This is a genomic window from Flammeovirga pacifica (genome assembly GCF_000807855.2).
Lineage (GTDB): Bacteria > Bacteroidota > Bacteroidia > Cytophagales > Flammeovirgaceae > Flammeovirga > Flammeovirga pacifica.
Window position 1 is genome coordinate 4120045 of record NZ_JRYR02000001.1, and the last position, 57671, is coordinate 4177715.

A 57671-nucleotide genomic window follows, 5' to 3' on the forward strand; every position below is an offset into this window, starting at 1 on the left:
TGTTTGTGCTTTAACTTTTTTGTTATGTTTTCCTGAGGATTCTGTATGGTAATTTCTTTTTCCTTCTATTTTGTAAGTAGAATTATTTGATGATTGAGGGGTTGCTTTTGCCTTTTTCTTTTCTTTGTCTATCCTGTTTGTGCTCCTTATTAACTTTTTTGTTATGTTTTCCTGAGGATTCTGTATGGTAATTTCTTTTTCCTTCTATTTTGTAAGTAGAATTATTTGATGATTGAGGGGTTGCTTTTGCCTTTTTCTTGTTACCTGAGCCTTTTTTATCTTGATGTATTACAGCTTCTCTTTGTTTTTTAGTGTTGCCTCTTTGTTGGTAGGAATTACTATTGCTTTTTTTTGTTCTATTTTTCTTTTTATTGCTTTTATAGCTTTTGACATCTTTATTATGCTCTTTAGGATGGTTGGTGTGATCCGTTCTTTTTTGGGCATATGTGTTCTGAATGCATAGAAGAAAGAAAAGTCCAATGCAAAGAAGCAATTTTTTTAGCGTTATGTCAGATATTCTATTAACCATGTGTGTATTCCAAACATTCTTATAATCGAAATCAATACCATAGATACAAGGAGCCATTTAATAAATTGATTGACCTTGTCTGACTTCGATGCTATTTTACCTGCAAACCATGTGCCTATCACTTGACCTAATGCTAATAATATAGCAGCAACCCATGCAACTTGCCCTTTAAAGATGAATACAAGAAAAACAGGTAGAGTGTAAGCAGCAATAATGAGCATTTTAATAGCGTTCGCTCTAATTAACGTCATTTTACCTAAATTAGAAACACCTACAAGAATCATAATGCCTATACCTGCTTGTATAAACCCACCATAAAAACCAATACAGAAAAAGATAATATTATCTCTCCAAAAAGTATATTGAGGTTTTTGCGATGCACTTATTTGAAAGTTTCCACTATTTTTATTTTCATTTAAAATAGGATATAACATTAAGAGCATTAAGCTGCCAATAATATACTGTAGTGTTTTTTCATCGATATCCGAAACAGTAAATGCACCTACTATTGCTCCAACTAATGAAGGAATGACATACTTCATAGAAGATGAGATGTCTAATAAGTTACTTTTCTTAAAAGTATATGCACCAGTGACATTTTGAAATAAAATGCCCAATCTATTCGTGCCATTGGCTAAGCCGACGGGCATTCCAATAAACATTAATAGAGATAGTGTAAAAAGTGAGCCTCCACCCGCTAAAGTGTTTACAATTCCGGCTATTATTCCAGTAGTAATGTAGGCAATGAGTAATAATGGGTCTAAAGAATGGTAATCCATGGATAGTTTTTAGGATAAATCTTTATTTAAGAAATATTTAGTGAGTAAGCCTACTAAAAGTTAACTATATTTGTGGCTGAAATTCAAATAAATTAGCCAAAAATGTTATTAGTTTCATATATATCAGAAAATAAACTAGAAGTAATCCAAGGATTACAGAAAAGATATATCGAAAATGCTGAAGAAATAGTAGAAGAGATTCTAACTATGGATGCCGAAAGACGTCAATCTCAAAAGGATAGAGATGATGCTTTGGCAGAAGCAAATAAATCTGCTAAAGAAATTGGTATGCTGATGAAATCAGGCCAAAAAGAAGAAGCAGAAAAAGCAAAAGCCTCTGCTTCAGAAAACAAGCAGAAAGCCAAGGAACTAAGTGCAAAGGTAACTGAAATCGAAGAAGAGCTACAAAATAAATTATATCACATCCCTAATATTCCACATCCATCAGTACCTATGGGTAAATCAGATGAGGAAAATGAAGTGATGTATGAGAAAGGTGAAAAGCCTCAACTGGCTGATGGTTCAAAACCACACTGGGACCTCATAGAACAATATGATATTATTGATTTTGAGTTAGGAAATAAAGTATCTGGGGCAGGTTTTCCATTCTATAAAGGTAAAGGAGCTCGTATGCAAAGAGCTCTGGTCAGCTTTTTCTTAGACGAAGCGGTTGCTGCAGGTTATTTAGAAATCCAACCTCCGATTGTTATCAATGAAGCTTCTGGTTATGGTACAGGACAATTGCCTGACAAAGAAGGTCAGATGTACTTCATGGAAGCAGATAAACTTTATATGATTCCAACGGCAGAAGTTCCGATTACGAATATGTATAGAGGTGATTTATTACAAGAAAATGAATTACCAAAGAAAATGGCAGGGCATACACCTTGTTTCCGTCGTGAAGCGGGGTCTTGGGGAGCTCATGTAAGAGGTTTAAATAGATTGCATCAATTTGATAAGGTGGAGATTGTAGAAATACAAAAGCCATCGGAATCTGCTAATGCTCATGAAAGAATGGTGAAGCATGTAGAGATGTTATTGGAAAAACTAGGTCTTCCTTACCGCAGATTACTTCTTTGTAGTGGTGATTTAAGTGTAAATGCTAACCTTTGTTTTGACTTAGAAGTATACTCTGGAGCGCAAGAAAGATGGTTAGAGGTTTCTTCAATTAGTAACTTTGGAAATTATCAAGCAAACCGTTTGAAATTAAGATACAGAGATAATCATAAGAAGACTCAACTATTGCATACTTTAAATGGTTCAGCACTAGCTTTACCAAGAGTTTTAGCTGCAATTCTTGAAAATAATCAGACAGAAAAAGGCATTTTAGTACCTAAAGTACTTCAAAAATACACTGGTTTCGATATAATTGACTGATAGATAGTAATATTTATCGTTGTTAACGTACCACACACTTGTATTTTAAATTTAAATATAATATTTTTGCATTCCGTTTGGGAGTGGTTTGTGAAAACACCTCTTAGACTTAATCTAGAATTTTAAATACAGATATATAATGGCAAATCATAAGTCAGCTAAAAAAAGAATTCGTTCGAATGAGGCGAAGCGCTTGAGAAATAGATATCAACTTAAGACTACTCGTACATTTGTAAAGCGTTTACGTGAAACTAAAGATCACGGTGAAGCGCTTGAGTTGTACAAGAAAGTTGCTTCTATGATTGACAAGTTAGCTAAGCGTAACATCATTCATAACAAGAACGCAGCTAATAAAAAATCTAAATTAGCTAAGCACGTAAACAAACTTGCTGCTTAATTTAGACTCACAACGATTTCGTTGAAAAACATTCAAGCCAAGATTATGAAATAATCTTGGCTTTTTTCATTTTTGTACTATCAATCTAATTCATCATCTTCATGTGTAAAGAGTTTTATACATGAAAACTCATTTTTTCATTATGTATTTCAAGCATTTTTTACTTTCGCTTAAACTGATCTTACTTTCATCAGTAATTTTTGGGCAAACTGTAGATTTTTTAAAAGCAGATACTACAGATACGAATAAGACTTACCCTAGACATATTTTTGGTCAGACCAAGTTTCATTTTGGTGGTCACTTTTCTACGGGTGTGGACGGACTCGAAGAAGTAGAAAACAACTATTTTAGTGCAATGGAACTAAGAGTTGGTTGGAAAGGCTATGGTAGAAAGAAATGGCAAAAATTGATGGGTTATCCTAGTTATGGTTTTGGACTTTATCAAGCTACATTTTTTCCTGAAGCTAATATTTTAGGTAGTCCATCTGCTGTTTATGGTTTCTTTAATGCTCCTTTTAAAAGGTATAATAAATGGAGTCTTAATTATGATTTAGGCGTTGGATTGGCTTATGATTTCTTTGGTTATGATCCTAACAAAAATCCTGAACAAACTGCTATTGGTAGTTACTTTAATGTTTACTTTACTGTTGCTATAGAAAGTGAATTTAAGTTATCTAGAAGATTAGATGCTACGGCAGGTTTTATGTTTACCCACTTTTCTAATGGTAGAACAAGAACGCCAAATAAAGGAGTTAATTTGTATGGTATAGATATGGGATTAAAGTATAATTTTAATTCTTATGTACCTAAAAAAGGAGGGCGACATCTGACAAAGGGTCAAGACCCAAGACCTAAATATATAGATCATACATTACCTGAGTTTAAGCCATTCTATGAGTACTATGTGTTTGCTGCCGGTGGTTGGAGTACTTCTCCATATGATATAGAAAATAGAGAATTGTATTATGGTGTTGCAACAATTGCTTTTGATGTTGCTAGACATTATTCTCATAAAGGTAAGTTTGGAGTTGGTGTAGATGTATTTAGAGACGGATCATTGGTAGAGGAGTATCAAAATAAACCAGAGTATAAAGATGGTGTACCTGAGAGTAGACTGTGGTACCCTGGTATACATGTATCACATGAATTATTGATTCATCGATTCACTTTAGTGACACAAGTAGGTGTACCTTTAATTAATGTAGAAGGCCGAGGAGGTTGGTATGCAAGAGTAGGTGGTCGTTATGATGTTACTCGTAAAGTCTTTGCTCATTTAGCTTTAAAGACGCCGGGAGGCTTTATAGCTGACTTTGTAGAGTGGGGAGTAGGTTTCAGGATGTTTGGAAAAGAAAGAGGTTAAAATAGAGATTTCCAAGTGCCTTTCCACCAATTATATTTTATAGTACTAGAAAGGGACTTCCAAAAATACTTATTAATATTTACGCTAAACGATGGCTGCATATAGCAGTTGATTGTACAAGCGTTACATTCAGGTAATCGTCCTTCTTTAGGAATGATTGCCTGAATTTTTTTTGAGGTATACAATGTATAAAGTTGATTATTTATCGGGAAATGGTCTTTACCTAGATGATAACAGGGTAATATCAATTCATTTTTTGGAGAGATTACAATACTGCTACTTGCTGCTTTACAAATAGGTTGATTGATGTTATTGCCTCCATCTAATCTAAGATCTATAAGTGCATCATTGAGAAAAATATATTTCTTTTTACCCCAAAGTTTGAGTTGCTCTAATTCTTTTTTTTGTAGATGATCACCAATATTATCGTATTCAAATATTGGATTTAACAGTAGTACTAAATTATTTGGCTTAGATATATTTTGATATACTTTTTCAATATCACTTAGATTATCTGGCATAACCGTAAAAAGTATATCAGGTCTCTCGCCTATTGATTTAGCGAGTTCGATAGATTCCATTACTTTATCGTAGCACTCGACACCTCTTCCTTTATCGTGAGTAGTTTTATCATAACTGTCTAAACTAAAATGAAGCATATCAATTAACCCTTTTAGTTGATGTGCTCTTTTGGGATATAATAGAGCATTTGTAGTGACAGTGGTAATGAATCCATAACTTTTAGCAAGAGATAAAAGCTGATGTAGTTGTTGATGAAGTAAGGGTTCTCCTCCTGTGAAATCAATAACCTTTACCCCTAGTTTTTTGAGGTCTTTAAAATTGGCTTCAGCATTTTCTAAAGAAACATAAGGTGATGGTTTCTCCCATATATCACAAAAATGACATTTAGCATTACACCTGTAGGTAACGTAGTAATTGCAAAGTACAGGGTGGGAAATGAGACGCATTGTTAATGAATAGGTTAAGTAATAGGTAATAGGGAGAGGGGTGCTCGTTATTTATCTAATTACTTAGTTGTTTGATGTATTATTAGTTTGGTAAAAACAGTAATTACTTTTTATAAAAAAGGTAGTAGGTATAAAAGTCTCTTGAAAAAAACGATTACCTACTACCTATTAGTTATTACTTATCTATATTTCTTTTGCTGGCATGCCAAATACAGTTGTATTAGGTTTTACTTCCATCATTACTAAAGAACCAGGACCAATTTGCGATCCTTCGCCTACAATAACATTAGGAGCAATAATAGCCCCTGACCCAATATGAGCTCCTCTGCCTATTTGTGCTCCCGCACCAATAATAGCACCAGAACCTACAGTAACCATTTCGTCCATTTGGACATCATGTTCTAAAACGGCGTTAGAGTGTACGATACAATGATCGGCCATTTTAACATCAGAGCCAATTCTTGCTCCAGCATTCAAAAAGTTACCGTAACCAATAAATGCAGATTCAGCGATACTTGAATCTTTATGAATAGCATTTATAGGCATCACTTTGCGGCGTTCTTTGACTACTTTAATCACACTTTGACGTGTATCTAACTCTTCAATAGCCACAAAAGCGTCGCATTTTTTACCAATATGTTTCAGGAAATCGTTGTTTGGAGCTCCCATCACAGTAACTTCGCTTATTTCAGCACCATGAAGTTCTTCATTGGCATCCAAGAAACAATAGACCATTATGCCTTGGCTTTTAAAGATGTCTAAAGCAGCTTTTCCTAAGCCACTAGCACCAATAATGATAACTGGATTTAATTCCATATTTTAATTTAAGGATAATCGCTTAAAGAATATATTGATTTCAATATACACTAAAACATGTTCTTATTTAAAATAAAAACCTGAGATTGAACTCAGGTTAATAAGAATGAGGCTGAATCACTTGTAGGAAACAGCCTCATTTATATCATTTATAAAACGAGAATTAATATGCTTTAGCAAAAAGCACACGTTGAGAAGAAGGGTTTCCTGTAAGGATACATTTACCATCTTCTTGTTCGTTATCTAAAGGAATACAACGAATTGTAGCTTTAGTTAATTCTTTAATTTTTTCTTCTGTTTCTGTTGTGCCATCCCAGTGAGCAGCAATGAATCCACCTTTGTTTTCTAAAAGGTCTTTAAACTCATCAAATGATTCTGCTTTTGTGATATGGCTTTCTCTGTAATCTAAAGCTTTATTGAAGATGTTCGCTTGAATATCTTCAAGTAATTGCTGAATAGTTTCAACAACACCGTCTAATTGGTAAGTATTCTTCTCTTTTGTATCACGGCGAGCAATTTCAACAGTACCATTCTCTAAATCTCTCTGTCCCATTGCAACACGAACAGGAACACCTTTCAATTCCCAGTCTGCAAATTTGAAACCTGGACGTAAAGAGTCTCTATCATCAAATTTAACAGAGATACCTAAGTTTTGGAGTGTTTTCTGAATTGGTTTTACTTTCTCAGTAATAGCATCTAATTGTTCTTGACCTTTATAAATAGGTACAATAACAACTTGAATAGGAGCTAATTTTGGAGGAAGTACTAAACCTTCGTCATCAGAGTGAGCCATAATTAAAGCACCCATTAAACGAGTTGAAACACCCCAAGATGTACCCCATACGTGCTCTAATTTATTGTCTTTATCTGAGAATTTTACATCAAATGCTTTGGCGAAGTTTTGACCTAAAAAGTGAGAAGTACCTGCTTGTAATGCCTTACCATCTTGCATCATAGCCTCAATACAAAAAGTATCAACAGCACCAGCAAAACGTTCGTTGGCAGTTTTTACACCTTTTACAACAGGAACACCCATGAAGTTTTCAGCAAAATCAGCATACACTTCTAACATTTGTTTTGTTTCAGCAACTGCTTCAGATTTTGTAGCGTGAGCAGTATGACCTTCTTGCCATAAGAACTCAGAAGTTCTCAAGAAAAGACGAGTACGCATTTCCCAACGCATTACGTTAGCCCATTGGTTTACTAATAATGGAAGGTCTCTGTAAGATTGAATCCAGTTTTTGTAAGTACTCCAAATCACAGTTTCAGATGTAGGACGAACAATTAGTTCTTCATCTAATTTAGCTTCAGGATCTACAACAACGCCAGAACCATCATCAGCATTTTTTAAACGGTAGTGAGTAACTACAGCACACTCTTTGGCAAAACCATCCACGTGATCAGCCTCTTTGCTAAGGTATGATTTAGGAATAAGTAAAGGGAAATAAGCATTAGAATGTCCAGTATCTTTGAACATTTTGTCCAATGTTTGTTGCATTTTTTCCCAGATTGCATAGCCGTAAGGTTTGATAACCATACAACCTCTAACAGCTGAATTTTCTGCTAAATCTGCTTTTTTTACTAACTCGTTGTACCACGCCGAGTAATCATCGCTTCTCTTCGGTAAGCCTTTTGCCATGATAAATTTATTATCTGTAAATTGTTATAACCTTTCTTAATCCTCTTGAAAGCATAAAGTTAGGGATTGTTAGCTTAAAATTGTTATATTTGTAATGAAGCTAAACGCAACCTAATGATGCTTCGAATAAGAGGTTTGCAAATATAATAATTTTTTGACCTCATTTAGATTAAAAACCGATGTAACTACGTTTATTATGAATAAATGGATTAGCACCGCTCTTAGTACTTTATTTATCATTACTTCAGCTCAAGCACAAGAATTCGATGATATGTATTTCACTAAAGCGGATAGAGAGGTATTAAGTGCAAAGCCAGCTGCCATTCCGGTAGATATGGGAATGCATAGTTTTCCTGCTACACCGGAAAGAGAAAACCCTCAAAGTAGATTTTCAAATCCTGATGGAGCAGGATCTGGATATGGATATAATTATTATGTAACTGAAGAAGGAGTGATTCCTTCATCAATTCCAACAGAAGGTAATGCTTATATGGAGGCAACTCAAGGTATGAGTATTGCTGAACAGGCAGGTCAAACCTCAGGTAGTGGAGGATTCTTTTCGAATCCATCAGTAAGTGTTGGTATGAGTGCCGGTACATATGGTACAGGTACAAGTATTGGGATTGGATTTGGGAATAATTCAGCCTTTCAATTAGGATTAGGTATTGGCATGGGCATGGGTATGGGAATGTACCCTGGTTATGGCATGGGCTATCCTGGTATGGGATGGGGTATGGGTTACCCTGGTTACGGTATGGGCTATCCTGGCATGGGATGGGGTATGGGTTACCCTGGTTATGGCATGGGCTACCCAGGCATGGGATGGAATGATCCAATGTATGGTTACGGTTACCCTGGATATGGCTACCCTGGCATGGGATGGGGTTATAGACCTGTTTATCAAAGACCTCAATCACCAGAACAAAGAGCGTATGCAAATAGTGTGAGAAATCGTTCTGTTGCTCAAGCAAATAAAGGTTTAAAATATCCATCAAGATATAGAACACCTTCTACAGCTTCATCAGGAACAAGAACAAGTACTCCATCAAAGAGTTCAAGATATAATAACACTAGAAGTTCTGATCCATTTAATAACAATTCATTTGGAAGACCTTCGTATAATTCTGGTGGATCTTCATTTAGAGCATCACCATCGTTTGGAGCTGGCAGAAGTTCAGGTTCCGCAGGTAGATCAATCAGAAGAAGATAATATCAAACTAATATATATCAATAAGGATGTTTCTACCCGAAGCATCCTTTTTTTAAATTTACTCTCTAAAACTACTATCTCCTATCTTTATTATTCTAAATAATTATCAAAAATACTTATGATAAATAACTTAACAGGGAGGAAATTATTCATCTTAACGATATTTTTTTTAGTATCGGTAGGTACTAACGGACAAACGGTTCCAGCAAGTGGCTATTTTAAAGATGTGGTTAATTTTTCACAACAAAACCCCACAGGAACCGCAAGAGTGAGAGGACTTGGTGGTGCAGGAGTATCTTTAGGTGGAGACTTCTCTCATGCAGTGCTTAACCCAGCAGGTCTAGGTTTCATGCGAAAATCTGAATATCATTTCTCTGCAGGAATGGGTTTTACTGGAGCAGAAGCTAGCGGAACAGGAACAACAGGTACTGGGAATACTTCAAAGTTCTTCTTACCAGAATTTGGTATAGTATGGGCGAACTCTAAATCGAGTAATAATGGAACTGGCGGTGGATGGAGAGGAGGAGCATTCTCTATATCTTTTAATAGACTGGCAGATTATAATCAAAATATATCATATACCGAAGATGGCTCAAATAAGACTTCTATGCTAAATTATTTAGAGGAAGCCGCATTTGGTATAGAAAAAAAATATATGGATGAAGCTAAAAATTATTATGCACAAGGGTATCCTTTTTTAGCTTTGGATGAAATGGCTTATTACCTCGATTTAATTAAACCTGTTTATGGTGATGATCCTGATAGCTATAATTACTATTATATTCTAGATAGAGATAAAAATGGGTTCACATCAACTCCTATTTCTAAAAGAATGCAGGTTCAAGAAACCAAAGGTGGGCAGTATGAGACAAGTTTTGCCTACGGAGCAAATTATGACGATAAATTTTATATTGGAGGTAAATTAGGTGTTGTTCATACTAATTATCATAAAACATCATCTTATGTAGAAGAGAGAGATGGTGATTTAACATATTTGGGACTAAATGAAGATTTTAGAACTACAGGGTGGGGAATTAATCTTCAAGCAGGTATGATTTGGAGGCCAATTGATGCTATTCGATTGGGAGCAACAATAACATCTCCAACATGGCATAGTATGACTGATAATTATTCTGCCAATATGACTAGAGATTATGATAATTATATTTGGAATGATGCTGAGTATCAAAATAAACATTTCGCAGGCGATGAACCTTCTTATGTTTATAATCCTGAAGGAGCAAACTTATATAACCCAAATGCACAGAATGAAGATACGAAGTATAATGGTAGAAAATCAGCATCACATGAGACCATAAGAACAACATACAATATGAATACTCCTTGGAAAGCTTCTGGTGGACTTTCTACTATTTTTGGTAAAAAGGGGTTCTTGACGGTAGATGTAGAGTATGTAGGTAATTCTGCTATGAAAATCACTAAGATGGAGACCTTTTATGGAGGGGCATACGAAGGTTTTCCTACAGAAACCCAAGGTGATAATGAAATACTAAATGCAGAATATAGAAATACCTTCAACATTCGTTTAGGTGGTGAATATCGAATCAGTAAACAATTTAACCTTCGCGCAGGATACGCTTATTACCAAGATCCTCAGAAGGAAGAATATAACTTAGGAGTCGATAAGAGTAGACAATTCTATTCTGGAGGCCTAGGTTACAGAAATAAAGCATTTTATATGGATATGGCAGTAATATATTCTCAATGGAAAAGTTTACATAGTCCTTATCAGTTAGATGCAAACTTTGTTGATGAAAGTGGTAACACAGTATTAATTTACCCAATTACTGACATTCAAAGTAGTCGCACAGAAGTAATATTTAGTATCGGAAAACGCTTTTAACATACTATGTATAAAATTATCAATGACCCAATTTATGGATTTGTATCTATTGGATCAGAATTTATCTTAGAGCTTGTAAATCATCCTATTTTTCTAAGGCTAACACGTATTAGACAGATGGGGTGTTCTAGTGTAGTATACCCCGGAGCACAGCATACCCGGTTTAGTCATGCACTAGGTGCAATGCATTTGATGAAATCAGCCATTGAGTCATTGACTAGAAAAGGAACAAAAGTATCGGAAGAGGAAAAAGAAGCAGCAATGATTGCTATTCTTTTACATGATATTGGACATGGTCCTTTTTCCCACGCATTAGAAAAAATACTTCTAAATGTTCATCATGAAGATTTATCATTATTCTTGATGCATCAGTTAAACGCTGAAATGGACGGAAAATTGAATATGGCTATTAAGATGTTTACAGGTGAATACCCAAGACAGTTTTTCCATCAAATGGTCTCTAGTCAGTTAGATATGGACCGTTTAGATTATCTTCAAAGAGATTGTTTTTTTTCAGGAGTTATTGAAGGGAGTGTTGGAGCAAGTCGAATCATAAAAATGTTGGATGTTCATCAAGATGAAATTGTCATCTTAGAAAAGGGCATTTATAGTATTGATAGATTTTTGAATGCTCGTCGAATGATGTACTGGCAAGTGTATCTTCATCGAACAGGTTTAGCGGCAGAGTTGATGTTACAAAGTCTAATCAAAAGGGCTAAGTACTTATTAGAAAAAGGTCATCCGTTAGAATGTGATCCTGATTTGAGATTTTTTCTTGAGCATTCAATTTCAAAAGAAAATTTTGAGAGTGATCCTAAAATATTAGATCATTATTTACAGTTAGATGACTTTAATATATGGACAGCAATAAAGGCTTGGAGAAATAGTGGAGATAGAGTTTTAGAAGTTCTTGTTGATGGCATATTAAATAGAAAAATCTTTGAATGCGAGCTTAGCAGTGAAGAAATCAACGTTCAAAAAATAAAATCTGTAAATAAATCTTTACGTGAGAAAAATTTTTCTGAGGAAGAAATTGCTTACTTGAGTATGCATGGAAAAGTAACTAATGCAGCTTATACTTCTGATAAGCAGAATATTAAAGTAAAGATGAAGGATGGAGGGATATTGGATATTTCTAATGCTTCTGATCTATCAAACATAGAAGCATTAACTAAAATTGTTACAAAATTCTATCTATGCCAACCCAAAGTTGTATCTTAGCGTGATTTTTTGTTCGTTGGTCGAATGAATATCAAAAAATAATTAAATTCTTATAATTAAATAAGAGGGAAGACCGCATTATGAAATTGGAAATAACCGTACAACAGATAGCAATGTTACTTCAAGGTGAAGTAGTCGGAGGAGATGCTAATGCTAAAGTTTCAACGATTGCTAAAATTCAAGAAGGAGAACAAGGAGCTATCTCTTTTTTAGCCAATATGAAATATGAAGAATTCATTTATTCTACTAAAGTTAGTGCGGTTATTGTTAGTAAATCATTTGAACCAAAACAAGAAGTGCCATGTGCAATGATTGTTGTGGAAGATGCTTATGCGGGATTCACAGATCTACTTACAGAATATCAAAGAATGTTGAGTCTAGCAAAAGTAGGAATTGAACAACCTGCTTTTATAGATGAATCTGTTGATATGGATAAAGCGACTGCTTATGTAGGTGCTTTTACTTATATCTCAAGAGGTGTGAAGATTGGTAAGAATGTCAAAATTCATCCTCAAGTATTTATTGGTGAAGGTGTAGAAATTGGAGACAACTGTGTTTTATATGCAGGCGTAAAGATTTGTCATGGATCTAAATTAGGAAATAATTGTACTTTACAAGCTGGAGCAGTCATAGGATCTGATGGATTTGGATTTGCACCTCAAAAAGATGGTACATACAAAACAATACCTCAAATAGGTAATGTTATATTAGAAGATAATGTAGATGTTGGAGCGAATACCGTAGTGGATAGAGCAACAATGGGGTCTACAATATTGAAAAAAGGAGTGAAATTGGATAATTTAATTCAAATTGCTCATAATGTGGTGGTAGGAGCAAATACTGTGATTGCCTCACAAACAGGTGTATCTGGATCTAGTGAAATTGGTGAAAATTGTATGATTGGTGGACAAGTAGGTGTATCGGGTCATATTAAAATAGCCGATAGAACTATGGTTGCAGCCCAATCAGGACTTGCACAAGGGTTGGAAAAACCGGGAACAAGAATAATGGGTTCTCCAGCAATTCCTTCTATAGAGCACCTAAAATCTTTTGCAGTTTACAGGAAGCTACCTGAGTTACAAAGAATTGTAAGAGATCTTGAAAAAAAAGTATTAAGTTTGTAGTCAGGTAATTTTATTACCGACGAATTAATTAGAAATAAACCAAGTAGTTAAGCAATTTATTTGCTAAACCTATTGAATGATGTATACAAAACAGCATACAATTAAAGCACCAGTGACCGTTGAAGGCGTTGGTATTCACACAGGAGCCATTAGTAAAATGGTATTTTTACCTGCAGAGGAAAATCATGGTTACAAATTTCAAAGAGTTGACATCGAAGGTCAGCCAATTGTAGATTGTGATGTAGATAATGTAGTAGATGTATCGAGAGGTACTACTATCGAACAAGATGGTGCAAGAGTAAATACTGTTGAACACGTATTAGCGGCCTTAGTAGGTTTACAAATAGATAACGTACTTATTCAAATTGATGGTCCTGAACCACCAATTATGGAAGGTAGCTCTATTAAATTTGTAGAAGCGTTAATGGAAGTAGGTATTGAAGAGCAATCTATGTTGCGTAATTTCTTCGAAGTTCCAGAAGGTGTTTTCTACAAAGAGGATGATAGAAAAGTAGAAATTGCAGCATTACCATTAAATGATTATCGTTTAACAGTAATGGTAGATTATAATTCTCCGGTATTAGGATCTCAACATGCTGCTTTAAATAATATTGAAGATTTCGCTTCAGAAATTGCTTCATCAAGAACATTCTGCTTTTTACATGAAGTAGAAGCATTAAGAAAAGCCAACCTAATTAAAGGTGGTAACTTCAATAATGCGATCGTTGTTGTTGATCAAGTGGTTAATCAAGAAACATTAGACGAATTAGCTGAATTATTTGAATTGCCATCAGTAGAAGTTGCTGAAGAAGGTATTTTAAATAATGTAGAACTTCGTCACCCTAATGAACCTGCTCGTCATAAATTACTTGATATGGTTGGTGATTTAGCTTTAGTAGGTAGACCTATTAAAGGACAAATTTTAGCAGCTCGTCCTGGACATGCCGCTAATGTTGCTTTTGCAAGAAAATTAAAGAGTCTGATGTTGAAATCGGCACGTAAGAATGTTCCTACGTTCGACCCTCAACAACAAGCTGTTTATGATATCAATCAAATTGAAGAATTACTTCCTCATAGATACCCATTTAGATTGGTTGATAAGATCACAGAAATTACAGATAAATATGTAATTGGTGTGAAAAATGTAACAATCAATGAGGAATTCTTTATGGGACACTTCCCAAGTAACCCTGTTATGCCTGGTGTTCTTCAAATTGAAGCCATGGGACAAACAGGAGGAATCTTGGTGTTAAACTCTGTAGATAATCCTTCTAATTACTGGACTTACTTTGTAGGTGTAGAAGAATGTAAATTTAGAAAGATGGTTGTTCCAGGTGATACTTTGGTCATAAAATGTGAACTCCTTATGCCTATTAGGAGAGGAATTGCTAAGATGAAAGGTCAGGCTTTTGTTGGTGATAAACTAGTTACTGAAGCTATTATGACAGCTTCCCTGGTTAAAAAAGATAATAACGCTTAAAAATATTAAAAGGATGAGTAAATTGTATTAATGATTTACCCATCCTTCCTTCAATTTATATTGATGGAGTCACTCATCTAGTTTGAAATGATGTCAAAGAATCCTTACGCTGAGAAATATCCGATGACCAATATCCATCCAGATGCAAAAATTGCAGAGGGTGTGACTGTAGATCCTTTTGCCACTATTCAGGGAGATGTTGAAATTGGTGAAGGAACATGGATTGGTCCAAATGCAGTAATTATGGACGGAGCACGTATTGGTAAAAATGTAAAAGTTTTTCCGGGTGCTTGTATTTCTGGTATTCCTCAGGACTTGAAATTTAAAGGAGAACAAACACTTACTTATATTGGTGATAATACTACTTTAAGAGAATGTGTGACTGTAAGTAGAGGTACTACTGATAAAATGAAAACTGTTGTAGGAAGCAATTGTATGTTGATGGCCTACGTTCATATTGCCCATGATGTAATTATGGGAGATAATTGTATTTTATCTAATTCTACTCAGATTGCAGGTCACGTAGAAATTGCAGACCATGTAATTATTGCAGGTACTGCCGCTGTGCATCAGTTTGTAAAAATTGGATCGCATGCATTTATTGCTGGTGGATCTTTGGTAAGAAAAGATGTGCCTCCATTTGTAAAAGCAGCAAGAGAACCTTTAAGTTACTGCGGTATTAATTCTGTAGGATTAAGAAGAAGAGGATATGAGAGTGAATCGTTACAAGAGATTCATGAAATGTATCGTTTAATATATACTAGAGGATTTACTATTGCTGAAGCAACTAGAACTATGGAAGAGGAATTTGTCCCTTCTGAGGAAAGAGATGCAATATTAGGTTTCTTGAAAGACTCTGAAAGAGGAATTATAAAAGGATATTAATTTCAAAAAGAAATATTTAAACCATCTTTTCAATAGAGAAGATGGTTTTATTTTTTAAAAATGAATATTGAAGTAAAAGAATTAGGAAAGCGTTTTGCTAGAGAATGGATTTTCAAAAATATCAATTATACTTTTGAAAGCGGTGCCTCTTACGCTATAACCGGTGGAAACGGTAGTGGTAAATCAACTTTTGTAAAACTATTAGCTGGAATCAGTGATCCTTCAAAAGGTAAAGTCAGTTATTATGATAATAAAAAAGTTATTAACGTAGAAGATGTTTGGAAAGAAATAGCATTGGCGGGTCCATATACCGAATTAATTGAAGAATTTACTTTAGAAGAACATCTAGATTTTCATTTTTCTTTGAAAAAAGGAATAAAATCAAAAAATGAAATTATAAATATTCTAGGATTCGAAAAAGCCAAAAATAAGCAGATTCAGGACTTTTCATCAGGAATGAAACAGAAGTTAAAGTTAGCGTTAGCATTCTTTACAAAGGCGAAAATTTTACTTTTAGATGAGCCTACATCAAATTTAGATGCTAAAAATATTGAATGGTATCAAAATTGGTTAGAGACTATAAAGGAAAATAAAATATTGATTATCTGTAGTAATCAAAAGTATGAATATGAGATGTGTAGTGAAATAATATCTATTGAAAGTTATAAAATCTAAATTGAATTATTATATTTGTAACAGTCGGTCTCCTTATTTCAATTGTCTCTATTACATTCTAAAACTTAAAAAAACTTTTGTAATGAAAAACATTTGGAAAAACGCATTATTAGTTCTTTCGCTAATTGGTTTAATGGTAACAGTTTCTAGCTGTGGTGGTGATGATGGCGGTAGCGATCCAGCTCCAACATCTACTACATACGCAACTACAAGCATTACTTATCCTGATGGTGAAACAGCTCCAAGCGTAACGGTAACAATGGTGTTACACTCTGACAAAGTTACAGTATCGGGTGTTGGTGGAGAAACTTTAGTTCCAGCTTTGGAAGATAAAGACTACGATTACACAGCTTTCAATGCTCTTTGGACTGAAGGTTCTGTTAGTTCATCAACTAACGCAGACAATGTTACTTTAGTGAAAACTGAAACATCGTCTACTTCAAGAACAAAAGGTACTGAAAGAAACTATACTTACACATTCAAGAAGCAATAATAATCAAGTTTTTGATTGTAAGGAAAGACCTTATTGAAATAAGACCCTATTACGTATTCGTGATGGGGTTTTTTTTGTCTATTATTTTTTTAAGGATGATAGAAGGAGACATTCTATGAACACAATGATATTTACCTTTTAAATTGATATTAACATAATTCAAGAAAGTCAATAGCCAAAAACAGTATGATCAAATTTTATTTGATTTTTAATACCTTAACTTTGTGCCTCATATCAACTACATATAAACTATATCTATGAAATTCTTCAAAATAGATCTTGGTATTGCCATTTTAATAGCCATGATCTTAGGTGCTATATTAGGAGCAGTATTTGGTGAGGATATCTCTATTATTGCCCCAATAGGACAAGTCTTTATCAAATTATTATCCATGTTAGTTGTTCCATTAGTGTTCTTCTCTATAATTATGGGAGCACAAGCTTTGGGACAGTCAAAAAATGCAGGGAAAATAGGCTCATTAACTTTTATCTATTTCGGAGTAACTTCGTTCATTGCGGTATTTTTTGGAATCTTATTTCCTATGATTTTTGAACCTGGTGCAGGGTTAGATATTTCTCATTTAGCAGAAGGTTTACTAGACAATAGTTTAGAAGCAAAGGGTAATGTTGCAGGTTTTTGGGACACAATCTTAGGTGCAATACCTTCTAATCCATTCCTATCATTAAGTCAGGGTGCGATATTACAGATTATTATATTTGCCTTATTTTTTGGTGTAGGTGTTGGTAAATTACCTGATGAAAAAAGAAAAATGGTAAGCACATTTATCGACGGAGTAAACGATGTACTTACTTGGATGATTATTAAAGTAATGTGGATTGCACCATTCGGAGTTTTAGCTTTAATGGCAGATGCAGTAGGTACTTTTGGTTTTGATGTTCTATCGAGTATTGGCCAATTATTTATACTTTATATGGTAGCATTATTAATAGTTACTTATCCAGTTTTTGGTGCATTAGTTCATAGTTTTTCAAAAGTTTCGGCAAAGAAATTTTTTAAAGAAATGATGACTCCACAAGTATTTGCAGTTTCATCAGCGTCTTCATTAGCTACTTTACCATTAAATTATAAAGCCTGTGAAAATATGGGAGTGAAAAAGTCAATTTCTTCCTTTGTTTTACCTTTAGGCGCAACAGTGAATATGGCAGGGAATGCAGTATTTAATCCTATGGTTGCTATCTTCTTTGCACAATTATATGGTTTAGAGCTAGGTTTAAGTGATTATGTTGCTATTGCAATTGTTTCTGTATTAGGAGCTGTTGGAACTGCAGGTGTTCCTGGACCAACTTTATTATCTGTAGCAGTTTTGATGGCTGTAAATATTCCTGTAGAGGCCTTACCTTTGATTTTTGGGGTGGATAGAATATTTGATATGTTTAGAACTGCTGTGAATATAACAGGAGATGCTTCGTGTGCAGTGATTATGGACAACATTGATAAAGTAGAGAATGAACCAACTGATCAAGAAACTCAATTAGCATAATGTTAGAAAGAAAAAGGTAAAGTGATATTATAAATTGCTTTACCTTTTTTATTGTTTTAAAAAAAATATCAATCCAATCTACTAAATTAGAGAAATAACTTTTCTACTTACTCAATATATGTCAACATCAAACAATCAGATAGATAATGGGGATAAGAAGCCAATGACGCTTTCCTCAAAAATATTAATTGGATTATTTACTGGTATTGCAACGGGATTATTCTTTGGAGAATACTGTAAACATTTAGCTATTTTAGGTGATGCTTTTATAGGACTTCTTCAGATGACTGTTCTTCCTTATATCGTCTTCTCTTTGATAGTAAACATAGGGAGATTATCTCTTGATGACGGTAGAAAGTTAATTATTCAAGGAATAAAGTTTTTATCAATTCTGCTTGCTATTGGGTTAACGGTAGTCATGTTTTTACCCTTAGCATTTCCTGAATGGAAATCGGCTAACTTTTTTAGTACAAGTTTTGTTGCTCCTCCTCCCACTATTGATTTTTTAGAATTGTATATTCCTTCTAATCCATTTTTCTCATTATCGTCTAGCAAGGTTCCTGCGGTTGTACTTTTTAGTATTCTGGTAGGTATTGGGGTTATGCAGATCAATGGAAAAGACAAGGATATGTTATTACATAGCTTGGATGCATTTAATAAAGCATTGAACCAAGTGAATAAATTGGTGGTTAAACTAACTCCTGCAGGTGTTTTTGCTATAGCTGCTAGTACAGCTGGAACAATGACGTTAGATGAGTTAGGGAAAATGCAGGCCTACCTATTAACTTATCTAGTTGCAGTAATAATAGTATGCTTCTGGGTGTTGCCAATGTTTATCTCTGCTTGCACACCTTTTAAGTACAAAGATATTTTTAAGTATACCAAGGCCACATTAATAACTATTTTCGCTACAGGAAAAATTATAGTTGTGCTACCTCAATTGATCGAAGACATCAAAGAGTTGTTCGAAGCATATAATTTAGACTCTGAAGAAAACAAAGCAGGTACTGATATTTTAATGCCTTTAGCCTATCCATTTCCAAATTTAGGAACACTATGTATTTTCATATTTGTACCTTTTGCATCATGGTTTATAGGTAGTGGAATATCAATAGGAGATTATCCAATGTTTTTAGGAGCTACTTTGCTGAGTAGTTTTGTTGCCCCGGTTACAGGTATTCCTTTTATGTTGGATCTTTTGAAGATACCAAAAGATATGTTCCAACTTTTTGTGGTTTCAACAGTATTTACTGATAGAGTAAGGGTAGTTTTAGGTGCTATGCATTTAATAGCTTTAACGATACTCACTTTATCTTCTACATACGGTTTCTTTAAAGTAAAGAAGAGGAAGATACTTTTTGGATTAGCAACAACTGTAGGACTTTTTGTAGTGACATTAATCCCACTACGTATATTTTTAGGCTACTCTTTAAAGGATGCTTATCAAAATGATAAAGTAATTGCCAACATGACTCTGATTCATCAATTAGTACCTTTTACGGTGATTGATAAATCAACACCTAATCCAGATTCTTTATTAGAAAATGAATCAGTATTAGATAGAGTGAAAAGAAGAGGAAAGATTAGAGTAGGCTTTTATGAAGATGAAATTCCCTTCAGTTATTTTAATGCAGAAGGCGAGTTAGTAGGTTTCGGTATTGATATGGCTCATGAATTAGGTTCTGCATTAGAAGTCGAATTAGAGTTTGTACCTATCACCGTAGGAAATATGCCAGAAGAACTAGGGAATGATCATTTTGATATAGTGATGTCAGATATATTTATGTCTACTCAATATTCTGCAGAGTTATCATTTTCTAATCCATATTTAGACGTGACGATGGCTTTAGTTGTCAATGATCAATCAGATTATTTTAAAGAATTTGAAAGTACAGCAGCTCTAGATTCCTTTACTATTGGTTATTTTGAAAGAAAAGATGTTGCTCAGAAATTCTTAAAATACTTTCCTAACGGAAAAGGTGTTCGTTTAGATTCAGTGGCACAATATTTTAATAACGATTCTTCAACAGTACCTCATTTGGATGGTTTATTAACAAGTGCAGAAAGAGGTGCAGCATTAACATTATTACATCCTGAATATCAAATAGCCAATCCTTTACCATATAAAATCACCTTGCCATTGGCTTACCCTATTGGTAATAATGATGAAGCTATGACAAGTTTTGTTTCGAATTGGATTGAAGTAAATAAAAGAGACGGAACCATTCAACGTTTTTATGATTATTGGATATTAGGAGATGATCAGTTTAGAAAAAAAGAACATTGGAGTGTTCTAAAAGATGTATTGCATTGGGTGGATTGATATTAAAAAATCTATAATAATTTTCTTATATTAGGACAGATTTTTTAATCTCAATAACACTTATTGATACAAACTATATCACCATATGTTTAAAAGAAAACTATCTATACTTTTTAGTTTTTTTCTTTTGTTTTTGTATTCATGTGCACCACATCAAAAGCCAAAAGAGATTAGTAGTTTAGATCATTTTATAGGGAATGATTTTAATTGGAAAGAGTTAACGGGGTCAGACATATTTGTTTCGTCTCGATCTAGTACGTCAGAAGAGGTGATGGCCAAGATATATTCCTCTCCTTCTATGCAAGAACTTCAAGAGGCTAAAGATAAAATGCCTGAAAGTTTAGCACTTCTGACGGATAATTTTTTAAATGATTTATATACTGACTATGAGGAAATGTCAGAACATCAACAAATGATGTTACTGGAAAATTCTCATTGTGATATGAAAGTCTTAAATAAGGAAACGGATCCAAAACGTTTTGCTTTGATTCATCAGAAGTTGAATAAGGCATTTACTTATTTAAGAAAAACAAAAGGAATACGATCAGGATATGCTTTTGTTGGGAATATTGCTAAAGCTAATGTTGGTGGACAACATGGGTATATTGTTAACATGGCTACAGGTGAGTTAGTTGAGTTTCCTATTTCTTCTGCATGGCACGGTATCGGTTTTCAAGAGGATTCTGGAAGAACACCCGTGGGTTATTTTATTGTTTATGATAAGTACTCACAGCCAGGATGGCAATCTCGTACTAAGACTACTGCTCCTCAAAAAATGTTTTGGAAATTAGAAGGTCAGTCTTATATCGAGGAGGTTTTATACATTTATAGAAAATCTACAAAAACTGAAAAAGCATTTATATGTTCTAATCAGTTTGGGTTAATTGGCCAGAATATTGGTTCTGAATATGTAGACTTAGAGGCAACTAAATATTTAAGAAAGAATCCAGATGAATTTTCATTTATAGATAACAGTAATTCAGGTGTTAGGCAGTTGTATTTACATGGAACTAATAGAGAAGACCAATTGGGGTACGAACTTTCTGGTGGGTGTGTCAGAATGTCTAATATCAATTCGTTTATCATCAAAGAAATAGTAAAGAAACAAAAAACCTTACCCGTTTTTTTAGATGCATCTGCTTTACATCCTCCAATTAAAATCAATCTTCCTGGATTTGATAATACGGATTTAGAATCAATATATAATGAGCAAAGTATTGTGATAAGAACGCAAAATTTGCTTGATTCTATGACTCTAAATAATAAATTATATACAAAAGTTTTACCTCCATTAGCTAATTCTATTGCGTATAGAATGTCTAAAATAGAAAATCAATCTGCAGATGTAAAAATTAGTATTAATGTACCATTTCCTGAATCAGCTATGAAGTATTGGTTGCACATGCAAGATACTTCAAATTATGATCATATTCCTTTTCAGCAACATTTTGGGTTTAAAGGAGAGTATTATAAAGATGTTCTCAAAAGAGGACAGGAACATCCATTTTTTAGGAATTATCAGTACAATGAGTTAAAAACTTATTTTACAGGAAGATTAGATGATGCAAAATTAAGGTTAGAAAAAGATCTAACAAACGCATTTTCTAAGTATGATATAGATACAACGGGTTTTTACAGTATGATTAATATTGAGGAACAGACGGTAATAGACCCTTATTTTAATGATAATAACGATTCTATTAGTGGTATAGAGTTTTTATCCATATCTGATGAGAGAAGACGAGTTATGCACTATATGGGGTTATTAGATACTCTAGCTTCAGATTACCCTGAAAATTTAGATCAATGGGATCATTTGAATTGGTTAAATGCTTACACATCTCTTAGTAATGAACTCCCTGGTAGTTTACCTTCTGGAGAAATAGATTATTATGATGCAATTTTAGCTCAAGCTTATATTTATGCATTAGGAGAACGAGAGTTGTATGAAAGGGAAATAAAAGCAGGTAAATTACTTCCTGTAAAAGGACAAAACTTTCAGGAACATTTAGTGAGTAAATTAGGGCCTGAGGGAGCACTGGCATTAATGGATGAAATTGGGTTATGGAAGTTATTTCAATATTCTAGGAGTTCTGAAAATACATCCAATATGAAAATTACTACAGTTTCAAGGCCCAAAGAAGAAATGATTTGGGGTATCCATCGACTTGCAGAAGCTTACTATTCAAAATATAAATGGATATCAAATCAATATGTATTGACTTCTTCTGTAAATGGGCAAGCAATTACTATGAATGATTAGGTCTTAAAAATATTCGGAGCCTTTCTATAGGTTTATAGAAAGGCTCCAGTCTAAAAAATAAAATCATAATATAAAAAAAGAAGGTGCATCAGTTATTAAACTGAAACACCTTCTAGTTCTATATAAAAATCGACAACTCCATCTTCTCCTAATAACTTAGAAGCAAAAAAGTCATCTTCAGTTAAATCGTGCTGAGCATTTTCAAAAAAAACCTCTTCTGTGTTGTCATCATAGACTAAGGTTACTTTGAAAGTGGTAGAATGAGTGTCAGTATTCTCATATCCACCTTCCCATAGGTATTGATTTGTATTAGCGATACTCATGTTCATCAAAGAATGATTATAATCAAAAATAACAAAAAAAAGTTAAATACCAGCTATCTAATTACAATAAAATCGACCCTTTTTATAATTTAATATTGACTTAATTTAGCGTTCAAAATAGGCTCTTTTATTAATCAATAGACAAAAAAAACTCAAGTATTATGTTCGTTATGTAACACAAACACAATACTTGAGTTTTACTTTTATCAAAGTGTATTTTCGTAAACCAATTTTAATTCTGAAATGTAGAATTGAATAACTAAGGTTAGAACTTCCAGCCTATCCATACACTAAGTGCTACTGTACGTGTAAGACCATCAGGTCTTGCTTCTCTTGCCATTACAGGAAATCCTAAATCAGAACCTAAGGTATATTTATCAAAAGTTCTAGAAATACCACCAGTGATGTTTAAAGTTAACCCACTAGAATTTTCAATGTTTTTTCTTTCGTCAGTTTCAGGGTTGATGTAGGTATCTTCTCCAATATGGTAAATACCTAGTAAGCCGGTTTTCCATGACCATTTATCAGCACTTGGTTTTTTATACTCTGCTCTAATTGCCAAATCTGGCATTCGCTCATAGCCATTAGTAGTTTTAAATTTAGCATCTGGACTAGGATCTGTTTGTACATAAGTACTACTATTTTGAGTTAATGGATGTTGGTATCCTACAGAAAATAGAAACTTATTTACATTCACAGCGATACCTCCTAGAGCATCAAAAGTACCTAAAGAGGGTTGATAAGCCATTGGTAGTGCAAGACCATTATCCATTAAATTACCGTCTTGAAGAGGTATTTTTGCTCCACCAAAAAGAGTAGCCGATACTTTATCACTTTTGAAAACAGGTACTGATACAGATAAAGTAATATCTCCTAAGCCTGCAGCAGTTCCTAGTTCTCCTGTAGACACAATATATGGCATCACAAATTGGAAATAAACAGCCTGATTAATGTTGTAATCAGCTTCCATTTGAAGTCCAATTATATGAGTTTGTTTTTCTCCAAGAGAATAAGTGGGTTTTAGACGGAATTCACCGTTTGAGACATCATCACCCATAGCATTGTTGTGAGTCATAGGACCAATGCTACAAACTCCGGCATCGGAACAACCTTGTGCCTGTACTATTTGTGTTGATAATAATAGAGAGAATAGAATAAGAAGTGAATAACGTTCTAAATAAAAAATTTTCATTTTGTGCAAGAGAATGTAAAATGAACATACGGATTAAGTTATTCTCAATTTACGAAAAATATTCGTTTGTTTAAACAATTATTGTAATAAGGTTATAAATAATAAAGAAGATATGAAATAGTAGAAGGGAGTTAGCTTATGAAGAATGAACGATATGTTTAATATTTAGATGATTAATAATGTCAGTTTGATCTTCAGATTTAGTAATACGTATTGTTTTAATATTATTTCCTTTTTTATCTATGAGGATCTCTAAAGTCTGTTTTTCTTTTTTTGTAAAAGATATGCTAATGTCAAAATCTCTGTTGTAAAACTTTTTATTTTTAGAGGATGACATTTCAATAAATTCTATTTTTTTTTCTTCACATGCTAAAGCCATCAGTTTTTTATTCTCAAAAAAGAACCTCCAAACTTCGTTCTCTTTTTGATTAGAAATACTGATCATTACCCTTTCATGCGACAGTTCATGATCAAGTAATCCTTCGTCTTCGACTTTATAAATAGTGATACATGAAATTTTAATTTCTTGAGCTTTTAATGATGTTGAAAAACTAAAGAAAAATAAAATAGAAACTATTAAAGTAAAAAAATAGGAAAGTTTTTTTGAATGATATGTGTTAGGTGTAAACTTCACGTTGTAAAACTACGCTAATTTTTAATCTCTAAGAGATTATTTGATGAATAATAATGCATCCTATATTTTTTAACCAAAAAAAAGAGGGAAGCTACTGTAACTTCCCTCATTATCATTTTTACCATTTTAAAATATGGTATGTCTTTCAATTTTAGATTCATCTTGAATTTGTAGTTCATCTTCTTCCACTTCATCAACGATAACGTGAGGACGAACACCAATAATAAGCATATCATCTATTTGTCTTTGATTACCTTCTCTCATCCATTGTTCCATAAATTTAGAAATTGCTTCCCTTTGAATATTCATGTCTTTTTTATGGATGTTGAATAGTAATTCTTTGAATGGTCTTTGCATCAATTTTCTGCCGTTAGGACCACCAAACTGATCTTGATAACCATCTGAACAAATATAGAATACTTCGATGTTTTCTAGCGGTAATGAATAAGATTCATAACTCTTCTTTTGGTTTTTCTTACCACCAATACCAAACTTACCACCTTTCATTCTTTGTAACTCTGTAGGGTTGGTTTTGTCTACATAGTATAGAGGTCTACCAGCTCCGGCGAATGTTAGTGTTTTACGTTTAGGTGAAACAATACAAATAGCGATGTCCATACCATCACGACTGTCATCATTTTCTGCTTGGTTCAAGGCTTGACGAATCATATCATTCATCAATTTTAAAATACGACCCGGATCAAGAATACCTCTTTCGTAAACAATTTGGTTTAGAAGGTCATTACCAATAAGTGACATGAAGGCACCTGGAACACCATGACCAGTACAATCTGCCGCTACAATAATGTAATTCTCATTTTTCTCACCATACCAGTGGAAATCACCAGATACAATATCTCTAGGCTTTAAAAACACGAAACCATCCCAGTGAGGACCAATTCCTTGCATGTGGTCTTCCATATCGGTAGTTCTACCGAACACTGCCGTTTGCATTCGTCTTGCATAGTTTACAGAACTTTTTACTTTTTCATTATGCTGAGAAAGTAGAAGGGCCTGTTCTTTTACAAGTTCGTTTTGTCTAAGAATTTGCTCTCGGTGAGATTTCATTTCGTGGTGTTGTTCACGAATTGTTCGAGATGTTTCTTCTAGCTGACTGTTTTGATCTTTAAGCTTAGATGCTGCTTTTTCAGCATCTTTTTTCGCTCTTTCTAATTCTTTTGTGTTGTGGTTTAGAATTGCCTCAGAACGTTTTAGACGGTTAAAGGCTTTTTCTAATTCGTAGTTCTTATCAGTAAGTTCGGTCGCTTGTTGCTCTACCTCCTTCGTACGAATATTTACTTGCTCTTCTAGTTTTCTTTGTTCTCTTCTAGATCTATATCTATTGACCTGAATAGTAACAACAATAATTAAAATAGTAACACCTAAATAAATAAGGTAAGACCACCATTGTTTATAGAATGGAGTGTAAACAGAGAATCTATACGACATCGGTCTAGACCAAGAGAAGTTACCTGTTTTTCTACCTCTAATCTCTAAGGTATATTGAGACCCAGATTCTAGATCTGAAACAAGTAAACCATCAGCTTCTTTTTCAAAGTTTACCCATTCATCTTTTCCAGGGTAACCCAAAATTCTTTTTTGGAAGGCAACGTTTTCAGTAGGGTAGACAGAAATATGGAAATTCAATCTCATATAACTATCAGAAGGTACTTCCGCAATGTCATTATCTTTAAGACGATCACTACCGACAGTTACTCTTTTAACAATAGGTCGAGGAGTTTCTTTTAATACCTGAAGGTTAGGGGCAAATCCAATACCTTTAGTAGTTGATATGTATAATCTACCATAATCATCAATATAAAGACCTCTAATATTAAAGTTAGCATCTGGAAGACCATCTTTGTTATTGTAAATAAGGTATTCATCATGCTCAAAATTGTAACGAATTAATTCATTCGAAGCAGCAACCCATAATTGTTTTTCGCTAGGGTCAACCGCTAATGCGTTATTAGTTACTGAGGTGAAGTTACCGAAGTTTAGTCTCTTAAATTTATTATCTTTTAAAATCAAGGTACCGTAAGAGGTACCTAATATAATTTCTCCTGACTTCAAGAAAGAGATATCGTTGGTCTGGATATTATTTTCTATTTTGAATTTAATATCAGCTGTCAAGTTTTTAAATAAATTATTTCTAGAATCATATTTAAAGATTAGACCCTCTTTTGCAGTACCACCTACATATATTTCTCCTTTGTCATCAATTTTGATTACAATAGGTCTACTACTAATTCCTTCTTCCAATCCATAGATAATTGGTTTATTATTTTTCCCAATTTTGATTGCACCAACAACACCATCTTGACAGGTCCAGAGATTACCATTTTTATCTTGTTCTAATATATAAATGGCTCCACCTATATTAGACATGTCAATTTTTTTAATTTCTTTTCCGTTTCTCCATAACTGGATGATACCATTGGCATCCGAAGTATAAACACCTTCTTTTGTTGGTAAAATTCTAAGAAATGAGTTACCGTTACCTGTTTTTACCTTTGATGTTAAAGTGAACTGATTTAAAGTGTTCATTACACCAGAAAATAAGTTACCACCATCAGAAAAGAAAAGGTTATCCTCAATACCGTTAATGTGTTGGATGTACGAGGTTGTAAGGTTGTTAGAGAAAACGTTAAATGGTAATTGTTGGAATAGTGAAATACCATTGTCTTTTGCCAACCAGATATCTAGGTCGTTATAATAAATAGAGTTACCATTATATACACCTAGTTCAGGATCACGGAAGAGTTTAAAACCCTGGAATGTAGATTCAAGACGGTACATACCACTTATATAACCTGTGATAAGGTACTGGTCAGTTCCAATTTCTTGTATGTAAGATGCGTCGAAGTTCCTTCCTATCTGATGTACTTGTACTTTATCATTAATAATGTCTACTAATGAAATACCTCTATCAGAATCAGCTACTAGGAAAGAAGATTCAGTATACCATAAGGCATGCTGTACATTTTTTAATTTCCCTAGTGTCTTTGATATTAAAACAAATTTATTTTTCTCAGGGTCGAATCTATAAACTGTACCAGAATTATGGAAAGCATATAAAACACCTTGGAAGTTTTCTGCTAATTGAAAAGATTTAGTTTCATTCTCTGTGCTTAGAGTGAAATCAGTAAGCATTACTTCAAATTTACCCTGTTTGTTTTGTCTGAAAATTTGATAGTTATCAGCTGCCCATAAGTCGTTGTTATTATCTTCATAAAGCATTTTGCCATAATGAAGTTTACCAGCTACTTGTTCTTCAGATTCCATTTTCATAAGGTGATGCCACCTTACACCATTGGGCTTACTAAAGATTTGTACAATCTCTTTATTAGAAATAGCGTAAAGAGAACCATCTTTTTTCTGGAGCACTTGTTTGATATACTGACTTTCAAAATGGTCTGCACCAAGAGAAGTAAAGCTCGTGCCATTATATCGTATTAGACCATTGTCACTTGCTATCCAAAGATAACCAATGGAGTCTTTTGCGATATTTTTAATGTAATCAGCTTTAAGACCATCATCCTTAGAATAGTGAGTACTTAAAATGTTTTGTGCTGATAAGGGCTTACTTATACCAAATATTAGTGAAAGTAATAGAAAAGATGTAAGGTAATTTATGGAGTTGAAATACTTTTTCATGGCAAATCTTTGCGTTGAACAAGTCGATAAAAGGATCGATAAAAAAATGCTAATGCAATAATGTTTAGCTCATAATACAATTATTCATTAGAATAATCAAAAGTATAACGTAAACAAAATGCTTTTAGTGTAATAAAAAAGTGAATTATGTTTATTAAGGTGAAAAAGAAGAAGCTATAATTAGTATTGGTACTATCAGTAGTCTTATTTGCGCATATAGTTTAAATGTACGCTATCCTTAAAGTTTATTTTAATATTTTTATTACCACTTATCTTACTCAATATGGGTGCCAAATATTGTTTAGCGTTATCTTTTGCGCGTGCTTCTAACTGCATTTCTTGACCTGTGACTTTTAATTTTTTCTCTGCTTCAATATAAAGCTTATTCATTGCATCTGGTCCAGCATGTTCTGAAGAGTAAATTTTCACTTCTTGAGGATTGATTCTTCCGTCAATATGAAGTACGGGTAGATCTACAACAACAGTCGAATCTAATAAGTGAATGTCGTCTGTTTTTATTTCATTTAAATTGATGTAGCATACAATCTCACCACCAATCACGGCTAAAATTTTTGATTTGAAGAATTCATTGGCTACAGGTATGTCTTCTAAATATTCATTATTCTCAGAGTATTCAGCTACGTCTCTAACATGAGCTTTATAAAGTTCTAAACGACCAAGCCCCTCCAATTCTTCTACAATAAGTTGGTGGTCATTTTTTTTCTCCGAATAATTATCTTGATAGATGTCAAAAAGAATGTAGAATGACATCAAAATAGCAATTGTTGAAAGAAGTATCGTATGAATCTTTGAGGACATAAATGTAATATTAGCGAATAAATTTCCACCAAAAATACAATCCAAAATTGGATATACCTAAATAATCAATTTATTGAATGACAATTGTTTGCATTTAATTGTTACTTTCTAACATTACTAAGTTGATTTTCAGAAATAATAACATTCTGAAATCAGATAGCTATGATAATTATCAATATTAGCGACTTTTTTTAGATGTGATTTGAACTTCAACCGAAATCTATTAGTTTTGATGATTTAATAATGCTAAATATAGCTTATAAATTATCTTATCGAGTTAAATGAAAGTCTCTACGTCACTTCCATTTCAGTTAGTATATTCATTATTTCAGCATCAATTCTTAGGATATCTTTTTGAATCCTTTGTTATACAATTAAATAAAGAAAATAAACTAACCCTTCAACATCAGAATATTTCTTCTAGAAATGCTCATGAGTTTCAACAGCGTTTAGATCAAACAGATTTTGATCTGATAGCCTTAATGGATGAAATTCAACCTGATGCAATTGCCAATCGCTTTGGAAATAAAAAGCGAATGAAACCTGATGCTTTTTTTCTATCTGTTTTTGATGAGCAAAAAGGAGATCAGCTTTTACAAAAAAGAATCATCAGTTATGTAGAGACACAGCGTTCAAAAATTCTTGATAAACTACATAACAAAATGGTTTTTGAGATGGGGAAAGATGGAAACCCAACTTATAAAACGATTAGAGTACAAAAAGAAAAAGCTGAGATTGAATTTAGATTTTGGCGTAATAAAGAGCAAGAAAATACCAACTATCGACCGTTTATGTACCATAACGGAGAAAAAGTTGAGTTCCAATATAAAAGTGCAGTTCTATTATCAAACACTCCAGCTTGGTTATTACTAGAAGGTAAATTATTTACTTTTAAAGGAGGTGTAGACGGCAAAAAAATCAAACCTTTCTTATTTAAAAACTTCATTGCTGTTCCTCAGAAAATGGAGAAAAGTTATTATGAGAAGTTTATTTCCCACCTTATTGAGGACTATAATGTAGGAGCTAGTGGCTTCTCTATTATCAATAGAAATGAGGAGGTGAAAGCTAAGTTAAAGGTTTCTGAAATTATTATTGAAAACGAAGAAGACCAGGAAATGATGCCTTCTGAGGTAGAGCTTCTTGTGCAATTCGACTATAAAGGAGTAGTTGTAGATGCCTCTACTTTTGGTAAAAGAAGTAAAGTAACCATGGTTTATGAAAACGATGAGTTCACGTTTACCAAAACATGGAGAGATTATAAATTTGAAAAATCAATTATTAATGCCATAAAGGAATTTGAACTTGAAGGGGTTGATAATGGTAAAGTAGTTTTATCAAAAAATGATGCCTTTACTTGGTTGTCTAAAAATGCAAAAGCATTAGAGGAACTAAATGTAAAGGTTGTTCAATCTTTAAAAGAAGGGAAAAAGTACTTTGTTGGCGAATCAAAAATTAATCTTGAGGTTACTGAAGATAGAGATTGGTTTGATATTAAAACAAAAGTAGTTTTTGGAGAATTTGAAATTCCTTTTCAGACAATAAGAAAGTTAATAGTATCAGGAAGACATGAATTTGAACTGCCCAATGGAGAAATAGCTATTATTCCTAATGAATGGTTTGCTCAATATCAAGAGCTCTTTTATTTCTTAGACCATGAGTCTCCTCGTTTACAAAAACATCACTTAGCATTAGTTCAAGACCTTCAAGAAGGGTCTTTAGCTAAAGTAAGCTTTGATAGAAAACTAGAAAGATTAAGTGATTTTGATAAAATTGAAGAGTATAAAGTACCTAGATCTTTTAAAGGCAAATTAAGACCTTATCAAAAAGCGGGATACAATTGGATGAGATTCCTTTCAGAATATAATTTTGGAGGTTGCCTAGCAGATGATATGGGATTGGGTAAAACAGTACAAACTCTAAGCGTACTGGAATTTGAAAGAGTTTCCGAAAATGGGACATCACTTTTGATTATGCCTACTTCGTTGGTGTATAACTGGGAGATGGAAGCGAAAAAGTTTACTCCTAAAATGAAAATCCTTAATTATACAGGAACTAACAGAGTGAAGGATCCAGAGAAATTTGGTCATTATGACATTGTCATTACTTCTTATGGTACGGCAAGAATTGATGCAGAGATATTATCAGAGTATTATTTCAATTATATCGTTCTTGATGAAGCACAAACCATAAAAAACCCGACTTCAATAGTTACTAAAGCAGTGAATCAATTAAAAAGCCGAAAACGTTTATTGCTTTCAGGTACACCAATTGAAAACACGACAATGGATTTATGGTCGCAGATGAATTTTGCAAATGTGGGACTGTTAGGTAGTCAAAACTTCTTCAAAAAGGAATTCTTGACACCCATTGAAAAAAGAAAGGATGAAGCAAAATACAATAAACTTTATCGTTTAATTAAGCCATTTATTATGAGACGACATAAGTCTCAAGTGGCTTCTGAATTGCCTGAAAAGGTAGAGAAGGTGATGTATATTGATATGACACCGGAACAAAAGAAAAAATATGAAGAAGTAAAATCTTCTTATAGAAACGATATTCTGGAACATATTGAAACTACAGGTGTGAAAGGGTCTCAATTTATGTTACTCAAAGGTTTGACAGAATTGAGACAGTTAGCCAATCATCCAAAATTAGTAGAAGAGAAGTATCAAGATTCGGCAGGGAAATTTGATGAAGTTATTCGTTCATTGAGTAATGCTGTGGGAGAAGGACATAAAATATTGGTATTTAGTCAGTTTGTAAAACATCTTTCTATTTTCAAAAAAGAACTTGATGATAGAGGAATGAAATATGCCTATTTAGATGGTAGTACTAAAGACCGTAAGAAAGAAGTGAATGATTTTCAGAATAATAAAGATATTCAGATCTTTTTGATTTCATTAAAAGCAGGTGGATTAGGTTTAAACTTAACAGCGGCAGATTATGTGTTTATTTTAGATCCTTGGTGGAATCCAGCTATCGAAGCTCAAGCCATTGATAGAGCACATAGAATTGGTCAAGAAAATAAAGTTTTTGTGTATAAGTTCATCACTATAGGTACTGTAGAAGAGAAGATATTAGCACTTCAACAAAGTAAGAAAGAATTGGCGGATACCTTAATAACCACAGAAGAAAGCTTTATGAAGAAATTGAGTAAAGAAGATATAAGCACATTATTATCTTAAAGTGTTTAAAAAATACACAACTAAAAAAGGGTGATTTCTGAGAATGAAGTAACCCTTTTTTAATGTTTAAAATTTATTTTTGAATAAAAATGAACTTTAAACTATTGATAGTAAAATAATTATAGCTAACTTATAAGTTTTTGAGATTAAATTTAATAAATAGTCTTGCAGAATAAAAAAATGTACGTACCTTTGCATCGCAAGTCAGGTCGATTTGCTCCCTACAATCCCCCAGGTACGGAAGTAAGCAAGGGTAATAGGTTGAGCGATGCGTTCCTGGCTTGTTTTTTTTATATAAAAATATTTCAAAAAAAGGTCGATAAATTTTAAAGTTTATCGACCTTTTTTTATTCAATTTGATTTTATCCAAAATCATCAACTTTAATATCATTCATATTGATATAGGGGTTAGCAATCAATTGATTTTTGATACTCTTGCTAAATTCAGTAGAACCAATAATATAATATTGGAAGTCTTCCCACTGATGTAAATGTTCCTTCAATTTGTTAGCATCAATTCGCTTATCTACCGAAGTGAATACGGGTACATAGTTGAAGTTAGGAAGATCCATTTTTAAGAAATCTTGGTGATAAGCAGCAGATTCCTCCGTTTTATTTGAATAGAATAAATAAATGGGATGAGGATATTTTTTCTCTTCCAACTCTTTAAGTAATGGTAGGATAGGAGTAATACCAATACCTGATACAATAAATGCAATTCCTTTATTAGCATCATTTACATTGAATTTACCTAGAGGCCCATAAACTCTACTGTAATCATTTATTTTCATAGCATCAATAGACTTTTTGTATGAACTATGACTACTTCTCATAGCAAATCTAATCACCTTTTCCGATGGATGTGAAACTAATGATAACGGACGATGAGGTATTTCTATGTCATTATACTTTGGGTCGACCAATTCTAAAATAGCATATTGGCCAGCTTTGTAATCAAAAGAATCTGGTTTTTCATAAACCAATTCTATAGTATCTTTTGCTAATATGTTTTTCTCAATAAGCTTTACGATTGATTGATCTTTAATATTAACTTCCTCTAGCTTATCGTAATTTAATTTTTGATCGACTAGGTTAGCACTTAAAAAACCACTGATAATTGCACCTGTAAATCCACCGCCAGGGAAAGTCCAAGCACCTGCAAAATGAAGGTTTTTGATAGGTGATTTCATAGGTAATCTTCCCATACCAGCTTGCTTAGGTGTTTGAGCAAAACCATAAGGAGTACCCATAGGGTTACCTGTGTATCTATTGATAGTTTTTGATGTAGCTAATTCATAGTACTCAATTTCATTTTTTATACCAGGAAGGAATTTTTCTAAGCGATCAAAATAGATTTGTACCACTTCTTCCTTTTTCTTTTGATAGTCTTCTGGAGATAGATTGTCCCAATCAGTTAAGTAATCGGCACTACAAATTACACCAAAGCCTTTATCCTTTGGAGCTAACTCAGCGTCAATCTGATTGTAATCTACAAATACAAAATTCCTTTTGCTATAATCATCTTTCGCATTTTTAGCGGCATCTTTTATTGTCTTTACAGATTCATCATTAAAAAAGGTCGAATAATTTTCACTACCTAGTTTTCTGATATCACTTTTAAAACCAATATAGATACTTAAAAGAGAGCAGGCTTTTTCTAAATGATCAATACTTTTTCCTAGTTTTTTCGCTTCATTAGGGGGAAGCATATTTTTTACAACTGGAACAGCGGCATTAGCAATAACTTTCTTTGCGTATACTTTTTGAGGTTCAGAAGAGTTAAAGTGATCTTGGAATATCACCCCAGTTGCCTTTTTATCCTCAACAATAATTTGATTTACTTTTTTACCTAGTAATACCTGACCACCATTTTTCTCAATATATTCTTTTAGGTAATCGGATAGTTTTTGAGAACCACCTTTTATAAAGTGACCTCCACCAGAAATATAACTTGTTTGTGCGGCAGCAAAGTAGATCATAGACATTGTATATGGGTCGTCATGATAGTACAATAAATTTGCTTGCAGAAGAAATTTTAGATTTTCATCTTCAAAGTAATGATCAAGCCATTCTCCCAAAGTCTTTTTAGAAGCCTTTACAACAGCTGGAAAACGCAATGGCATAATTGGAAGGTTGATCATTTGCTTCCACTTTTCTGTAGGAAATGATGGTAATTCTGTTAGAATTTGATCCATGAAAAGTAAAAATTTCTCTATGTTTTTCTTTTCTTTCGGAAATCTATCAGAAAGTGCTTTTAAAGCATTGTCATGACCATGAGGTAAAACAAAATCAAAGTCTTTTGAGCTCAGGCGGTATAATTCCGGAACTTTAATAAACTCGACATTCTTTTTAACGTCTAGGTAATCGAATATATCATTTTTAAGATCTTTCTCATATAAGCCATCCATTTCATGAAGGCCTACTTCCATGACAAAATCTTTTCTTTTAAAAGTAGTGGCACATCCTCCAATAACATAATGCTGTTCTAATAATAGAACTTTTCTTCCTCTTTTAGTTAATGTGGCGCCAGCAACAAGCCCTCCAAGGCCGCCACCGATAATGATTGAATCAAATTGTGGGTAAGACATTTTATTTTAGGTTAATTGTAAGTTCTGTAATTTTATTTTTTTCTACTGTAAATGAAGCCTCCTCAAAATCTGGAGGAGATAATACACCAAATACATTGTTAGAAAAACCATATTTTTCTGTTGGCTTTCCTACCCAATTGGTATTTAACTTTTTGTCTTCATTTTCATCATGCCAAATAGCAATGGCATATGTTCCTTCGGGTAAATCATCAATACTAAATTGAATTGTTTTGGTATCCGCATCAATAGAATACCCTTTAAATTGTTTTCCATTTTCAGGGAAATTATCAGCGGTATTATAAATACCAATTTCAATTTTTCCATTACTAGATGTAGCACCAGTAATTTTTAAAGTTACTTTCTCATTCATCTCAGAGAAAGGATTGATACAGAGTAATAGGCTTAACAGGAAAGTTATCATCGTATTATTGTTTTTTGTTGATGATGCAAGGTGTAAAGAAGGATCCTATTTTAAAACCTATTTGTTATTGATGGGAGGAAATGGGATGGAATGTCTTTTTTTAGGGGTGTTTAAGCACTTTTTGGGGTGAATGGGACAAGGTTTTTGTGAAGTTTATTTATAAAGTGCAATCAAATCTTTTGAAAAAGAACGAGAAACTGGGATAGTGAAATCAGTATGTTGAAGATGTAATTCATAGTTTCTAGCATTACCGCTTACTTTTTCAATATGATTAAAGTTAGCAATATAGGATCTATGACATTGATGTATATTGTGATTACTTGGAAGTTGATTAGTGGTGTTTTTTAATGATAATCGGATAACATCTTTTTGAAGCTTGTTTTTATTATCAATATGAAATACCTCAATATAGTTACCTTCCGATTTTGCACAAATAAATTGATCTACTGAATATTGATATTCTTTTTTATCTGTATTTAAAGAAATCAGATTTTCCTTCTCTGTATCGACTGTATTTTTTGAATGAATATTTTTTGTGATTGATTGTGCATTTTCTTCGTTTTTAGATCGGAGTATATTTTCTAGGAAAAGTATAAAAACGGTTGTAGGGAAAATACCAATGGACAAAGTAATCCCAATGAATTTGATGAATGAATGATAACCATTGAAAATTTCTTCACCTATAGTAGCTGTATAGTACCAGTTTACTGTGCTAATTAACAGCATTACAATTAACGAAAAGGTAATTGTTTTTTTTACAGTCCATTTTTCTTTGTTGAAATAACTTTTGAATACTAATGGAAGGATAAAAAAACAAAAAGAGACACTAAAGAAAGTGATTAAACCATAGCCGGTGATGAAAAGTGGTTTATAAAAGGAGACAGTCGAAATTCCGAACGGTTGAAATGTATATAAGAATATAAATACAAATAGCCCGAAACAAAAGGAGGTGATCCATTTTGATTGAGCATTAGAAATTAAAGGAAACGCAGCATTTAATTTATCAATAATCATAATCTAAATTTTGGTCTTATAAAAATAATCAATCTTCAAAAATAATAGTACTTGAAGAGGATGAAATTTTGGTGTACTTCAGTATAAAAAGGGGAATTTTATTTGTTGAGACCTTTCCTTAGGTGTTAATGTTTTTCATTAAAAAAAAAGTCCGAAAAGTAAATGAACTTAACGGACTCTAGCTTAATAACTGAATTAGAAATGACTTTATATCAGACTAAATATTTATATGCGATCTAACGCTTTTTTCTAAAATCAATTGCTTTTGAGAACATTACTCCCCAAAACCATACACCAGTTGATGTTACCCCCACTTCAGCGCCTATTTGAGCTTTCATGTCAGTAAGGTTATAATATACATCAAACCAATAACTTTGACTCCATTTACTGTAGGTGTCTGAAGGTATTTCTGCCTGAGGATTTGAATATGTCTCATGCTGATTTAATGTCCAACCCAAAGCAAAATCCCATCTTCCGCCAGGAGCCCAATAATATCCATTAGTAAATGAATAATTATTTAGGTTTGAAGTGACATCCTTATTAAATACTAAATAAGGAAGAAAATCACCAATTAGACGTCCGTAACCAAGAGATAAAGAGACATTATCTTCAGCAAAATCTTGATAACCTACACGAAAGTTTAAGAGGTCCTTATCAGAAACATTCTGCCATACAGAAATTTGCTGTACGTTCCCCATTCCATAATAGTATTGAACACTTGTTTGTGCTTGTGTATCCCCGGCAATGAACGAACAGTACATAGTTATAAGTCCAATCGTAAGTAGTAGCTTTTTCACGTAAATTAGTTTAAGATAAATAAAACATATTTCCTTATATGAGATTATAAGTTTATATATAAACAAATGTACGTGTGTTAATGAAAAATGATGCTACTGAAAATCAAATGAATGATAACGTAAACATCTGTTATACTGTTAAAATCAAAAAGGCTTTCATGTTTTGTTATAAAAACATAAAAGCCTTTTATTAATGTTAAATTTAAGTAAGATTGATGTTAAACAATTTATTCTTCCATGTAAATATCAATCAAACCTTCAGGGAGATTAGTTTGAATTGTTTTCTTTTCCATATCAGCATTACCAACAATGTCATCACTAATAGGAATCAATACTTCTTTCCCTTTGTATTCCATCTCGATTAAATCTTGTGCAGCATTAGTGTAGATTTTTTTAATCTGACCTAATTCACCTAAGTTTTTATCAACAATAGTAAAATCAACTACATCATGATAATAGAACTTACCCTCTTCTAATTTAGGAAGCGCAGCAAGAGGTAAATATAATTGTGCATCTTTTAACGCTTCAGCATCTTCGATACTTTCAATATCTTCGAATTTTGCAATAAAGCGATTATTATGAAGCGATAAATATTCTAAAAAGTAAGGCACAAGGTTACCTCTTCTTTCTATAAAAACAGCATCTAAACCTTGATATAGTGTAAGATCATCAACATCACCAAAGATTAATACTTCTCCATTTAAACCGTGAGTTCTAGTAACTTTACCAAACTCAAAACACTCTTCTTTTAGCATATTATTATGATTTACTTTTTCTTAATTTAATTATTCTGTCATTAAAATTGACAAAAGTTGTAACTGCATTTCAGATTTTTCATTTTCTGAAAGCTGTTCTAGGTCATTTACCTCATGTACTAGCTTTTTTGCTAATTGTAAGGCATCTTCTGGAGACCTTTTCTTTTTGATTAAACGAATACTATTAAACCTTACAGATTGTAGTAAGATACCATATTCGGCTAATTGTACTTTTAAAGACGACATTAAAGCACTGTTGATCTCATTGGAATGTAAGCGTAAGGATACTCCATTGGTATTTTCATACGGGTACATTTCTACCAAAGTTTGTGCTTTTTCTTTTGCGATAGAATTTACTGTCTCATTAATATTAGACATCTCGTAGTAAGCTTTAGCGGCGTCTTTAATTTGCCATCTACATTCTACGTTTAATTCTAACTCAGCACCATCTTTAGCAAATGTAGACCAAGGACCAATATGTTGAACGTTGTCTTTTAAATTTACTTTTATGATTTTTCTAAAAGGATGACTCCAGTAAAAGCCAGCTTTATTGATTGTGCCTTTGTATTTCCCTAAAAGGTTGATTAATGCAGCTTCGTTAGAAGAAACAGTAAAATAGCCTCTAAGTAATACTAAGTCAATAAATAAAATAAGCATACTAACAGCTCCTAGGTTAGGAAGTGATAGTACATACCCTGCTAATCCAAACAATATTGCTTGGAGAATGATCATGAAATATCCTGAAAAACCTTTAAGAACTTTATCTTTCATGGGTTATTTATTGAATTGATTCATCGTTCTTGCCAAGCCAATACTACAGAATGACTCGCACATTTGAATGGATGTATCGATAAGTGTATCTAAATCAATTTTTTCATCTTCAGAAAATTCTCCTAAAACAAAATCAACTTGTTTGCCTTTAGAGAAATTATCACCAATACCAAAACGGAGACGTGGATAGGCAGCAGATTGAAGTTGAGCCTCAATATCTTTTAGACCATTATGTCCGGCAGCACCACCTTTACCTCTCATTCTTAATGTTGTGTAGGGTAGGGCTAGGTCGTCTACGATAACTAAAATATTTTCTTTTTGAATTTTAAGTTGATTCGCCCAATATTTTACGGCTTTACCACTTAAGTTCATAAAAGTAGTAGGTTTAATTACCGTAATACTTCTCCCTTTATGTTTGAAATCTGCCATATAAGCTAAACGATCCATATTAAATTTAGCGTCATGTTTCTTAGCGATAGCATCTGCCACCATGAAACCAATGTTATGACGTGTTTTTTCGTATTCTGGACCAATATTGCCTAAACCGACGATTAGATATTTCATTTTAAAACTGTTTTCTTATTTTGATTCGCAAAGATAGTTTTTTGCTTTCTCTTAATAAAGAGAAAGGACCAACGCTTTGTGATTCAGTTCAATTTGAAGGATTTTTAGAGAATCGTTAACAATTTTAGGAGAAGAAAACAGGTAGGCTTTCACTGCATTGTCTTCTTTTATTCTCTGTAAGTTATCATCAAGCTTTATATTATTCTTGATACTATATTGATAAGCTTCCCAAACTTGTTTAGTTAAACCATCCGAAGGGACATCACAGTCTACCCAAACTTTATTAATAAATTCTTTTTTATTTACCTTGATCAGGTCTACAGGTATATCGCCACAATTTATAGTGAAGATAGAATCAGAAAGGGCTACTCCTATCTTATATGCCTGATCAGCAATATCGCTTTCTTGTATTCTTTTAATCTTTCTTTCTTTGATCTGTCTATTGACATCATTTGCATTAATCTTGTCAGAAGTTTTCAATCCACAAGAAGTTATCGTTAAAAAGAGTAATAAACTTGAAAGAATTTTAAAGGTGAATCTATGCATTGTGAGTTTTCAAAATATGATTTTATAAATTGCACTTCAAAATTAAGAGATTAGTCTTTTAAGTACCCATCAAAAGTGATTTAATTTTGATGGATACTATCATAAAAATTACTTCATTGATGAATTTGTTTTATAGAGAACTCGGAGAAAAAGGAAATACACCACTTGTTATATTGCATGGCTTATTTGGTCAATGTGATAATTGGATGACTTTAGGGAAAAAATTTGCAGAGAAATTTCATGTTTTTATGGTAGATCAGAGAAATCATGGGCAATCTCCACAAAGCGATGAGTTCTCTTATCAAATTCTAGCGCAAGATTTGAAAGACTTTATAGATCAGCATGAATTAAATAAGCCTGTTTTATTAGGACATTCTATGGGAGGTAAAACGGTGATGCAATTTGCTGCTAACTTTCCTGATGTTGCAAGTCGTATGGTTGTAGTAGATATTGCCCCAAGGCATTATCCAGTACACCATCAGACAATATTAGAAGGTCTAAATGCAATGCCTATTGATTCTTTAAAGTCAAGAGGTGAAGCGGATAAGATTTTAGCAGAGTATATTCCTGATTTTGGAGAGAGATCGTTTTTATTAAAAAATATCTTTAGAAAGAAAGAAGGAGGTTTTGGTTGGAGAATGAATCTACCTGTTTTAACAGCTAAAATTGAAGAGGTTGGAAAAGCATTGGATAGTAAATACCTTATTGAGGTACCCACTTTATTTATAGGTGGAACAGATTCCAATTACATTCAGTCTTTTGATATGTCCGAAATTGACGAGAAGTTTGCTACCGTTCAAATTGAAATGATAGCAGATGCCGGACATTGGGTTCACGCTCAAAAACCACAAGAGCTATTGGATACGGTATTGAACTTTATCTTATAATTTATGTATTTTTACCTAGGTGAACATTATTACTATCAAAATATAATCAGTGGAAGAATATATACCATATAAACACGAAAAACTGTCTGAAGAAGAAATTATTGAGTTATCAAGAAAAAATCTTGATAAAATTTTTAAGAGAAGATCGTTAAGGGAGTTTTCTGATCAGGCAGTGCCAAAGGAGGTGATAGAAAATATCATAAAGGCAGCAGGAGCGGCACCATCCGGAGCAAATAAACAACCATGGATGTTTTGTGCCGTTACTGATCCAGAAATGAAGAAAAAAATACGTGTAGCCGCCGAAAAAGAAGAATACGAAGGTTATCATGGTCGTATGTCTGAGGAATGGTTAGAAGATTTGAAACCCTTTGGAACAGATTGGAATAAACCATTTTTAGAAAAAGCACCTTGGTTAATCATAGTATTTAAACAAGTCTATGAAATTGATGAAATGGGAGTGAGGCACAATAATTACTATGTCAACGAATCTGTTGGTCTTGCATGTGGCTTCTTACTTCAGGCTATTCACGAAGCAGGCTTGGTGGCATTAACACATACTCCATCACCAATGAACTTTTTGGCCCAAGAGTTGGATCGACCTGCCAATGAAAGACCTTTCTTATTAATACCAGTAGGTTATCCAGAAAAGGATGCTTTGGTACCAAATATTGAAAGAAAAACATTAAGACAAATTAGTCAATGGTACTAATAGAGATATAATATAAAAAAGGCCCGAAATTATACTTTACTTTAATTTCGGGCTTTTTTTGTTGTTTCTTACTTGTATGATATATTCAATTATCTACTTTAGTTTAATTTTCTAGTTTCTATACATCATGTATACTGCTGATTTTTTTCTAAAAGTTTCTTCATCTTTTCTCCAATAAGGTTTCATATCATCAAAGTGATAATGTTTAGTGAAGTTGACACGAATCTGATCAGTACCACATACTTTATCAAACATAGAGAAGCGATTTTCTTTACCTACAAATAAGTCTTTATCTGGATATAATTTTTTAAGTACGGATAGTGCATGAAATTGAATTTCTGATAATCTCACTTTATCATAATCGGTAATATATACCTGAACACCATTTAATTTTTTTCCTTTTTTATCTTTGTAATAGGGTGTGAAAGTGATTTGTCTAAAATGTACACCTTCTAATTGTAATTGATTAAGCTTTTTAGCGTAGGTCAATCCGTTGATCCATTCTGCGGCAAAAACACCAAATGGTAAGGTATATCCAATCCCAATAAAACTGGCTTCTAATTCGCCAATTATACCAGTGGCAGGGTAGAGTTCTGCTGTTTGTACATTTGGAATATGAGGAGAGGACGGTACCCATGCACGACCAGTGTCTTGGAATCTCATAGAACGCTTCCACCCTTTCATAGGGATGACTTTCAGTTTACATTTCATTCCATTTTTTAGCCAACCTTCATGGTTCATCATATAAGCTAATTCACCAACCGTTAATCCGTATATGTATGGGATAGGAAACTGGCTTACAAAAGAGAAATAGCCATCCATAACTATATTACCTTCTACTTTTTTTCCACCTAAAGGGTTTGGTCGATCAAGAACAATAACCTCTTTACCGTTTTCTGCTGCAGCTTCCATAACTAAACCTAAGGTACTAATGAAAGTATAGGAACGCACACCGATATCTTGAATGTCATAGACTATAATATCAACATTTTCTAGCATTTTTGGAGTAGGCTTTCTAGTTTTTCCATAAAGTGAGTACACATTTAAACCAGTAGTTTTATCGATGTAACTTTCTACGTGTGCTCCAGCATCTGTATCCCCTCTTGCGCCATGTTCAGGGCCGTATAATGCTGTTAAATTAACATTAGATGCTTGGTGTAAAATATCAATAGTAGAGGTGAAATTAATGTCTATACCTGTCGGATTAGTCACTAAACCCACTCTTTTACCTTCTAACGATTTAAAGTTTTGTTCTTGTAATACTTCAATACCCACTTTTACATAAGAATTCTGTGCAAAAGAAGTAATTGATAATAAGAAAGATGTGATTATAAAAATTGCTTTATTTATCATAGGGGGAATTAAAGATATTTATTTGATTAATGAAGATAGAAAAAATATGGGTGAAGTAATATTTTTCGTTGTACTCAGATTAATAAAATATCATTACAAAAAAAGGCTTTCGAGTTTCCCCGAAAGCCTTGATGCATTTAATTATCTATTGTCTAGTTGAAGTGGTAACGTACAAACGCTTCCATTGCTTCATACTCTGCTAAGCCTAATTGGTTATATAATTTTGCTGTATCTGAGTTACGTTCTTCGGCACGTTGCCAGAATTCACGGTCATCAGTACCTTGGAAAACAACACCATCTTTTTGAGATTCGTGGAAGAAAATAGCCTTACGCTTAATCATCACTTGCTCTGGAGACATTGGAACAGCCATTTCGATTTCATCGATAGGCCACTCGTGCCATGCACCTCTGTATAACCAACACCAACAATCTTTCATGTAATCTTCGTTTTTCAACTCTTCTAAAGCAGCGAAGATGGCATCTAAACAAACACGGTGAGTACCATGTGGATCGGCTAAATCACCTGCCGCATAGATTTGGTGTGGTTGAATTTCTGAAATCAAGTTTTTGATGATTTCAATATCTGCTTCACCTACTGGGTTTTTACGAACTTTACCAGTCTCGTAGAAAGGAAGATCTAAGAAGTGAACGTTTGATTCACTTACTCCAGTGTAACGACAAGCTGCAATTGACTCGTCTCTACGAATCTGACCTTTCAACTGACGTACTGCTAATGAATCAATATCACCATCTTCTTTGGCATCTAAGAAACCTGTAATTTCTTTAAATTTAGAATTTGACTCTGGTGAATCGAATCCGAATTTAGCCATTAGAGATTTAGAGAATGTTGCATATCTACGCGCATCATCATCAGAAACCGCAATGTTACCAGAAGTTTGGTAAGCGATGTGTACTTCGTGTCCTTGGTCTACTAAACGTTGGAATGTACCACCCATTGAGATTACATCATCATCTGGGTGAGGAGAGAAGATAATTACACGTTTTTTAGAAGGCTCAGCTCTTTCAGGACGTTGAGTATCGTCTGCTGAAGGCTTACCACCTGGCCAACCTGTAATAGTATGTTGTAAAAGGTTGAATACTTCGATGTTCAAATCATAAGCAGCACCTTTTGTTGATAAAACGCTATCTAAACCATTTTCGATATAGTCTTTGTTCGTTAACTTTAATACAGGCTTACCTGTTTTATATGCTAACCATACCACAGCTTTTTTCACCATAGCTTGAGTCCACTCCACTTCACGAACTAACCAAGGGTTAGTCATACGTGTTAATTGTTCGGTAGCTCCTTCGTCTAGGTAAACAGAGACATTGTCATGTTTCTGAAGGAAAGTGGCAGGTACTTGCATAGAGATATCACCCTCTACCATTTTCTTTACGATTGGTGCTTTACCAGAACCCCAAGCCATCATGATAATACGACCCGCTTGCATAATTGGCTTCACACCCATAGTAATGGCACGTTTTGGAACGTTGTCCAAACCACCAAAAGAAGGAGCAGCGTCAATACGAGTAACCGCAGCTAAAGTAACCATACGAGTACGGCTGTTCTCTGTCGAACCAGGTTCGTTAAAACCGATATGACCAGTACGACCAATACCAAGAATTTGAATGTCTAATCCGCCGGCAGCAGCTATTTTTGCTTCATAGTCTTGACAGAAAGCATATACATCTTTCATCGCCAAAGTACCGTCAGGGATATGAATATTTTTTTCTTCAATATCGATATGATCAAAAAGGTTCTCTTTCATGAAACGTACATATGAGTGTACAGAATCAGGTTGCATTGGATAGTATTCATCCAAATTGAAAGTGATCACATTTTTGAACGACAAGCCTTCTTCTTTATGTAAACGAATAAGTTCATCGTATACTTTAAGAGGAGAAGATCCTGTAGCCAAACCTAAAACAGCATTTTCACCTTTTGCAGCTTTATCGCGAATAAGGTCAGCAATTTCATTAGCAATAACGATAGATGCTTCTGCATTTGTACCGAAAGTTAGCGTCTCTAAACGTTCAAACTCTCTGTCTGTCATCACCTGTTGGTTCAACAATGTAGTGGTCATATTTATATCTTTATTTTGGTTGTTTTAATTCTGAAATCAAAAAGAATCTAAACTTGCTTTAGCATTTCTTTTTCTAATTGATATCACAAATTTATATAGAGGTGTAGATTGTACATAATAATTTAGATGCAAGACGTTCGTCGATAGATAAACGGTTTTAGTCGATAGAATTGAGTTGTATGAGCATTAATTTAAATCTTATTCACGATTAATTTTACAAGAAATTAATGTCTGAAAACTATTCTTTTTTACTCTTATGAAAAGAAAAATAGAGGTGGATTTACTTAAAATTTATAATGTATGGGGCTCATTAGATAACAATCCATAATACGAATGATCATTCTAAATCAAATTTTTAGATAGTTTGAGTTATTTTGGGTGTACTTAATTCAACTATATTAGAGGTTAAGGTTATTCGACTTGCATTAAAGATCGTGTATTCTTTTTGATTAAAGGATGATTTATGCTTTTGTTTTAAGCTTACTCAGGAATTTCTTCCTTGTTTTCTTCCTCATTTTCTTCATTATGAGGGAATGTTAGACGGACCATATCAATACGAGCACCATCCATTGTGACAATGTCAAAGGTTAATCCTTCAACTTCTATCTTTTCTTCTACTTCAGGAATATTTCTATAATGGTAAAGAATGTAGCCACCAAGGGTGTCGTATTCTCCTTCTTCAATAGACCAGTTTTTCTTTTCATTTAACCAATCGATTTCATGTCTTGCTGTAAGTAGGAAAGTATGTTCATTTTCTTGGAAGAATGGTAATTCTTCTTCATCATGTTCATCTTCGATCTCACCGACAATTTCTTCGGTAATGTCTTCCATTGTTACAATTCCAGCAGTACCACCGTATTCATCAATGATTGTTACAAGACTTTTCTTTTCAGACATCATAAATGCCATAATCTCATCTGCAGCAGCAGTTTCTGGTCTTGACGGAATTTCGTGTAAAATTTCTTGAATACTAGCTGGTTTTTTGAATAATTGTCTTGCGTGGCAATAGCCAACAATATCATCAAGGTCTTCTTTATAAACTGGAATTTTAGAATGACCACTTTCAACAAATAGCTTTTTTAATTCCTCAATTTCCTCTTCTATATCGATTGCTACAATTTCTTTTCTAGGAATCATCACATCTCGTGCCCTCACATCTTTAAATTCAAGAGCATTTTCAAAATATGTTTTATCTATAATTTCTCCTTCAGAATCATCGTCTTCAAGTGAAGCCACTTCTATGTCTCTAACATATTGACTTAAGTCGGTAAGGTTAAAAGTGTTTTGTTCTTCTTCTGAATGGAACCCGAAGATGTTTTTAATAGTAAATTGAGATAATTTCTCTACACACCAAGTAACAGGGTAAAGTAGGGTGTAGATAATATTCATTGGAGGAGAGGCGATGTTTAAAAATACATCTGGGTTGATCATTGTTAAACTCTTAGGTAAGAATTCTGCAGTAATCAACACCACAACCGTAGAAACAATAGTTTGAGTAATAAGAACGGTTACCTCTATTGAACCGGCATCCATTGCTGGAAGCTGAACCATGAAAAATTTTTGAAGTATAGGGTCAAGTACTTTTGAAACAAAAATACCATACATCACTAAGGCAGTTGTATTACCGATGAGTATGGTGGTGATAAAAGTAGATTTATTTTCAAAAAACTTATTGATAAGACGTCCAGCTAAAGAAAGCTTTTTTCTTTGAACTTCTATGTGTAGACGGTTAGCAGAGACAAAAGCGATTTCTGTAGCCGAAAAGAAGGCTGAAAAAAGAAGGCAAAGCCCTATATATATTATATTTTCATTCATGATAATTCTCAATTTCTTATCAAAGATCAAAAAAAGTAGTGGGTTCTTACACTATTTTTGAAAATTTTCCTCACAATAGTACAAATGTATCTATATTTATGATTTGATACACATCGCAAAAAAATGTTCGGACAATATTATGAAGGATTTAAAATTAAATATTCGCGTTGAAAAAGCACAAAATTCTCGCTTAAGCGCAGTAGATTTTGATAATTTAGCATTTGGTAAAACGATGTCTGACCACATGTTTGTGGCGGATTACCGCGATGGTGAATGGCAAGATTTAAGAATTGTCCCTTACGATAGTTTCCACCTAGCTCCTGCAACATCATCTTTACATTATGGACAATCTATTTTCGAAGGACTAAAAGGGTTTAGAAATGCTCAAAACCCAGAAGAGGTTCTAGTCTTTAGACCGCAAGAGAATGCAAAAAGGATGAACGTTTCTGCAGAGAGAATTTGTATGCCTACTATTCCTGAAGAAATCTTTATGGAAGGTTTACATCGTTTGTTAGAAATCGATAGAGATTGGGTACCTAGTACACCTGACAGTTCTTTATATATTCGTCCATTTATGTTTGCAACGGATGAGTTCTTAGGAATGAAGCCATCAGATACATATACTTTTGCTATAATTACTGCACCTGCAGGTAAATATTATTCAAAAGCGTTAAGGGTGAAAGTAGAAAAAGAATTTAGTAGAACTTCTCCTGGAGGAACTGGTTTTGCTAAAGTAGCTGGAAATTATGCCGCTTCTTTACTACCTGCAAAATTAGCAGCTCAACAAGGTTATGATCAATTATTGTGGACAGACGCAAAAGAACATAAGTATATAGAGGAATCTGGTACTATGAATGTAATGTTTGATATAGACGGTACATTTGTAACAGCTCCAACTATTCCTGTTGAAGATACCATTCTTAGATCTGTAACTCGATTAACAGTAATTGAGTTGATTCAAGATATGGGTCATAAAGTAGAAGAACGTCATATTTCTGTAGACGAAGTAATTGAAGCAATTAAAAACGGTAAGCTTAAAGGTGCATTTGGTATCGGTACAGCTGTAACTATTGCCCCTTTTGCTGTAATCTCTAATGATGGCGAAGATTTTGATTTACCATCAGATTATACATTCTCAAATGAATTAAAAGCGAAATTCCAAAGTATCCAAAAAGGAGAAATTGAAGATACTAAAGGATGGACGTATAAGATATAATTTCTATTTTTATCAATTAGGGAGGTCTTTGGACTTCCCTAATTTTTTATAAAAAAATCAATCTAAATCTGACAAATTTTAGAACTAAAAAACCGATAATAAGCAAAGAGTTTATTATCGGTTTTTTTATATAAAAATATTGATGTTTAATATTTTAGAACCTGATTGTAAGAGCAGATTGTATTAAACAATTATTTCCTTTTCTTTTTCGGTTTAGCTTCTGGCTGTGAATTGATATAATTATTCCACAGATCAGGACGCCTTTCTTTAGTTCTAGACATAGATTCTTCTAATCGCCATTCATCAATTTTTGATTCATGACCTGAAAGTAAAATATCAGGAACTTGTTTTCCATTCCATTCTTTTGGTCTAGTATATACAGGAGGAGCTAATAATCCATCTTGAAATGAATCTGTCAAAGCAGATGTTTCATCTCCTAAAACACCAGGTAAAAGACGTATAATAGCATCTGTTACTACTGCAGCTGCTAATTCTCCACCAGAAAGAACATAATCACCGATACTAATCTCTCTTGTAATTATTTCATCTCTTACTCTTTGATCAATACCTTTATAATGACCGCAAAGTATAATGATGTTTTCACAAGAAATCGATAAATGATTGGCTATTTGTTGATTGAAAACTTCTCCATCAGGAGTCATATAAATTACTTCTTGGTACTCTCTTTCTTTTTTTAAGTCATTGATACAGTTAAAAATAGGATCGCACATAATGACCATGCCTGCACCATGTCCATAAGCATAATCATCAATATGTCCATGCTTATCCACTGCATATTTTCTTAGATCGTGAACATGCACTTCTGATAATGATTTATCATTAGCTCTTTGTAAAATAGAATGAGAAAAAGGACTGTCCAATAAATTGGGAACACAAGAAATGATATCTATACGCATAATTTTCAATCAAATTGTTGATGAAATGTAAGTGAGTAAAAGTGAATAATAAAGATAAAGTTGATCAATAATCTTTAATTTATTCTATTTTAAAGCACATTCTTAATCTCGACAAAGATAAAAACAATATCAAAGATAACTTCTAGGAGTACAGTTCGATTCACTAATATTCATAACTTTTTGGGAATTGTGTAAATAAGTGTTAACTTTACAGTACATCAAGTGCGAGAGCATTTTAAATAACTTACATGATTATGAAATACATAAAGCTTTTATTAGCCATTGGAGTAATCATAGCATTATCAAGCTGTACAACTTATAAGAATCATGTTGCAGCAGGCTATAACCCGAATAATAGTGACAACATTTATCATTTAGTACACGAATAAACGATAAATTAAGTCAAAAGAAATTATTAAGTATGAAATGTTAATTATTACAAACCCTTCATTTATTCAATGAAGGGTTTTTTGTTGCTATCCTTTTAAATACACTTTGTTATCGCAGTAATAGTTTGAGGTTAAACTTAAAACACTGAGTGAGTTAAGTTTAAATTATGTTATCAAAAGCAACATTAAGTGTATCTTTTACGATAGTTAAGATAATAAACTGTTAGAAACCAAAACAACACATCATTCAAATAAGTTGCTCTCTAAAAAGATATTACTGTCTTTTATATGGGGGCAACTTTCTTTTTTACTTTTAAACCTACTTAATCATGAAGAAGCTAAAATATTTACTATTTATTATCAGCCTAATGGTATTAAGTAGTTGTGTCACATCGAAAAATCAGGTGGCTATTTCTGATTATGATAATCCTGATAGTATTTATGAGAAGGTGTACCATTAATTTTAATGATAGTAACACTTACTTGCATAAATTACATTTCAATTTCTTGTATTAGTCAATGAATCCTCGAAATTTGTTGGTTAAAGAATTTATAAGAAACAAAAGTGATGGACATTACTTGTTTTTCACGGTTAAAAGATCATTTATGCTTTTTGCACAAGTTCCAGGAGCAACAGAAATAAAAAAGGTACTCATTAGTGCCGCACAGCAAGGAAAAGTAGCCCATGCTCAACTTTTTATAGGAAAGGAAGGTGGAGTACAACTAGGGTTGGCTTTAGCTTATGCAACTTATTTAAACTGTGAAAATCCTACAGAAGAGGATGCTTGTGGAACATGTAGGTCATGTAAAAATGCAGAAAGGTTAATGTATCCCGATCTTCACTTTGTATTACCAACTGTTTTAACAAAAAAAGTAACAAAACGAGAAGACGCTACTTCCGATAAGTTTTTACCTGATTGGAGGTCATTTTTATTAGAAGAAAATGGCTTATACAAAAATGTGGCAGATTGGGTAGATCATATAGGCGGAGAAAATAAACAAGCCATAATTACCCGTCAGGAAAGCAGACAGATGATTAAAGCACTGTCTGTAAAAGCTCATCAAAATGGATTTAAGATAGTATTAGTTTGGATGCCTGAGTTAATGCAAGCACCTGCAGCAAATGCCGTTTTAAAGATCTTAGAAGAACCACCGAAAAAAACATTATTTTTTATGGTGACAAATGACCCAGAAAAGTTAATCGTCACCATTCTATCAAGAACACAAAAAATATTTGTACCCTCTCCTAATGACGAACAAACTTCAGCTTTCTTAGTAGATCAAGGACTTGAACCTGATAAAGCAAAGAGAGTAGCTTTTTTATCCGATGGAAATATTAGAGAAGCATTAAGAATTTCTTCGGACATACCCGATCAAAGTGAAAAACTTTTTAAGGAATGGATGAGAGCTTGTTTTAAACCTAGTTTTACTGAAATTATCACTCAATGGTCTGAAGAGTTTAATAAGTTAGGAAAGGAAGGACAGAAGAGTTTCTTCAAATTTGGACTTACTCTTTTCAGGGAAGCCATGTTGATTAAAACCCAAGCAGACGAAGTTGTTCGTTTAGATGAAGAGGCACATACTTTTGCTAAGAATTTTTCTCAAGTATTAAGTGATAAAAATTTACCCTTTTTAGTGAATAGCTTTAATGATGCTTGCTACTTTATTGAAAGAAATGGAAATGCTAAAATCATTTTTGTGAGTTTATCAATTAAAGTAGGTCGTGCTTTTGGTAAAATTAATTCGTAAAAAAGTTCCCAAAGTGTAAAAAAGTTCTTTGCTGTTATCAGTATATTTTTATATTTGTATAGAGAACTAGATAAACAACCCATTTTTCTTTGACTTGGTACCGTCTAGTACTAAAAGCAGAAACTCAAAAAAGTATTACATATGAACTTTAAAGAAGAATTCAAGAAGTTTGCCTTGAAAGATCAAGGGATCTCAAGCTTACATACAGATGCTTATTTCAATAACATCCAAAATACAACTCCTTACGTGATCGAAGAAAGAGATCGTAACTTTAGACAAATTGATGTATTTTCTAGATTGATTGCTGACCGTATCATTTTTATGGGTACACAAGTAGATGATCAGGTAGCAAATATTGTAGTTGCACAATTGCTATTTTTAGAATCACTTGATGCTAAAAAAGATATTTTGATGTACATCAATAGCCCAGGAGGTTCTGTTTATGCTGGTTTAGGAATGTATGATACGATGCAGTATGTTCGTCCAGATGTAGCTACTATCTGTACAGGACTTGCAGCTTCAATGGGAGCAGTATTATTAGCAGGTGGAGCTGATGGCAAAAGAGCCGCTTTACCGCATGCTAGAATCATGATTCACCAACCTTTAGGTGGTGCACAAGGTCAAGCATCTGACATTGAAATTACAGCTCGTGAAATTCAAAAATTAAAGAAAGAATTGTACGAGATCTTAGCTACGCACACAAAACAACCTTACGACAAAGTATGGCAAGACTCTGATCGTGATTATTGGATGAGAGCACAAGAAGCTAAAGAATACGGGTTAGTAGATGAGGTTTTAACTAGAAAACCATAATTCTATATATTTAGATAATTATATTGAACTGATTGTGCTAATTTTAATTAATTTAGTGTAAATGATGTTCATACAGAGGGAAATGCAAGACATTTCCCTCTTGTTTATGCTATAAAAGTGCAATTAAATACGTAAATTGCATTTCAATCAAAAATAAAAAATTGTCAGTTTAAACGCTGATAATGAAAAGAGAGAGTTCATCTCTTTTGGAAAAATTAGGTTAGTTGATATTTAATGAAAGGAAATTTCTGTTCATTTTGTGGCGCACCGAAAGATACGGTAGAGCTCATGGTTTCGGGACAAAATGCCCAAATCTGTAATAACTGCATAGAGCAAGTTCATCAGATCTTGATGGAGGAAAGAAAACCTCGCAAGCAAGATGCTGAGACTTCTGAATTCACCCTAAAAACGCCTGCTGAAATGAAGAAGCATCTTGACGAATATATCATTGGTCAAGATAAAGCGAAAAGGGTATTATCTGTAGCGGTATATAACCACTATAAGAGATTAAATCAGAAGCCTGATAATGATGATATTGTGATTGAAAAATCAAATATTATTATGACAGGTAATACGGGTACTGGTAAAACACTATTGGCTAAAACTTTAGCTAAAGCGTTACAAGTGCCTTTCTGTATTGCAGATGCAACAGTAATTACGGAAGCAGGATATGTGGGAGAGGATGTAGAAACTATCCTAACTCGTTTGCTTCAAGCAGCGGATTACAATGTAGAACAAGCCGAAAGAGGTATTGTCTATATTGATGAAATTGATAAAATCGCAAGAAAATCTGATAATCCTTCGATTACACGAGATGTGTCTGGTGAAGGTGTTCAGCAAGCATTATTGAAATTATTAGAAGGTTCTATTGTTAACGTTCCCCCTCAAGGTGGTAGAAAACATCCAGAGCAGAAATTAATTTCGGTAAACACAGAAAACATATTATTTATCTGTGGTGGTGCTTTTGCTGGAATTGCAGATATGATTGCTTCACGTCTAAATACAAGACCAATTGGTTTTGCAGGTAAAGAAGAAGATTTACCAGAATTAGATAAAGAGGAATTATTAGAATTTGTTACTGCTCAAGATTTAAAACGTTTTGGTATTATTCCAGAATTGATAGGTCGTTTACCTTTGGTTACTTACTTAAAACCATTGGATAAAGATGCATTAAGAAACATTCTAACAGAACCAAAAAATGCTTTAACTAAACAATATCATAAGTTATTTAAAATGGAAGATATTGAGTTAGAGTTTACAGACGGGGCTTTAGATTACATTGTTGAAAAAGCGTTAGAATATGATTTGGGAGCTAGAGGTCTTAGATCAATATTAGAGGCAATTATGTTAGATTCAATGTATGAAATTCCTTCTAGTGATGAAAAGATCGAAAAGTTTGTAGTCGATAGAGATTACGCAACTTTAAAATTTGAAAGTTCATCTCATGCTAAAAATTTAAGAGTAGCATAAGATTTGGAATAAATAAACTTAATCTAACAGACAGCAAAACACCATCAAAGTGCTTTGCTGTCTGTGTTTTAAATAAATTATTTTATGGATTTTAGTAACATGTTTGGACAATTGAAAGATGTCCAAGAAAAATTAAAAGCAGCACAAGAAGAACTTGTAAATGTTGTTGCTGAAGCGGATGCTGGTGGAGGAATGGTAAGATGTGTAGCCAACGCCAAAAAACAAGTAATAAAATTAGAAATTGATCCACTTCTGTGTAAAGAAGAAGATAAAGAAATGCTACAAGACTTAGTTATTGCTGCTGTTAATAAAGCAATTGCTGAGGCAGACCAAAAAGGACAAGAGCGTTTAATGAAAACTACTAAAGGAATGATGCCAAACATCCCAGGAATGGATTTTGGAAACCTTGGTTAAACACAGTAGAAAGGAATATTATTATGCTCCCATACGATCAAGTAGCGGTCGTTATTTTAAACTACAACGGCAAACATTTTTTAGAACGGTTTCTTCAGAGCGTTATTGATAATAGTCATAATGCTAAAATTATAGTGGCTGATAATGCCTCTACTGATGATTCTGTCCAATGGTTACAAGACAACCATCCATCAGTAAGTGTAATAGTTCTCGAGAAAAATTATGGTTTTACTGGAGGTTACAATAGAGCTTTAAATCAAATTGATGCCAAGTATTATGTACTTCTTAATTCAGATATCGAAGTACCAGGAAACTGGTTGACATCAATGTTAGAATTAATGGAGTCTGACACTTCTATTGCAGCTTGTCAACCTAAAATCAAATTATATTCTGATCAAAAGTATTTTGAACATGCAGGGGCAGCAGGAGGGTTCATGGATTATATGGGCTATCCTTTTTGTCGTGGAAGAATAATGCACACTCTAGAAGAGGATAAAGGACAATATGATGATACCATAGAAATCTTTTGGGCCACAGGTGCATGTTTAATGATACAATCTAAATTATACCATGAAATGGAAGGTTTAGATGAAAGATTTTTTGCTCACATGGAAGAAATAGACCTATGTTGGCGTTTAAAATCTTCAGGGTATAAAATTATGACTGTAGGAACTTCTGAAGTTTATCACGTTGGAGGAGGAACCCTTAGTCGTGACAACCCAAAGAAAACATACTTGAATTTTAGGAATGGATTGTTTTTACTTTTTAAAAACCTTCCAACAAGTAAGTTAATCCCCATCATATTTATGAGAATGGTTCTTGATGGAATAGCAGGAGTGCGTTTTTTATTAAAAAAAGAATTTGATAATTTTCTCGCAGTTCTAAAATCACATAGGGATTTTTATATCTCTTTGCCCTATTTAATGAGTCAGAGAAACAAAATTAGAAGTAAGAAACTTTTTTTTAACCAAGTCTATAGCAGATTGATAGTATCGGAATACTTTTTGAAGAGAAGAACGAAGTTCTCAGATCTTCAAGACGTGAAGACTTTAAAATAAGGTTTCTCTAGAATTTGACGACTGACGGATGTACTTCCTAATATTGATGAAAAAGTGTAGCGAAAAATAGAGGATAATAGGTGAGCCAAAAGTAAATAGAGAAGCATAAACAAAATATAATCGAATACTATTTGATGATATTCTTAGTTTATTTCCAATTTTTGAACAAACACCATATGCTTGCTTTTCAATAAATCTTTGAATTAATCTTGGGGTCATAATGATTAGAATATGTTAATATTTGAAAATAAAAATTATATTCGATAGCACATATTTTTTTATCATTTATCTTTATAAAATAAAAGTATAAATACCTTAAGTGCTAATTTCACTCTGATAATCTACTTTTTTACTAATAAAATTCTAAAAAAAGTTAAGATTTGTACTGTAAAGATGAAATTTGTCTATAGACGGGTAAATTGCAAGTCTAGAAATAGAAAAATTTGGATGACGATTATGAACAAATACACTAGTGCTTTGTCAACAGTACTTGCTGCAGGTACATTATTCTTCACGAACTGCTCGAATGTAGACGTGAACAAAATGGCTGAAGAGCAAGGAATGACAATTAATCCTTCACCGCTTGAATTACACGGTGATTCTGTAGTTTTTGATATTGAAACAAAACTCCCTCCTAAATTGTTGAAAAAAGGTTACACGTACGACGTAGTTGTACAATATAACCCTAACGATGCAGAGCCAATTGAAGTTGGTGTAGTATCTTTCAACGGAGATGATTATGCTGATGCCCCTGAAGCAACTCCAGCGTTAAGCGAGCGTATGGCGTTCGGTTATGAGGATAAGTTTGAAAGAGGTCAATTAGAATACTTAGGTCGTGCGACTAAAGTGAAAAACCAAAAAGTTAAGGAATCTAACGATGGTGCTTTCGCTGCAATGCCAAACGGATTGGGTCAAGGTGTTGTTACAACATCAAAAAATTACCAACCAGTATTCATTGCAAATTACGCTGATCACGGTTATAACGATGCTGAGGAGTATACTCCAACAAACGTTGATTTCTTCTTCTTACAAGGATCATCTGCACTTCGTTACTCTGAGAAAAGAGGTGAGCAAGGTAAAGCTTTAACTGAATATGTTTCAGCTAGCAACCCTACAAGAACTGTAACAATTACAGGTTCTCACTCTCCTGAAGGATCAACTGAGGCAAACACAAAGTTAGCTAACAAGCGTCCTGAGGCTGTACAAAGTTACTATGAGTCTTTATTAAAGAAATATAAAGTTGAGGAAGATCAAGCTCCTCAATTCGTAACTAAGCCAGTAGTAGAAAACTGGTCTGCTTTCAAAGCAATCTTGAAAGATTCAGACAAGTTTACTGATGCTGAAAAAGATGAAATCTTATCAGTAGTAAATGGTTCAGGTGATTTCGTTTCTAAGCAATTGAAATTACAATCATTAGCTTCTTATAAGAAATTATTCCGTTACGTATACCCACCATTACGTAATGCTAAATCTGAGATCTTGGAGATCAAAGATAAATTGGATCCTGAAGTGATCAAGTCTCGTGCTACTAGCATCGCTGACGGTCAAATGGCTTTAGATTCTTTATCTACTCCAGAATTACTTTACGCTGCGCAATTCGCAACAGATCTTGACGCTAAAGTTAAAATCTACGAAGCTGCTATCCGTAAAGATGATTCAGCAATTGCTCATAACAACTTAGGTGCAACTTACTTCGCTCAGGCAAAAGCTGCTGACGCGGATGCTGCTGCTGCCTTAATTGAAAAAGCAATTCCTCACTTTGAGACTGCTGCTAAATCTAATAGCATGCCTGAAGCTTATGCTAACCTTGCTGGTGCTAAGTTGATGAAAGGTGATGTTGAAGGTGCTCAAGCGGATATCGCTAAAGCTAATTCTTCTAACCCTTCAGTTGCTGCTACTACTAATGCAGTGAAAGGTTATGTTGCTTTATCAGAAGGTGATTATGACGGTGCTATTCAGTACTTCTCATCTGCTGGAGACGATGCAACTGTTCTTTATAACAAAGGTTTAGCTTACTTATTAAAAGCTGAAAAATCTGGTGCAACTGATTTCTCTCAAGCAACTTCTGCTTTCGGTGAATCAATCAATGCTAAAGATAATGCTTGGGCTCACTACGGTAACGCTATCGTTGCTGCTAGACAGTCTAAAGCTGATGATGCAATTAAAGAAATCAAAGCTGCTGGCGATTTAAAAACAAAAGCTGCTCAAGATCTTGAATTCTTCTCTCTTTGGGAAAATGCAGATTTCCAAGCTGCTACTAAGTAGTTTGTAAAAATATAAAGCATAACAAAAGGCTAGTTTCTTCGGAAACTAGCCTTTTGTTATTTATGAAATCTGGTATCTTGTTGAATCCTTAATGAAGGTGCTTGTATTTTTGAGATACCATCTTTGGTGTAATATCAAATTTCTTTTTAAATGCTTCTGTGAATTTTGTACTAGAACTAAAACCACATTCTCTACTAATTTCTAATATCGATTTATTTTCTGTTGCTAAAAGAGTTCTTGCCTTTTCAAGACGAAAATTAAAATGGAATTTATGAATGCTTGTACCAAATACTTGTTCAAAATCTCTTCTTAATTTAGATACAGAAAATCCATATTCTTTAGATAGATCTTCTAATGATGG

General features: G+C 33.4%; 50 protein-coding genes and 1 other RNA gene (1 of these 51 running past the window's edge). 27 read left to right on the plus strand and 24 right to left on the minus strand.

Annotated elements, in window-relative coordinates:
• Nucleotides 1-82 precede the first annotated feature (82 nt).
• Nucleotides 83-493, minus strand: coding sequence for a hypothetical protein (locus tag NH26_RS16320; protein ID WP_158021954.1), 411 nt, complete (start codon nucleotides 491-493; stop codon nucleotides 83-85).
• An 11-nt stretch (nucleotides 494-504) separates the two neighbouring features.
• Nucleotides 505-1308, minus strand: a complete 804-nt coding sequence (locus tag NH26_RS16325; protein WP_044219553.1) for a sulfite exporter TauE/SafE family protein — start codon at nucleotides 1306-1308, stop codon at nucleotides 505-507.
• A 102-nt stretch (nucleotides 1309-1410) separates the two neighbouring features.
• Between NH26_RS16325 and serS the strand changes: the two genes are divergently transcribed.
• The 3 genes from serS (at nucleotide 1411) to NH26_RS16340 (ending at nucleotide 4442) form a co-directional block, all read left to right on the plus strand.
• Nucleotides 1411-2685: a serine--tRNA ligase gene (gene serS / locus NH26_RS16330; protein ID WP_044219555.1), complete on the plus strand. Its 1275-nt coding sequence runs from the start codon at nucleotides 1411-1413 to the stop codon at nucleotides 2683-2685.
• A gap of 139 nt (nucleotides 2686-2824) precedes the next feature.
• Nucleotides 2825-3082, plus strand: a complete 258-nt coding sequence (gene rpsT, locus NH26_RS16335) for a 30S ribosomal protein S20 (RefSeq protein WP_044219558.1) — start codon at nucleotides 2825-2827, stop codon at nucleotides 3080-3082.
• Nucleotides 3083-3203: 121 nt separating this feature from the next.
• Nucleotides 3204-4442: an acyloxyacyl hydrolase gene (locus tag NH26_RS16340; RefSeq protein ID WP_044219560.1), complete on the plus strand. Its 1239-nt coding sequence runs from the start codon at nucleotides 3204-3206 to the stop codon at nucleotides 4440-4442.
• Here NH26_RS16340 and NH26_RS16345 read toward each other — a convergent pair.
• The 3 genes from NH26_RS16345 to proS all read right to left on the minus strand — a co-directional run bounded on the left by NH26_RS16345 (nucleotide 4439) and on the right by proS (nucleotide 7865).
• Nucleotides 4439-5410 (minus strand): radical SAM protein, encoded by a 972-nt coding sequence (locus NH26_RS16345; RefSeq protein ID WP_044219564.1) that lies wholly within the window; start codon nucleotides 5408-5410, stop codon nucleotides 4439-4441. The genes NH26_RS16340 and NH26_RS16345 overlap by 4 nt on opposite strands.
• A 183-nt stretch (nucleotides 5411-5593) precedes the next feature.
• Nucleotides 5594-6226: a NeuD/PglB/VioB family sugar acetyltransferase gene (locus NH26_RS16350; protein ID WP_044219567.1), complete on the minus strand. Its 633-nt coding sequence runs from the start codon at nucleotides 6224-6226 to the stop codon at nucleotides 5594-5596.
• Nucleotides 6227-6389: 163 nt separating this feature from the next.
• On the minus strand, nucleotides 6390-7865 hold the full coding sequence (gene proS, locus NH26_RS16355; protein WP_044219570.1) for a proline--tRNA ligase: 1476 nt from the start codon (nucleotides 7863-7865) through the stop codon (nucleotides 6390-6392).
• 196 nt (nucleotides 7866-8061) lie between these two features.
• On the opposite strand from proS, the gene NH26_RS25620 reads away from it, so the two are divergent.
• The 11 genes from NH26_RS25620 to NH26_RS16410 all read left to right on the plus strand — a co-directional run bounded on the left by NH26_RS25620 (nucleotide 8062) and on the right by NH26_RS16410 (nucleotide 22905).
• Entirely contained in the window at nucleotides 8062-9075 is a 1014-nt protein-coding gene (locus tag NH26_RS25620) for a hypothetical protein (RefSeq protein WP_052431826.1), read from the plus strand.
• Between the two features lie 118 nt (nucleotides 9076-9193).
• A complete protein-coding gene (locus tag NH26_RS16365) occupies nucleotides 9194-10939 on the plus strand; it encodes an OmpP1/FadL family transporter (RefSeq protein ID WP_044219574.1) in 1746 nt (581 codons plus the stop codon).
• 6 nt (nucleotides 10940-10945) lie between these two features.
• Entirely contained in the window at nucleotides 10946-12160 is a 1215-nt protein-coding gene (locus tag NH26_RS16370) for an HD domain-containing protein (RefSeq protein ID WP_044219575.1), read from the plus strand.
• Nucleotides 12161-12240: 80 nt separating this feature from the next.
• Complete coding sequence (gene lpxD, locus NH26_RS16375) at nucleotides 12241-13284, plus strand: UDP-3-O-(3-hydroxymyristoyl)glucosamine N-acyltransferase (RefSeq protein ID WP_317040991.1); 1044 nt, start codon at nucleotides 12241-12243, stop codon at nucleotides 13282-13284.
• A gap of 79 nt (nucleotides 13285-13363) precedes the next feature.
• Entirely contained in the window at nucleotides 13364-14764 is a 1401-nt protein-coding gene (locus tag NH26_RS16380) for a bifunctional UDP-3-O-[3-hydroxymyristoyl] N-acetylglucosamine deacetylase/3-hydroxyacyl-ACP dehydratase (RefSeq protein ID WP_044219578.1), read from the plus strand.
• Between the two features lie 90 nt (nucleotides 14765-14854).
• Nucleotides 14855-15649, plus strand: coding sequence for an acyl-ACP--UDP-N-acetylglucosamine O-acyltransferase (lpxA, locus tag NH26_RS16385; protein ID WP_044219582.1), 795 nt, complete (start codon nucleotides 14855-14857; stop codon nucleotides 15647-15649).
• Between the two features lie 60 nt (nucleotides 15650-15709).
• The gene (locus NH26_RS16390) at nucleotides 15710-16324 is read left to right on the plus strand and encodes an ABC transporter ATP-binding protein (protein ID WP_044219584.1); all 615 of its coding nucleotides are present in this window, start codon (nucleotides 15710-15712) and stop codon (nucleotides 16322-16324) included.
• Between the two features lie 82 nt (nucleotides 16325-16406).
• A complete protein-coding gene (locus NH26_RS16395) occupies nucleotides 16407-16817 on the plus strand; it encodes a hypothetical protein (protein ID WP_044219586.1) in 411 nt (136 codons plus the stop codon).
• A gap of 257 nt (nucleotides 16818-17074) precedes the next feature.
• On the plus strand, nucleotides 17075-18319 hold the full coding sequence (locus tag NH26_RS16400; protein ID WP_044219588.1) for a dicarboxylate/amino acid:cation symporter: 1245 nt from the start codon (nucleotides 17075-17077) through the stop codon (nucleotides 18317-18319).
• A gap of 118 nt (nucleotides 18320-18437) precedes the next feature.
• Nucleotides 18438-20642 (plus strand): cation:dicarboxylate symporter family transporter, encoded by a 2205-nt coding sequence (locus tag NH26_RS16405; RefSeq protein WP_044219591.1) that lies wholly within the window; start codon nucleotides 18438-18440, stop codon nucleotides 20640-20642.
• 85 nt (nucleotides 20643-20727) lie between these two features.
• On the plus strand, nucleotides 20728-22905 hold the full coding sequence (locus tag NH26_RS16410) for a L,D-transpeptidase (protein ID WP_084812205.1): 2178 nt from the start codon (nucleotides 20728-20730) through the stop codon (nucleotides 22903-22905).
• Between the two features lie 95 nt (nucleotides 22906-23000).
• Here NH26_RS16410 and NH26_RS16415 read toward each other — a convergent pair whose 3' ends face one another.
• From NH26_RS16415 to NH26_RS16435, 5 genes are all read right to left on the minus strand, one after another.
• Entirely contained in the window at nucleotides 23001-23228 is a 228-nt protein-coding gene (locus NH26_RS16415; RefSeq protein ID WP_139263125.1) for a hypothetical protein, read from the minus strand.
• A 265-nt stretch (nucleotides 23229-23493) separates the two neighbouring features.
• Complete coding sequence (locus tag NH26_RS16420; protein ID WP_044219599.1) at nucleotides 23494-24420, minus strand: hypothetical protein; 927 nt, start codon at nucleotides 24418-24420, stop codon at nucleotides 23494-23496.
• Nucleotides 24421-24556: 136 nt separating this feature from the next.
• Nucleotides 24557-25054 carry a hypothetical protein gene (locus NH26_RS16425; RefSeq protein ID WP_044219601.1) on the minus strand — a complete coding sequence of 166 codons (498 nt, stop codon included), beginning with the start codon at nucleotides 25052-25054 and terminating at the stop codon, nucleotides 24557-24559.
• A 126-nt stretch (nucleotides 25055-25180) separates the two neighbouring features.
• Nucleotides 25181-28711 carry a SpoIIE family protein phosphatase gene (locus NH26_RS16430; RefSeq protein WP_044219604.1) on the minus strand — a complete coding sequence of 1177 codons (3531 nt, stop codon included), beginning with the start codon at nucleotides 28709-28711 and terminating at the stop codon, nucleotides 25181-25183.
• 204 nt (nucleotides 28712-28915) lie between these two features.
• Nucleotides 28916-29530, minus strand: a complete 615-nt coding sequence (locus NH26_RS16435; protein ID WP_084812206.1) for a DUF4230 domain-containing protein — start codon at nucleotides 29528-29530, stop codon at nucleotides 28916-28918.
• A gap of 281 nt (nucleotides 29531-29811) precedes the next feature.
• Here NH26_RS16435 and NH26_RS16440 point away from each other — a divergent pair, with 281 nt between their 5' ends.
• Nucleotides 29812-32715: a DEAD/DEAH box helicase gene (locus tag NH26_RS16440; RefSeq protein WP_044219609.1), complete on the plus strand. Its 2904-nt coding sequence runs from the start codon at nucleotides 29812-29814 to the stop codon at nucleotides 32713-32715.
• Nucleotides 32716-32913: 198 nt separating this feature from the next.
• Nucleotides 32914-33004, plus strand: an RNA gene (ffs, locus tag NH26_RS16445) — signal recognition particle sRNA small type.
• A 73-nt stretch (nucleotides 33005-33077) separates the two neighbouring features.
• On the opposite strand, the gene NH26_RS16450 is transcribed toward ffs, so the two are convergent.
• The 8 genes from NH26_RS16450 to NH26_RS16485 form a co-directional block, all read right to left on the minus strand.
• Nucleotides 33078-35303 (minus strand): FAD-dependent oxidoreductase, encoded by a 2226-nt coding sequence (locus tag NH26_RS16450; protein WP_044219613.1) that lies wholly within the window; start codon nucleotides 35301-35303, stop codon nucleotides 33078-33080.
• Between the two features lies 1 nt (nucleotide 35304).
• Nucleotides 35305-35673 (minus strand): DUF2141 domain-containing protein, encoded by a 369-nt coding sequence (locus tag NH26_RS16455; RefSeq protein WP_044219615.1) that lies wholly within the window; start codon nucleotides 35671-35673, stop codon nucleotides 35305-35307.
• A gap of 204 nt (nucleotides 35674-35877) precedes the next feature.
• Nucleotides 35878-36738: a LytR/AlgR family response regulator transcription factor gene (locus NH26_RS16460; protein ID WP_044219618.1), complete on the minus strand. Its 861-nt coding sequence runs from the start codon at nucleotides 36736-36738 to the stop codon at nucleotides 35878-35880.
• A gap of 236 nt (nucleotides 36739-36974) precedes the next feature.
• Nucleotides 36975-37535 carry a hypothetical protein gene (locus NH26_RS16465; protein WP_139263127.1) on the minus strand — a complete coding sequence of 187 codons (561 nt, stop codon included), beginning with the start codon at nucleotides 37533-37535 and terminating at the stop codon, nucleotides 36975-36977.
• 227 nt (nucleotides 37536-37762) lie between these two features.
• A complete protein-coding gene (gene rimM, locus NH26_RS16470) occupies nucleotides 37763-38290 on the minus strand; it encodes a ribosome maturation factor RimM (protein ID WP_044219623.1) in 528 nt (175 codons plus the stop codon).
• Nucleotides 38291-38320: 30 nt separating this feature from the next.
• On the minus strand, nucleotides 38321-39061 hold the full coding sequence (locus NH26_RS16475; protein ID WP_044219626.1) for an SPFH domain-containing protein: 741 nt from the start codon (nucleotides 39059-39061) through the stop codon (nucleotides 38321-38323).
• A gap of 3 nt (nucleotides 39062-39064) precedes the next feature.
• On the minus strand, nucleotides 39065-39625 hold the full coding sequence (pth, locus tag NH26_RS16480; protein WP_044219628.1) for an aminoacyl-tRNA hydrolase: 561 nt from the start codon (nucleotides 39623-39625) through the stop codon (nucleotides 39065-39067).
• Between the two features lie 51 nt (nucleotides 39626-39676).
• Nucleotides 39677-40171, minus strand: coding sequence for a hypothetical protein (locus NH26_RS16485; protein ID WP_044219630.1), 495 nt, complete (start codon nucleotides 40169-40171; stop codon nucleotides 39677-39679).
• An 89-nt stretch (nucleotides 40172-40260) separates the two neighbouring features.
• On the opposite strand from NH26_RS16485, the gene NH26_RS16490 reads away from it, so the two are divergent.
• Both NH26_RS16490 and NH26_RS16495 read left to right on the plus strand, forming a co-directional pair.
• Entirely contained in the window at nucleotides 40261-41058 is a 798-nt protein-coding gene (locus tag NH26_RS16490; protein ID WP_242427333.1) for an alpha/beta fold hydrolase, read from the plus strand.
• A 49-nt stretch (nucleotides 41059-41107) separates the two neighbouring features.
• Nucleotides 41108-41767: a nitroreductase family protein gene (locus NH26_RS16495; RefSeq protein WP_044219633.1), complete on the plus strand. Its 660-nt coding sequence runs from the start codon at nucleotides 41108-41110 to the stop codon at nucleotides 41765-41767.
• Between the two features lie 111 nt (nucleotides 41768-41878).
• On the opposite strand, the gene NH26_RS16500 is transcribed toward NH26_RS16495, so the two are convergent.
• The 3 genes from NH26_RS16500 to NH26_RS16515 all read right to left on the minus strand — a co-directional run bounded on the left by NH26_RS16500 (nucleotide 41879) and on the right by NH26_RS16515 (nucleotide 47019).
• Nucleotides 41879-43120: an exo-beta-N-acetylmuramidase NamZ family protein gene (locus tag NH26_RS16500; RefSeq protein WP_174549712.1), complete on the minus strand. Its 1242-nt coding sequence runs from the start codon at nucleotides 43118-43120 to the stop codon at nucleotides 41879-41881.
• Nucleotides 43121-43272: 152 nt separating this feature from the next.
• Nucleotides 43273-45204: a glucosamine-6-phosphate deaminase gene (nagB, locus tag NH26_RS16510; protein ID WP_044219639.1), complete on the minus strand. Its 1932-nt coding sequence runs from the start codon at nucleotides 45202-45204 to the stop codon at nucleotides 43273-43275.
• Nucleotides 45205-45684: 480 nt separating this feature from the next.
• Nucleotides 45685-47019 (minus strand): hemolysin family protein, encoded by a 1335-nt coding sequence (locus tag NH26_RS16515; protein ID WP_044219641.1) that lies wholly within the window; start codon nucleotides 47017-47019, stop codon nucleotides 45685-45687.
• A gap of 139 nt (nucleotides 47020-47158) precedes the next feature.
• Between NH26_RS16515 and NH26_RS16520 the strand changes: the two genes are divergently transcribed.
• Nucleotides 47159-48235 carry a branched-chain amino acid aminotransferase gene (locus NH26_RS16520; protein WP_044219644.1) on the plus strand — a complete coding sequence of 359 codons (1077 nt, stop codon included), beginning with the start codon at nucleotides 47159-47161 and terminating at the stop codon, nucleotides 48233-48235.
• Between the two features lie 191 nt (nucleotides 48236-48426).
• Here the strand turns inward: NH26_RS16520 and trmD are convergent, their stop codons facing one another.
• Nucleotides 48427-49152: a tRNA (guanosine(37)-N1)-methyltransferase TrmD gene (gene trmD / locus NH26_RS16525; RefSeq protein WP_044219647.1), complete on the minus strand. Its 726-nt coding sequence runs from the start codon at nucleotides 49150-49152 to the stop codon at nucleotides 48427-48429.
• 254 nt (nucleotides 49153-49406) lie between these two features.
• On the opposite strand from trmD, the gene NH26_RS25810 reads away from it, so the two are divergent.
• From NH26_RS25810 to NH26_RS16550, 7 genes are all read left to right on the plus strand, one after another.
• On the plus strand, nucleotides 49407-49541 hold the full coding sequence (locus tag NH26_RS25810; protein ID WP_262494284.1) for a hypothetical protein: 135 nt from the start codon (nucleotides 49407-49409) through the stop codon (nucleotides 49539-49541).
• A gap of 329 nt (nucleotides 49542-49870) precedes the next feature.
• On the plus strand, nucleotides 49871-50002 hold the full coding sequence (locus NH26_RS25815; protein WP_262494285.1) for a hypothetical protein: 132 nt from the start codon (nucleotides 49871-49873) through the stop codon (nucleotides 50000-50002).
• 145 nt (nucleotides 50003-50147) lie between these two features.
• Entirely contained in the window at nucleotides 50148-51290 is a 1143-nt protein-coding gene (locus NH26_RS16530; protein ID WP_044220265.1) for a DNA polymerase III subunit, read from the plus strand.
• Nucleotides 51291-51431: 141 nt separating this feature from the next.
• Complete coding sequence (locus tag NH26_RS16535; RefSeq protein WP_044219650.1) at nucleotides 51432-52103, plus strand: ClpP family protease; 672 nt, start codon at nucleotides 51432-51434, stop codon at nucleotides 52101-52103.
• 234 nt (nucleotides 52104-52337) lie between these two features.
• Nucleotides 52338-53573: an ATP-dependent Clp protease ATP-binding subunit ClpX gene (gene clpX, locus NH26_RS16540; RefSeq protein ID WP_044219653.1), complete on the plus strand. Its 1236-nt coding sequence runs from the start codon at nucleotides 52338-52340 to the stop codon at nucleotides 53571-53573.
• 84 nt (nucleotides 53574-53657) lie between these two features.
• Nucleotides 53658-53987: a YbaB/EbfC family nucleoid-associated protein gene (locus NH26_RS16545; protein ID WP_044219655.1), complete on the plus strand. Its 330-nt coding sequence runs from the start codon at nucleotides 53658-53660 to the stop codon at nucleotides 53985-53987.
• A gap of 23 nt (nucleotides 53988-54010) precedes the next feature.
• A complete protein-coding gene (locus NH26_RS16550) occupies nucleotides 54011-55045 on the plus strand; it encodes a glycosyltransferase family 2 protein (RefSeq protein WP_044219657.1) in 1035 nt (344 codons plus the stop codon).
• Here NH26_RS16550 and NH26_RS25870 read toward each other — a convergent pair.
• Nucleotides 55037-55264: a PspC domain-containing protein gene (locus NH26_RS25870; protein WP_084812208.1), complete on the minus strand. Its 228-nt coding sequence runs from the start codon at nucleotides 55262-55264 to the stop codon at nucleotides 55037-55039. The genes NH26_RS16550 and NH26_RS25870 overlap by 9 nt on opposite strands.
• Nucleotides 55265-55501: 237 nt before the next feature.
• Between NH26_RS25870 and NH26_RS16555 the strand changes: the two genes are divergently transcribed.
• A complete protein-coding gene (locus NH26_RS16555) occupies nucleotides 55502-57310 on the plus strand; it encodes a tetratricopeptide repeat protein (RefSeq protein WP_044219659.1) in 1809 nt (602 codons plus the stop codon).
• 88 nt (nucleotides 57311-57398) lie between these two features.
• Here NH26_RS16555 and NH26_RS16560 read toward each other — a convergent pair whose 3' ends face one another.
• A protein-coding gene (locus NH26_RS16560) for a helix-turn-helix transcriptional regulator (RefSeq protein WP_206780201.1) crosses the window boundary here: on the minus strand, nucleotides 57399-57671 show its final stretch. The gene runs 735 nt beyond the window's last position; the window shows 273 of its 1008 coding nt (coding positions 736-1008); its start codon lies beyond the right edge, outside the window — the gene reads right to left on this strand; the stop codon is at nucleotides 57399-57401.

Coding starts and splice junctions, on each gene's coding strand:
- NH26_RS16325 (WP_044219553.1), bottom strand. CDS start 1,308: ATGGATTACCATTCTTTAGACCCATTATTACTCATTGCCTACATTACT.
- serS (WP_044219555.1), top strand. CDS start 1,411: ATGTTATTAGTTTCATATATATCAGAAAATAAACTAGAAGTAATCCAA.
- rpsT (WP_044219558.1), top strand. CDS start 2,825: ATGGCAAATCATAAGTCAGCTAAAAAAAGAATTCGTTCGAATGAGGCG.
- NH26_RS16340 (WP_044219560.1), top strand. CDS start 3,204: ATGAAAACTCATTTTTTCATTATGTATTTCAAGCATTTTTTACTTTCG.
- NH26_RS16345 (WP_044219564.1), bottom strand. CDS start 5,410: ATGCGTCTCATTTCCCACCCTGTACTTTGCAATTACTACGTTACCTAC.
- NH26_RS16350 (WP_044219567.1), bottom strand. CDS start 6,226: ATGGAATTAAATCCAGTTATCATTATTGGTGCTAGTGGCTTAGGAAAA.
- proS (WP_044219570.1), bottom strand. CDS start 7,865: ATGGCAAAAGGCTTACCGAAGAGAAGCGATGATTACTCGGCGTGGTAC.
- NH26_RS25620 (WP_052431826.1), top strand. CDS start 8,062: ATGAATAAATGGATTAGCACCGCTCTTAGTACTTTATTTATCATTACT.
- NH26_RS16365 (WP_044219574.1), top strand. CDS start 9,194: ATGATAAATAACTTAACAGGGAGGAAATTATTCATCTTAACGATATTT.
- NH26_RS16370 (WP_044219575.1), top strand. CDS start 10,946: ATGTATAAAATTATCAATGACCCAATTTATGGATTTGTATCTATTGGA.
- lpxD (WP_317040991.1), top strand. CDS start 12,241: ATGAAATTGGAAATAACCGTACAACAGATAGCAATGTTACTTCAAGGT.
- NH26_RS16380 (WP_044219578.1), top strand. CDS start 13,364: ATGTATACAAAACAGCATACAATTAAAGCACCAGTGACCGTTGAAGGC.
- lpxA (WP_044219582.1), top strand. CDS start 14,855: ATGTCAAAGAATCCTTACGCTGAGAAATATCCGATGACCAATATCCAT.
- NH26_RS16390 (WP_044219584.1), top strand. CDS start 15,710: ATGAATATTGAAGTAAAAGAATTAGGAAAGCGTTTTGCTAGAGAATGG.
- NH26_RS16395 (WP_044219586.1), top strand. CDS start 16,407: ATGAAAAACATTTGGAAAAACGCATTATTAGTTCTTTCGCTAATTGGT.
- NH26_RS16400 (WP_044219588.1), top strand. CDS start 17,075: ATGAAATTCTTCAAAATAGATCTTGGTATTGCCATTTTAATAGCCATG.
- NH26_RS16405 (WP_044219591.1), top strand. CDS start 18,438: ATGTCAACATCAAACAATCAGATAGATAATGGGGATAAGAAGCCAATG.
- NH26_RS16410 (WP_084812205.1), top strand. CDS start 20,728: ATGTTTAAAAGAAAACTATCTATACTTTTTAGTTTTTTTCTTTTGTTT.
- NH26_RS16415 (WP_139263125.1), bottom strand. CDS start 23,228: ATGAGTATCGCTAATACAAATCAATACCTATGGGAAGGTGGATATGAG.
- NH26_RS16420 (WP_044219599.1), bottom strand. CDS start 24,420: ATGAAAATTTTTTATTTAGAACGTTATTCACTTCTTATTCTATTCTCT.
- NH26_RS16430 (WP_044219604.1), bottom strand. CDS start 28,711: ATGAAAAAGTATTTCAACTCCATAAATTACCTTACATCTTTTCTATTA.
- NH26_RS16435 (WP_084812206.1), bottom strand. CDS start 29,530: ATGTCCTCAAAGATTCATACGATACTTCTTTCAACAATTGCTATTTTG.
- NH26_RS16440 (WP_044219609.1), top strand. CDS start 29,812: ATGAAAGTCTCTACGTCACTTCCATTTCAGTTAGTATATTCATTATTT.
- NH26_RS16450 (WP_044219613.1), bottom strand. CDS start 35,303: ATGTCTTACCCACAATTTGATTCAATCATTATCGGTGGCGGCCTTGGA.
- NH26_RS16455 (WP_044219615.1), bottom strand. CDS start 35,673: ATGAATGAGAAAGTAACTTTAAAAATTACTGGTGCTACATCTAGTAAT.
- NH26_RS16460 (WP_044219618.1), bottom strand. CDS start 36,738: ATGATTATTGATAAATTAAATGCTGCGTTTCCTTTAATTTCTAATGCT.
- rimM (WP_044219623.1), bottom strand. CDS start 38,290: ATGCTAAAAGAAGAGTGTTTTGAGTTTGGTAAAGTTACTAGAACTCAC.
- NH26_RS16475 (WP_044219626.1), bottom strand. CDS start 39,061: ATGAAAGATAAAGTTCTTAAAGGTTTTTCAGGATATTTCATGATCATT.
- pth (WP_044219628.1), bottom strand. CDS start 39,625: ATGAAATATCTAATCGTCGGTTTAGGCAATATTGGTCCAGAATACGAA.
- NH26_RS16485 (WP_044219630.1), bottom strand. CDS start 40,171: ATGCATAGATTCACCTTTAAAATTCTTTCAAGTTTATTACTCTTTTTA.
- NH26_RS16490 (WP_242427333.1), top strand. CDS start 40,261: ATGGATACTATCATAAAAATTACTTCATTGATGAATTTGTTTTATAGA.
- NH26_RS16500 (WP_174549712.1), bottom strand. CDS start 43,120: ATGATAAATAAAGCAATTTTTATAATCACATCTTTCTTATTATCAATT.
- nagB (WP_044219639.1), bottom strand. CDS start 45,204: ATGACCACTACATTGTTGAACCAACAGGTGATGACAGACAGAGAGTTT.
- NH26_RS16515 (WP_044219641.1), bottom strand. CDS start 47,019: ATGAATGAAAATATAATATATATAGGGCTTTGCCTTCTTTTTTCAGCC.
- NH26_RS16520 (WP_044219644.1), top strand. CDS start 47,159: ATGAAGGATTTAAAATTAAATATTCGCGTTGAAAAAGCACAAAATTCT.
- trmD (WP_044219647.1), bottom strand. CDS start 49,152: ATGCGTATAGATATCATTTCTTGTGTTCCCAATTTATTGGACAGTCCT.
- NH26_RS25810 (WP_262494284.1), top strand. CDS start 49,407: ATGAAATACATAAAGCTTTTATTAGCCATTGGAGTAATCATAGCATTA.
- NH26_RS25815 (WP_262494285.1), top strand. CDS start 49,871: ATGAAGAAGCTAAAATATTTACTATTTATTATCAGCCTAATGGTATTA.
- NH26_RS16530 (WP_044220265.1), top strand. CDS start 50,148: ATGCTTTTTGCACAAGTTCCAGGAGCAACAGAAATAAAAAAGGTACTC.
- NH26_RS16535 (WP_044219650.1), top strand. CDS start 51,432: ATGAACTTTAAAGAAGAATTCAAGAAGTTTGCCTTGAAAGATCAAGGG.
- clpX (WP_044219653.1), top strand. CDS start 52,338: ATGAAAGGAAATTTCTGTTCATTTTGTGGCGCACCGAAAGATACGGTA.
- NH26_RS16545 (WP_044219655.1), top strand. CDS start 53,658: ATGGATTTTAGTAACATGTTTGGACAATTGAAAGATGTCCAAGAAAAA.
- NH26_RS16550 (WP_044219657.1), top strand. CDS start 54,011: ATGCTCCCATACGATCAAGTAGCGGTCGTTATTTTAAACTACAACGGC.
- NH26_RS25870 (WP_084812208.1), bottom strand. CDS start 55,264: ATGACCCCAAGATTAATTCAAAGATTTATTGAAAAGCAAGCATATGGT.
- NH26_RS16555 (WP_044219659.1), top strand. CDS start 55,502: ATGAACAAATACACTAGTGCTTTGTCAACAGTACTTGCTGCAGGTACA.